Here is a 57,671-nt window from a genome sequence, read left to right as displayed (position 1 = left end):
TCTTTAAATCTATCTGGACCAGCTTAAACTGTCCTTCCTTCTTATCGCTTCCTCCTTCTTTTCCAAAGATGGAACCTGATGGAGCCAGTTTGGAATCCAATACCCACAATTGATCATCGGTATCTACATAGATATCCTGCACATTAACAAAATGTTCCTTATAGTCTCCTTCCACGGCATTCCAGGCTTCATTTGGAAAGGCTTTGCGCTCGCCATTGACGATCTCGCTCAGACCAAAAAGATAGGGATCCTTATGCGGGAAGGATACAAACACTCGATTATCAGAAGATACGGAAACACCGATGGGCTGGGACTTCCCGAAGGAAGCGACAACCTGCAGATTAGGATCTTGGTTTTGGGCCATAGCATTAAATATTGAGGTAACAGCTATTATGATATATAAAGGTATAGTTTTCATCATTTTTCGAATTTAAGGCAAGCATGTGCAATGCCTATATTAACAACAAAAGATACAAAATACTGTTTGAGCAATTCGCTTTTGAACGTAATAATTCTATCCAACACAACCCAATTTTTCCAAGCATTTTAATGGACTTCATTCGAGGCATATTCGAGGATGGTTCGAGGAATATTCGAATATGACCTGAATAAAATTTTAGCCAGTTCGAGTTTTTCTGAATATGCCTCAAATGAGTCTCGAATAAGACCCCATAAATAATCCCAAAATCTCCCCAAATTCAAAGATTGTTCAGCCAAAATTCTATCCAACGCCCAACAACCAAAAAAGGAGCCTGCTAATGCTAGCACGCTCCTTAATAAATATATTTTCAGACTATGTAACAGACCTAGGTCTAAATACCATTTTTCTTTAGCACTTAATAGAGACCCAACAAGTCTAAATACTAAATACTAAATACTTTATACTATTTAACCCCTTCCGTAATCGTAATTTTTCTAAATTCAATCGGACCATGGTCACCTTGTATATAAAGTGGTCCTGGTTCGCCTTCTTTTGAATCAAGTGCACCACCGGTAATTCCAGGGATTTCCTGTTTGTCAATTACCGTTTTACCGTTGATAGCAACAGATACCAAACGACCTACTAGCGTGATCTCCATATTGTTCCATTCGTTAGGGCCATTGGTCACCATTGCATTCGGGGTCAAGAAACCGTAGATAGCACCGAAATAAAGGTTGCCGGGATGTCTATCTTTTGGTGAGTCTTCGATCTGAACCTCGTAACGACCTCTTAGGTAAACACCAGAGTTACTGCCTTCAGGATACTTGAATTCTAGGTTCAATTTAAAGTCCTCGAAAGATTTTTCAGTGATCAGGTTAGCACCGGCATCTTCATTGGTCAAGATACCATCTTTAACGACCCATTTGTTCTTGTCGTTCGATGGTTTCCAACCGGTCAGGTCCTTTCCATTGAACAATTCCATCGGTTTGCCCCAAGTTGGTTCTGCCGTGCGGTTCAGATAAGGTGCTTTTGTTCCCGTGAAAGTATATTTCTCACCGTTATTGTTAGTAATAGTACCTTTGATTTCAGCACCTGCCAATTCACCTTCAATCGTGATATCTCCAGTGCCACCTTCCCATTGTGGTGGGATAGCGAAGGAGAACTTTCCGTCTTGAAGCTTGATATGGGAGATGGGTCTGCTACTGCCGCTATCTCCTACCCAGTACCCTACCAAAGTAGTGAATCCAGATAATTTGATTTCAATCCAGGAAGGCACCTGTGTACCATTCTTGTCAACGTTCAAATCCCAACGACCCAATAGGTCCTTAGATTCTTCTGGGATAGTTTGAGATGCAGGGTTGTGTTCCACTTCTTCTTTTTTGTCTTGATTGTCTGCTTTATCCTGGGTACCGTTTTGGCACGAAGTCAAGCCTAATCCAAGCATACTGGTGAAAGCTAAACCGTAAGCAAATTGTTTGATCATCTTTAATGTATTTGATTGATTATTATTTTATACTTTATAGTATTGTTCGAACCCGGTTCTAGGCGGAGGTCCGATCAAGAGTGCATTTGCAAATTTATCATTTGTAATCTCTTTTTTAACAGGATCGAACTTAAATTTTCCGTTCAAGCGCTGCGCGATCACGCCAAGGCAGAAAACTTGGCTCAACGGTCCAGCGATTTCAAACGGTGAACGCGTCTTCTCCTCCCCTTTGCAGGCCTTCAGGAAGTTTGCAAAGTGATTGGAAGGTGATGCCGGAACTTCTGGAAGTTTATTCGCGATATCCTTTGCCTTCTGTTCTGGAATGATAGATAAAGTACTGCCATGTGAACCGCCCTTAAAGGTCAGGTCTTTTCCGTAAATGATCTTACCCGGGTTTAATTTGGCTGGCTCCAGGTTACCGGTGCTTGGTGGCGGAATATTCGGGTCTAGACCGGATACGCCATAGCCTTCCGGAATTGGAGGCAGGTTATTGATACCATCATACCACATAATATCCAAGGCTGGCATCCCCCTGCGTTTAGGGAAGCTGAATTTCAAGGTGGAAGACATCGGGAAGAAGAAGGAATTATGTCCTTCCAGCATCTCTGCCCCTACCTCGGTCGGTAAGCCCAATTTCAGGAATTCATGGGAGGTATCAAGGATATGTGCGCCCCAATCGCCTAAGGCTCCCATCCCGAAATCGAACCAGCAGCGCCATTGCCCATTCACAAAATCTTTGTTGTAATTATGCCCCATGGTCTGCATTTGCCATAGATCCCAATCGATCGTGCTAGGAATGGGTTCTGCAGGTGGGAAATTCTTGATGTTGACATCCCATCCATGCCATCTGCGCGGCATATTCATGTGACCGACGATCTGGGTGACTTCTTTGATGATCCCCGCCTCGGTCCATGCCTTATACTGGAAGTAATTGGCATCGGAATGGCCTTGGTTTCCCATCTGGGTCGCCACTTTTGGGTTCTTCTTAGCTTTTTCCATCATCAGCTCTACCTCTAAAAAGGTACGCGCCATAGGTTTCTCTACATAGACATGTTTCCCCAGGTCCAAAGCCATCATGGTAATCGGGAAATGGGAAAAATCAGGAACTCCGACCGTCACCGCATCGATCTGGTTTCCCATCTTATCGAACATCTGGCGGAAGTCCTGAAAACGTGGAACATCTGGAAATTGCTTGATGGCAGCTTCCGTATGTTTAGCCCCCATATCCACATCACATAGCGCAACAATATTACATAAACCCGTTTTATATAGATCCATCAGGATTTCCCCACCTCTATTCCCAATCCCGATCGCCGCTAGGTTGACCCTTTCATTTGGCTTGGCCATCAAGATATTTCCCAATGGACTGCTTGCCATCGTCAAGGCTCCACCCGCAATAATGGATTTCTTTAAAAAACTTCTTCTCGAAAAATAATGATTCATCTGTAATATGTTTAGGTTTACGAATGTTACATGTATGATTAGCTTAAAATTAAAAAAAATTCCTAATTTCAGTCACCTTATTGGACATTAATCCATAAACCTGTTACAATAAAGACATATTATGATGAGAAATACCTATTTGAGATCTGTTTTTAAAGGCACATTCGGACTTCTTCTATTGGGTTCATTGACTATTTCCTGCCAACAAGCGAACAAAAATGCGGATGGCTGGGAAAATCTGTTCAATGGTAAGGACCTGACCGGCTGGAAACCTTTGGCTGGAAAGGCAGATTATCATGTTGAAGATGATGCGATCGTTGGAGTAATGACGAAGGGTTTGCCAAATTCCTTTTTGGTAACCGATAAGGAATATGGCGATTTTATATTGGAGTTGGAGGTTAAACTGGAAGGCAGCACAACCAATTCTGGTGTGCAGACCAGGAGCCATTTTGATTCAACAGCCAATAATGGTGCCGGAAAGGTCTATGGCCGCCAGATGGACATCGACCCTACCGACAGAGCTTGGACCGGAGGAATCTATGATGAAGGCCGGAGGGAATGGCTTTACCCATTGGACCTAAACTCCAACGCAAAGACTGCTTATAAACCGAATGACTATAACCATTACAGGATCGAAGCCATCGGCAATGAGACCAGAACTTGGGTGAACGGTGTTCCTGCTGCCTTTGTGATAGACAGTTTGGATGATTCAGGATTTATTGCATTACAGGTGCATGCGATCCCGGATTCATTGGATGGTAAGAAAGTTTACTTTAAGAATATCCGCATACAGACGAAAGACCTGAAGCCTCAAGAATTCCCTAAGGATGTTTTCGTGGTTAATACCCGTGCCAATGATCTTTCAGAAGCCGAAAAGGCAGCCGGATATAGCTTACTCTTCAATGGTAAGGACAGCCAAGGCTGGCATAGCGCTCGTGGCGATAAGTTTCCAGAAAAAGGTTGGAAGATCGAAAACGGCTTGATTGAAGTACAGAAATCGGATGGTGCTGAATCGACCAATGGTGGCGACATCGTAACGGATAAACAGTACAAGGCTTTTGACCTTTCCTTTGATTTTAAATTGAGTCCAGGAGCCAACTCGGGTGTGAAATACTTTGTCACCCTGGATGAAAAGACAGCTGGATCTGCTATCGGCCCGGAATATCAGATCTTGGATGATGAATTGCATCCCGATGCAAAATTGGGAAAAGATGGCAATCGTACCTTGGCTTCCTTATATGACCTGATTACTTCGGATCGCAATCCAAGACCTAGAAAACCAATTGGGGAATGGAACCGCGGCAGAATTGTGGTTACTCCAGACAATCATGTCACCTATTACCTCAATGGCTTCAAGATGTTGGATTTTGTGAGAGGCTCGGAAGATTTCAGGAAACTGGTGGCTGGAAGTAAGTACAAGGACTGGGAGAAATTTGGAGAGGCTGAACAAGGCCATATCCTACTGCAAGACCATGGGGACGCCGTTGCGTTCAGGAGCATCAAGATTAAAGAATTATAGAAAATAATATAGAAAAAGGGAAAGGACCGAATGTATTTCGGTCCTTTCCCTTTTTATGCTTTATGCTAGAATTGCGCTTTAAATTCTTTGACTTTGTTTTGGAATCCCTCGAATTCGGCACTTTGCTGATTGATAAAACTATTGTCTTCCAATCGACCTACCACTTCATTCATCTCTTCCTCGTTCTCATAAACCATTAAACGGAAAGGATTGTGGTAATCCTTGCTTCTGGAATTATAGATTTCATCACAGATCCATTTCTTGGTTTCCAAGGCCTCATCAAAAAGTTTGTTCCAGAAATCAGCGTTCCATTCAGCTGTATCTGTTTCAGTAACCTCTTGTAATGAAGCTAAACTATGCTTTAATTTATCTTGGATATAAGCATCACTCAAGTGATGGTAGTTTTTATGCATTTCATCCCAAGAGTTAATTTTCTTGTCTTTTAAGTCCTGTAGCAGCTGGTCCAATTTGGTAACTGGAACCAATTGGCTACCTACGTTCTCAAATTCCTCTCTTTTCAATCCTGCGTTGATCATGCCCTGTATAGTCTTGTTGAAATCATTCGGATCTACATGTTCCAATACCTGGCAGACCGCATAATAGCGTACTAACTTCTTAAATAACTGATAAGCTTCTTTTGGCTTCAATAACACAACTTTGCGTTTAGAGAACTCCGCATTGTCCAGGAAGATCTCCTCGGCAGCTTTGTCTTTATTGTCCAGCCAGGTTGCAGGCTTATCGGTATTCAAGGATTTGCTGACTGCATGTTCAATCTCCTTGATTCCCGTAAATATCTCATTCACCGTGTCTGGAGCCAAGATATCATATTCGAAATATTGGTTCTTGAAGGAACGCTTATCACGACTGATGAATTTATTGGTGTTACGCATCAACGCATACATATTGTACATAAACCAATAGCCCGGAACGATAATCAAGCGGTCATGGGTAACATCATTGCTCACCAAAGAAAACGGGAATTTGATATCCAGTTCATGCAGGAAATCGCCTTTTACGATAAGGGTATAGGATGCAAACCTGGAATTATGCTTTAAGCTCACACACAGCCCTGGCCAAAAGCCTCGACCTGCGATAATCTCGCCATCCGCACCTCTTGAGTTATGGTTGGAACCAACCGTAGCTCCCGCCGCCATATTACTTTGTCCTTTGATCAAGGCTGCACATAAGAATGAATTGTTATGGTGCTGCTCATGCGCAGGGAAAATAAGCGAATTAAGGACCTCACAGCAGGAAATGGTAGAATTGTCACCCAAGAAAGAGTTGATCAATCTGGCGCCATATTTCAGCTGCGAATAAGATGATAGGATAAAACGTACTGCCTTCACGCCATAGAATACCCTACAGCCATAGCCAATGATCCCGTTGACCAGCTCACAACCCTCACCAATCTGGGTATAGGCCTCAGCGGTGGAATTGATCGTTACGTTTTTCAGTTTAGAGATCCCCTTGATATAGGCATCTGAACCGATCTTAACGTTTTTGAAGGTATGGGAGTTCTTGATGACGGTACGATCACCGATTTCACTATAGTAGCCTCTGATATCATTGAATTTTTCATTGGTGATATCAAAAAAGCGTTGCTGTAATTCTTTATCTTGTCTGTTGCGTGTCCATAGATAGACATCGGCAGCTTGCATGCCATCAAATGGAAGTACCGAACGGCCTCCATTCTCATTGCAGAGCTCCAAAAAGATCCTGCTCTTGTCCGGATCACCGACCTTTAAGATTCCATTCCCGAATTTTGCATTCGAGCTGGTCTCCATTTCATTCACATTGAGCAAGATGACCTCGTTCCCTACAATGAAATGGGCAATATAACGGACCTGATGCAAGGCCACACAGTCCCCTAGGTCACATGAAATGATCTGGGAGTTATAGATCCCGACCGGCAAGCGGATATCGCGATATTCAAGGTAGACCTCTTCCATATCGCCAATCCTGACCAAACCAAAGAATTTGGATCTTTTGATCTGTTTCGGAAGAAATTTATCCGTAACGAGCACATCATTCCAATCGGTAGATTCATTATGATTGAGCTCGAGGATGCGGATCTCCTCCTCGGTCAGATTTCTATATTGCTTGTTGGATTTGTTTTGTTCAAAACGAAGGTAGTACTCGTCTTTTCCCTTTGGTAGATAATCGGCGGGTATGAAATCATACCCAATCCGATTTAATGGTATCTTTATTATGTATCCCATGATATTATTCCACAGTTACTGATTTAGCTAAGTTCCTTGGTTTATCAACATCTAAACCACGGTACACTCCGATATAGTACGACAATAGTTGCAATGGAACCACCGTCAATAAAGGAGCAATAACTTCATCAGCCTCTGGAACAACCATGACATCATTTGAAATGGTCGGAGTAACTTCATCTCCTTCCGTCATTACGGAGATCACCATCCCTTTTCTAGCTTTAATTTCTTGGATATTACTTACGATCTTCTCATGGTAAGCATCCTTACTCGCAATGAAAACTACTGGCAATTCCTCATCAACCAACGCAATTGGACCATGTTTCATTTCCGCAGCTGGATAACCTTCTGCATGGATATAGGAAATTTCCTTCAATTTTAATGCGCCTTCTAGAGCTGTTGGGAAATTATATCCACGACCTAAATAAAGTACATCGCGAGCATCTTTGTATTTGTAAGCAATGGCTTTGATATTGTCAACCTCATTTTCCAATACCCATTGAACCTTCTCTGGAACATCGTGCAATTCTTGACAAAGCTCATCAAAACGCTCGTCTGAGATAGTTCCCCTAGCTTTTGCCAATTTCAATGCAAACAGCATCAAAACAGCAAGCTGTGCAGTATATGCCTTTGTACTGGCTACACCGATCTCTGGACCTGCATGGGTATAACAACCAGCATGCGAGATACGCGCGATCGAAGAACCAACCACATTGACAATACCAAAGATTGTTGCGCCTTGTTCCTTAGCACGTTCTAGGGCAACCAAGGTATCGGCCGTTTCACCACTCTGAGAAATCGCGATGATCACATCGTCTGAACTGATAACCGGATTACGGTATCTGAATTCCGAAGCGTATTCCACCTCAACGTTTACACGGCATAATTCCTCGATTACATACTCTGCCACCAAACCGGCATGCCAACTGGTACCACAGGCCACAATAATAATCCTGCGAGCATTCGCCAACTTATCTTGGATGGCATCTACCCCACTCAGGATAATCCTATGTTCGTTCAAGATCAATCGACCTCTTAATGAATCAGCAATGGTAGTAGGTTGTTCAAAGATCTCTTTTAACATGAAGTGATCATAACCACCTTTTTCAATAGCTGCTAATTCAAGATCCAGCTTCTGAACAAATGGAGTGATGATTTCATTACCAAGGTTTTTCAAAATCAATTCATCAGGCTTTACGATGGCCAACTCATAATCATTGATATAGACCACCTCTTTGGTATAAGCCAACATAGGTGAAGCATCAGAACCCAAGAAATGTTCATTCTTTCCAATACCGATCACCAATGGGCTTCCCTTACGGGCAGCAATAATGGTATCAGGTTGGTCAGCAGCGATCAACAAGATCACATAGGCACCGGTCACCCTTTTTAGGGCAATGCGGATTGCCTCTTCAAGACCGCATTCATTTTTTTCTTGTATGTCTTCAATGAAGTTAAGTAGGACCTCGGAATCCGTATCGGATTTAAATTCGTATCCTTCTTTAGTAAGTTCGTTTTTTAGTTGGGCATAGTTCTCGATGATTCCGTTATGGATCATGGCAAGTTTTCCAGATTTGGAAACATGGGGGTGAGCATTTCGATCTGAAGGTTCGCCATGGGTAGCCCAGCGGGTATGACCAATTCCTGTAGTGCCAGCTGTGGATTGGTCTCCAACAAATTCTTCTAAAGCTGCAACTTTACCTGCTTTCTTGTAAACTTTTAAGGAATCTCCTTGTTGAAGTGCTATACCAGCACTATCGTATCCTCTGTACTCTAATTTCTTTAAGCCGTCTATCACAATGGGATAAGCTTGGCGCGTTCCGGTATAACCGACAATTCCACACATATGTTTTTCTCGTTTTAATTTAAGTTTTAAAATCTTGAGTAAATATATAAAATTTATTAGTGCAAACGATTGCGGGCTCTTAAAAACAAAAACCGAACCAATCTGGTCCGGTTTGTAATTAAAATTTCTTTATTCTAGTTCAAACTTGTAGCCAACTCCCTTGACTGTAGTCACATAGCTGTCCCCGATCTTTTCTCGAAGTTTTCGGATATGCACGTCGATCGTCCTATTGGTCACGACTACGGAATCTTCCCAGATCGCTTTCAGGATCTGCTCCCTTGTGAATACTTTATTTGGTTTTGAGGCTAACAGGTATAGCAATTCAAATTCTTTTTTCGCCAGTACAAATTTCTCATCCCCACGGAATACCAAGAAGGAATCCCTATCAATTACCAGGTCTGAGATCTCAAGTTTATCAGTTACCTGATCATCAATAACCTCCGTAGTATTTCTTCTTAAGATTGCATTGATACGGCTCATTAAAGCCCTTGGCTTAATAGGTTTGGCAATATAATCGTCAGCTCCTACATGGAAACCAGCGATTTCGGAATACTCCTCACTTCTTGCTGTCAAGAATACCATGAAGATCTGCTTGAACTCAGGCATCGAGCGCATCAAACGACAGGCTTCAATACCATCCATCTCCGGCATCATGACATCAAGGATAATAAGGTCTGGAAAAACCTCTTTGGCAACTTTAATAGCTTCTTTCCCATTAGAAGCGGTATATACTTGGTAACCTTCCTTAGTTAAATTGTATGAAATGAGTTCAACAATGTCGGACTCATCATCAACCACAAGAATCTTTTGATTATTGGCCATATAAGCTGTTTTTTTGCTAAGGTATATACTTAATTATAAAATAAAGTTACCCAAAAGTTATGAAATTGTTAAGCCTTAAAATAGACTTAACAATTGATTCTTATTTTTTTAAGGTTTTCGTTAAAAAATCTTCTAATTGCTTTCCCCTCAAATTCTTAGCAATGATAACCCCTTGTTCATCTAAGAGATAAGATGCCGGGATACCTTTGATGGAATAATCAATAATCAATGGAGAGCTCCATGCCTGAAGGTCTGAGATATTCGTCCATTCTAATTTGTCGTCCTGTATTGCACGCATCCAGGAGCCTGGATTGTTATCTAAGGAAACACCTAGAACAGTAAAATTATGGTCTTTGAAGCTATTGTATTGTTTGACGATGTTAGGGTTCTCCTCGCGGCAAGGCATGCACCATGACGCCCAGAAGTCTACCAAAACATATTTGCCTTTATAGTCTGAAAGTTTAACGGTTTTATTATCTGGTGTATAAGCCAAGATTTCGGGAGCAGCTTGACCTACAGCCAGCTTTCTAAGTTTATCAACCTCAGTCTTGAACTCATTCACATAACGATTGTTTGGGAACTCTGCTTTGATTCGATCGGCATAGGCAATCAATTCCGGTTCGGCCATCTCGGGATCCAAAGTGCTCATCACATAAAAACCAGCCAAGTCATTGTTCTTTTGGGCAAATGAAACCGCCTCAGCGATGTAGTTCTTAAAGAATGGCTCGAACTTCATCAACATCTCCGATCGTAGATTTTGGATACCATTGGCATCTAAAGCAGTGGTAGCACTTGAAAAGGCCTGTTGCAAGGAGTCCCGAACGAAATCAATCCTAGACTTCTGCACTGCAAAGTCCTTCAACTTCTGAGAAAGCTCCGAACCCTTCACTTCGTACTGGTCGGGATTCTGCAAATTGACATTGAATTCCACGGCCTTACCAGGTTCCAGGATAATAGGATACCTATTATTGCCCACGGCCAAGGTCAATAGCCTCTCTTGCGTCGCCGGTCTTTCAAACTTGAAACGGTTGCCATCCGCAATAAATGTTGAATCTAATTTCTGTTCACCCTCATAGAAGCTGACAACTTTCACATTCCCTGGATTCTCGATCACACCGCCAACCTGAATGGTATCAGAATTTGAACATGAAGACAAACCAGTGGATAACATCCCCACTAATCCAATATATACTGCAAACTTTTTCATTTTTCTTATTTAATAAACTCTCTTGATTTTGAAATCGCTCTCTCCAATCCAGAAGCATCCTTACCACCTGCTGTCGCAAAGAAAGGCTGGCCACCGCCGCCACCTTGGATTTCCTTAGCCAAATCGCGAACGATGTTACCTGCGTGCATGCCTTTTTCTTTTGCCAGGTCATCAGAGATCATGACCGTAATGCTTGGTTTTCCATCAATCACGGCCCCTAATACGGCATAAAGGTTATTTATTGCCCCCTTCAGGGTGTAAGCCAAAGTCTTCACCGCATCCACACTTGGAAGATCAACGATCGTAGCGACATAGTTGATATCGCCAACTTTTTCCAATTTCTTCTCGATATCATTTTTCAGTCCTTGGGACTTCTCTTTCACGTAGTTCTCAATCTCCTTTTTCAAGGCATTGTTCTCATCCAATGTTTTTGAAAGAGCAGAAACAAAGTCCTTAGGATTGTTCAATAGCTCCTTAAGGTTATCCAGCAATTCAAAGTGCTCACGGATCACCTGCTCCGAACGGGTACCGGTAATCGCTTCAATCCTTCTCACTCCAGCCGCAACTGCAGATTCCGAAAGGATCTTGAAGAAACCGATCTGGCCTGTTGCTGCAACGTGCGTACCACCACACAGCTCCTTAGAATAGGAATCATCAAAGGTGATCACACGGACATGGTCGCCATACTTCTCTCCGAATAGGGCTGTAACACCCGAATCGATAGCTTTTTGGAACGGAACATTACGCTCTTCCTTCAAAGGTACATCTTGGCGGATCTTCGCATTCACGATGTCCTCAATCTGTTTGATTTCCTCATAGGTCAACTTTGCGAAGTGCGAAAAGTCAAAACGCAGTACATCCGGAGAAACCAATGAACCTTTTTGGTTCACATGCTCACCCAATACTTGCTTCAAAGCAGCATGCAACAAGTGCGTGGCAGAGTGATTGGCTTCGGTATCCTTTCTTTTCTTCACATCAACAACCGCTTCAAACTCTCCGCTCAGGACAGCAGGAAGTTGATTGACAAAGTGTATGAAAAGTCCGTTCTCTTTCTTTGTATCCAGGATGCTAACCTTTTCATTGTTATCCAAAGAACGTAAATATCCTTTATCTCCGACCTGACCACCACCTTCTGCATAGAATGGCGTTTCAGCAAGTACCAATTGGTATTGATCTTTACCCTTGCTAGAAACCTTTCTATATTTTAAGATCTCTGTGGTCGCCGTTAAATTATCATAACCTACAAATTCACTCTCCGCTTCATCATTTACAAGGACCCAATCCCCAGTATCCACAGCAGTTGCAGCTCTCGATCTTTCCTTTTGGGCCAACAATGCCTGTTGGAAGCCGTGCATATCCACGGTCATCCCCTTTTCCCTAGCCAATAATTCGGTCAGGTCGATTGGGAAACCAAAGGTATCGAACAGTTCGAATGCGAATTCTCCGTCTATGGCCTCATGGTCTGCTGAATAGGTTTCAAAACGCTGGATCCCTTGGGTCAAGGTCCTCAAAAAGGAAACCTCTTCCTCCAGGATCACCTTTTCTACGAAATCCTGCTGTTGGTACAGTTCATCGAACACCCCTTTGAACTGCTCCGCCAATACCGGAACAAGCTCATGGATAAAAGGAGTCCTGAAATGCAAGAAGGTATAGGCATAACGGACAGCACGTCTCAAAATCCTGCGGATCACATAACCCGCTTTATTATTTGATGGCAACTGCCCATCAGCGATGGCAAAACTTACAGCCCTGATATGATCAGACAGCACACGCATGGCAATATCCGTCTTCTCATCGGCTCCGTAAGCAATACCCGATTTATTTGCGATAAATTGAATCAATGGCTGGAATACATCCGTATCATAGTTGGAAGATTTACCTTGGATGGCACGCACCAAGCGTTCAAAGCCCATCCCTGTATCCACATGCTTTGCAGGCAGGGACACCAAGCTTCCGTCTTTTAACCTGTTGAACTGCATAAATACAAGGTTCCAGATCTCGATCACCTGAGGATCGTCCATGTTGACCAAGTCCTGACCATTCACCTGAGCACGCTCTTCATCCGAACGCATATCGTAATGGATTTCAGAACAGGGACCACAAGGACCTGTATCACCCATTTCCCAGAAATTATCCTTCTTGTTACCCAATAGGATACGATCTTCCGGAATCAATGCCTTCCATAGGTTAAAGGCTTCCTCATCTTGTTGCAAGCCTTCGGTAACATCACCCTCAAAAATCGTCACATAAAGACAATCCTTGTCTAATTTCAACACCTCAGTCAATAGCTCCCAAGCCCATTCAATGGCTTCTTTCTTAAAGTAATCACCAAAAGACCAGTTACCAAGCATCTCAAAAAGGGTATGGTGATAGGTATCAATCCCTACCTCTTCTAGGTCATTATGTTTTCCGGAAACACGTAGACAACGCTGGGTATCGGCTACTCTTGGGAATTTGGCGACAGCTTCTCCTAAAAACAATTCTTTGAATTGGTTCATCCCCGCATTGGTAAACATCAATGTAGGGTCATTCTTCACTACAACTGGTGCCGATGGAACAATTTGATGTCCTTTACTTTTGAAAAAATCTAAAAAGGCTTGACGTATATCTCTACTAGTCATTTAATTCGTGTCTAATTTTAGCTGCAAACTTACTCAAATTTGATGAGTAAACTCGCCATTCAAACCAATTTTTATTAATATGACGCATATTTTTCCTAAATTTATCTCTGTAAAAACACACAACAAAATAATTCATGAAGATGACAATTATTGTCCCTACTGATTTTTCTGAAAATGCTGGGTTTGCTGCAGATTATGCTTGCCAACTTGCACAGGAAAAAGAACACAACATCCACCTATTACATTGCTACACTTCTAGCTCAGTAGGAGAAAATGCTTCTGAAGAACCCAATGGCACTGGCCTTTTGGCTGATCAGAAGATACAAGAATTGCAGACGAAGCTACTCGTAAAGTATCCCACACTGCATATCAGCATCGAATGCTCCAGAGGTTTGATCATAGACAAACTGACTGAGCTTTCTCAATCTGGAAAATATGCCATGATCGTAATGGGTGCATCAGGCGAAAGCCAGTTGAAATCCATTTACTACGGAAGTACAACCGTAGCGGTGGCCTCAAAATCTGAAGTCCCTGTCGTTGTTATCCCGAACCAGCCATTCCAATTCGCCATACAGCATGTATCCCTATTGACCAACTTCAAAGCTGCTGAATTGGATACCTTAAAGGAATTCCAGGATATTATCGGGGTTCCCCATGACCTGACCTTGATCCATGTGTTCAAGGAAAGCCAAAAACCCGAAAACATCAAGGACGACCTCGATTCCTGGGCCTTCAATATCCGCGAGATGGGTTCCATCCAACAGGTCAACACCATTGCAGAATCTATCAACAAAGATGATATCGAATTGGATTCAGTACCAGAGGTTGTCAGTAAAGTTATCTCCGAGGTGGATCCGCAGATCATTTTGATCACACCTAGTAGAAAAACATTCTTCGAAAGGTTATTTAAAAGTTCTGTTTCCAAAGCCTTAGCTTTGGAACTTGATAAACCAGCTTTTTTCGACAAAATATAAATAAAACTATACAGCATGAGCAAATTACTTATACCTATTGACTTCTCAGAGAATTCTGACAACGCCATCCATTACGCTTGTCAGGTCGCTCAACAAGGAGGACAAGAAATCGATTTGATCCACGTGTTCTCTTCGCATTCGAACACCTATGCCAATGTGAAAGGAGAAACTCCATTGAACGACCCTAGAGTTCCTGAGGCTGAACAAAACATGGTAGATACCCTTGCCAAGTATCAGCAAGAATTCCCAAATGTGAAGCTGAATAGCATATTTAAGGATGGTAATCTTTACGATGAAATCAAAGCAGTCACCAATGCTACTGCCTATGATGCCGTTGTCATGGGTACTCATGGTGCTTCCGGGTTAGATGCTGTATTTATCGGCAGCAATACCTATGATACCATATTAAATACCACCACACCGGTATTGGCGGTTCCAGAAACCTCAACGGTCTTTAAAAAAGACAGTATAGCCTTGCTTTGTAATTTCAAGGAAGCTGAACTTACTGCTTTACAACAGGCAGCTCCATTGTTCAAAGCCGATTACAGACTGATATTGATCCACGTGAATACCAACGACAGACCTATTAAAGATATTGATGCAGATTTTAAGGTTTGGATCGACAGAATCGAAAGCGAACTAGGTATTTCTGACATCTCCTATATCATCAAACCACAGACCTTGTTCATGCGCCAGAAAGAAACTGTTGCACAGGCAATCACTTCCGTCCTATTGGATGAACAGGCGGACATCCTGATCTTGACAAAAAGCAAGAAAAGTGTCTTCAGGCAATTGACTGAGTCCAATGTCATCAAAAAAATGGCTTTTAACATCCAGATTCCAACGTTCTTCGCTAGGGTATTGAAGGCATAATTATAGGTTTTTCACTACAAAATCATGATATTTTAGGCTGAGTTGCCAAAACAAGTTGTTTTGGCAACAAATTTGCCATGCCTTTGGCATAAAAGCATATAATATTATGAAAACACTTTACTTTAAAAAAGTTAGCGCATTAGCTGCTGCTGTTTTAATCTCTTCTGCTACTTTCGCTCAAACCAACACAGCTACCGTTGAAGGCACGACTACTTTAGGTCCAACTACCCAGTACAGAACTTGGTCGATCGGAGTAAACGCAGGCGTCCTTAATCAATCAAACATTTTCGGCTTCAACAGAGCTGGATTCGATAAATTAAACCACAACGTAGGTTACTCTGCGTATGTTAAGAACCAAATCTCCCCATCTTTCGGAATTAAAGCTCAATATATGGGCGGTAAAGTAGGAGGTGTCAATGAAACTGCTGGCGCAGCAATTACCGAGTTTGAAACTAAAATGCCTTGGTCAGCTGCCCTTTCTGGGGAGTTCACGATGGCGAATACAAACTGGAGGTTCTTCAACAGCATCATTAAACCTTACTTCGCAGTGGGTGTGGGTGCATTGAGTTTCGAAACTACTACCAAAACAGGAGAAACTTCAACTACTGCAGAATCTCAAACAAAACTTTTCGTTCCAGTTGACGCTGGTTTTAAATTCGCAGTAGCAAAAGGAATCAACATCGACTTGGGTTACCAGTTGAACTGGGCAAACCAAAACTTTGATGGAGTTCGTGGCGGTCAATACAAAAACGACCTGTTCTCCTATGCACATGCTGGTTTAGAGGTTGCATTGGGTGATGGAAGCAAACCTTACCTTGGAAACTCAAACCCTGTCGCAACGATGGCTGCAAGATATGATGAGTTAAAAGCGGAGCGTGATGCATTGGTTGCTGCAAATGAAAAATTACAGTCCAACATGGATGAAATCAATGCTGGCCTAGAAGATAGCGATGGCGACGGTGTTGCTAACAAATTTGACAAATGTCCAGATACTCCTGCAGGAACTAAAGTTGACGGTTCAGGATGTCCACTACCAGAAGCTAAACACGAGACTAAGGTTGTTGAGAAAATCGTAGTGACTGAAGAAGATAGAAAAGTTGTTGATGAGGCTATCAAAAACTTGGAATTCGACTTGAGCAAAGCTACCATCCGCCCTTCATCTTACGAATCATTGAATAGAGTTGCAGCTTTATTGATCGAGAAAAACTTCAGCTTAAAACTTGCCGGTCACACCGACAACACCGGTTCACTTCAATTGAACTTACGTTTGTCAAAAGAACGTGCAGAATCAGTTAAAGCTTATTTAGTATCTAAAGGTGCCAATGCATCACGTATCGAAGCTACAGGTTATGGTCCTAACCAACCTATCGCTACCAACAGTACGCCAGAAGGTCGTCAGTTGAACAGACGTGTTGAATTTACCTTATTCTAGGAATAACTTGCATTAAGCTAAACAACATACAACCAAGAAGGACCTGCAAATGCAGGTCCTTCTTATTTTTTGCCCTATCTAGGCCTATCATTTCCTACAGGAAAGATCAGCTCCATTAGCCTTCCAACACTTTGACTACATTTTTCAATAGTGTCTTAAAGCGTATTCCCGAATCCTGTTCCACCGTAAGGGTTTGATGGCCGGTCTTGCTTATATGCAGGTCCTTCACTCTACCAGATTTCCCTTTATGGGTCCCAGCGATTACTTGGCAAAAATTCCCATCCCTTATCGTATCCATAAATTACTGTATGGTTAAAATAAAAAGGGGTAGAAAGCCTGTGCCCTACCCCTATGATTAAATATGATTATCCTTATTCAGAAGTTCCAGAAGCTTCTGCTTCTTTCTCCTTCCTGATCTTGGAATGTTTATGTCCGTACAAGAAATAGAATGCGACACCGATTGCCATCCAGATCCCTAAACGCTCCCAGCTCTCGATCGGAAGACCTGCCATCATCAGAACACACACTAAGATACCTAAGATTGGCACCAATGGCACCAAAGGCGTCTTAAATGGACGCTCAATATTTGGATTGGTTTTACGCAACACCAACACTCCGATACATACTAAGGTAAAGGCGAACAATGTTCCGATACTTACCATATGTCCAAGATCTGAAACCGGCACAAAACCAGCAAACAAGCTAACGAAGATCATAAAGATCAAGTTTGTTTTCCAAGGCGTCTGACGTTTAGAAAGGTCCGAGAACAATTTAGGCAACAAACCATCCTTACTCATCGAATAGAATACGCGGCTCTGTCCCAACAACATCACCAGGATCACCGATGTATACCCAGCAATGATCGTCACGATCATCGCCGTATTCAAGAAATGATAGCCAGTTTTTTCAAATGCCGTCGCTACGGGTTTTGCATCACCACTGAATACAGTATAAGGTGCCAAACCTGTCATTACATAGGCAAACAATACATATAATATGGTACAGACGATCAAAGAACCTATAATCCCGATTGGCATGCCTTTTTTAGGATCTTTCGCTTCTTGCGCCGCAGTACTAACCGCATCAAAACCGATAAATGCAAAGAACACAACCCCTGCAGCCTGTAGAATTCCAGTCCAGCCATAGTGTCCCCGATAATCACTATTCCAGAACTCCCAGAATCCCATTTGCCCAGTCTTCACCATTTCCTCACCTTCGTTGGTAGGGATCAATGGCGTATGGTTTGCAGGATCGATAAATTGCCAGCCCAACACGATAAACAAGATCACAACAGCTACCTTCAACACAACCAAGATGTTATTGACAAAGGAAGACTCCTGCGTTCCGCGCATCAGTAGTAGGGACAGGAGACAAACGATGATAATGGCAGGCAGGTTGATTACCCCGCCTTCAAATGGTCCCGCCAGCACCTCCTGGGGGAGATGGACCCCTATCAATAAGAACAGCTCATTGACATATTGCGACCAGCTCACCGCTACGGTAGCAGCAGCCAAAGCATATTCAAGCACAAGGTCCCAACCGATGATCCAAGCCATAAACTCGCCCATGGTTGCATAGGAATAGGTGTAGGCACTTCCTGCAACAGGAATCATCGAAGCAAACTCCGCATAACAAAGTCCAGCAAATGCACAACCTACCGCAGCAATAACAAAAGATATCATTACCGCAGGGCCAGCATGGTCAGCAGCAGCAATCCCTGTCAAAGAGAATAGCCCCGCACCGATAATGGCTCCAATCCCCAAAGCAATCAGACCAGAACTGGACAAGGTCCGTTTCAGGGTACCTTCGCCGCTCTGTTCAGCTTCAGAAATTAATTTTGTAATAGATTTTTTATACCACATAAATTTAGATGAATAATTAAAGAATCAAACCTACAAAAAAATTAAAATAGATTACAATTCATTAACAATTCATTAGCAAGGACGCTAATAAATTAAAAACTACAATGATTTAACCCAATTTCTTTGCAATCATTCGTTCCGGACAACACTTGTCAGAATAATTATTGGCAGGATCCAATCAATTCAAAATAATTAAACCCCTGGCATTTATCACTTTTTTGCTACATCCTGAAAAATCCTCAAATTTCTTTTATAAGTATTGATAATTAAACCAAAACCTTAAGAAAAAACCATTGTTTAATAGCTAGATAAAGAAATTACAGCAATTGCATTTGTGGACCTATTCCGAAAAACGGAAATAAAACATTTTTCATTCCACAAACTATTGAAAATTAGGATTTATCAATTATTGTAATTACCTTTGCACCGCCTTAGGCAATAGTGCCTATTGTATATTTTATTTCATGAACCCATTTTTAGAACTGGGAATCCGTCATGAGATTGTTAATGCCATCACTGAGTTAGGTTTCGAGAAACCTTCTCCCATCCAGGAAAAAGCCATTCCTGTATTACTGACTGGTAACGACGATTTTGTCGGATTAGCCCAAACAGGTACAGGGAAGACAGCGGCATTTGGTCTTCCACTTTTAGAACAACTAGACTTTTCATCAAAACAACCTCAAGCATTGGTTCTATGTCCAACGCGTGAGCTATGTTTGCAAATCGCAAGAGACCTAGAAAAATTTGCCAAGTACATCGATAACGTACATGTGGTTGCCGTTTATGGCGGTGCCAATATCGGTGATCAATTACGCCAGATTCGTCGTGGTGTTCAAATCGTTGTTGCCACTCCAGGTAGGATGTTGGATATCATTGGCCGTAATGCCATTGACTTCTCCAATGTTCGCTATGTAGTGCTTGACGAAGCTGACGAAATGTTGAACATGGGATTCCAAGAGGACATTAACAATATCCTTTCTGAAACTCCTGACGACAAAAAAACTTGGTTGTTTTCCGCAACCATGCCTAAAGAAGTGCGCCGTATCGCGCAGAACTACATGAACGACCCGAAAGAGTTGACTGTAGGAACCAAGAATACGGGTAACGAGAATATCGAGCACCAATACTTCATGATCAAGGCTAAGGACAAATACGCTGCTTTTAAACGTATTGTCGACTATTACCCTGAAATCTTTGGTATAGTATTCTGCCGTACTAAAATTGAAACGCAAGAAATCGCTGAAGCATTGATCAAAGATGGCTACAACGCCGACTCCCTGCACGGTGATCTTTCGCAACAGCAACGTGATAAAGTAATGAAACGCTATCGCGAACGCAACTTGCAATTATTGATTGCTACTGACGTTGCAGCTCGTGGTATCGACGTGAATGACGTAACACACGTAATCAACTATTCATTACCAGACGAAACTGAAAACTATACGCACCGTTCTGGTCGTACCGCTCGTGCCGGTAAAACTGGTATTTCGATCTCATTGATCAATGTGAAAGAAATGAGCAAAATCCGTCATATCGAAAAGATTATCGGAAAAGAATTTATCCGCAAACAAGTTCCTCAGGGTACTGAAGTATGTGAAAAACAATTGCTATCTCTAGTTGACAAAGTACACAACGTAGAGGTACATGAAGATCAGATCACAGCTTTCTTACCTCAGATCATGGAAAGTTTGCAAGATCTTTCAAAAGAAGAAGTAATCAAAAAATTCGCTTCTTTGGAATTCAACAGATTCTTGAACTACTACCAAGATGCTCCTGACTTGAACATGGAAGCCCGCGAAGCAAGAGGCGAACGTGGTGAAAGAGGTGAGCGTCGTACTGGATCCAAAGGTTATACCCGTTTGTTTATCAACCTGGGATCAGTGGATGAGTTCAGCCGTGGAGACATGCTTTCTTACATCTGTAACAAAGGTAAGATCTCCGGTAAATCAGTTGGTAAAATAGACCTTAAAGGTGTATTCACTTTCTTCGAAGTACTTGATGCTGACGTAGACAGTGTATTCCAAGGATTCAAGGGTGTAGATTTTAACGGTAGAGACGTTAGAATCGAAGTTTCTGGAGACAGACCTTCATCAGACAGAGGTGGAAGACGCCGTTCTGGTGGTTTCGGCGGTGGTGACCGTAGAGACAGAGGTGATAGAGGTGGAGACAGAGGCGGATATCGCGGAGGTGGTTCTGGTCGTAGAGACAGGGGCGACAGAGGCGGATCTGGCGGTGGTTTCCGTGATTTCTCCGGAAAACGCAAAGACAGAGAGTCTAGAAACAGATATTAGAAAACAAAAAAATAAGCTCCAAATTTGGAGCTTATTTTTTTATTACTTGATCCTGATCTCTTCAGCATGTCCTTTCATCTTGCTATTGCCCTCTGAAAAGTTACGCATCAACTCATAGGTATTTGGAATAACGTTCCTAAACCTCTCCAAGGTCATGTCCGATATATTACCTCGATCAAAAGGCACTACCTTCACATACTCCTGGATCTCATTTTCCTTCCTCCCATATTTATAGTCATAGGTGAACCTAGCTTCTCCCCCTTCCAATTGCACCGATTTATTATCTTGGTTTGGAACGGAGATATAAAACTCCGAATTCTTCAACATATCCCCTTTGGAATTAAACAGCTCCTGCTTTTCCAAGGCCTCATATAATTCACGGGCAACAAAAACAGATGGGTCAATGATATGGACTTCATTATCGATCAATGCCCTGTATTTATACGCTCCATCATTCCCTTTGTATTCCTTCAGTTCGCCTAATACCTGATTGATTTCCTTGACCAGATAAGGGTAATGCGTACAGCCTAAAACCATCGCTTTCAATGGCTTTGCCCCTTCCGTATTACGCATCTGTTCCAGCAAACTCACCAAGTGATACCGGATATAGTTTTCCGAAGAATTGATCTGCATCATCGTGCAATCTTCCGTATCCTTACTATCACACAGCATCTGGTTTTTATCAAAATTAAAATTATAGATATCCATTAGTGTACGGTCAATCTTATAATCCTTGCTATCTAGGGATGGCCCTCTATAGTCGGTCCGCGGTGCATTGGCGCTGGTCTTTATGAAATCCGGTTCTTCATCTACGGCCTCAGCAACGCCATGCCCACCTTGATTAAAGATCTGCAAGTCCCCAGTATGGCCAGTAAGAGCGATCTGCTCCCTTAGCGTTCGTTCATATCCACCAGAAGCAATGGTCCCCACAGTAGCAAATACCGCTATGGAGCCCGACTCATCTTTATCAAACAGAGCCAACGTACCTCGTGCAGCTGCATTGATTACACCGATCACCGGAATATCAAGATTGGTCTTTTTCATAAAGGCTTCAGCATCCTTATACCCATAGGCAGTTGCTGTATTGCAGGCAATCACTATTGCCTTCACCTTTTCCTTATCACTGTTGAATTTTGAAGCCTGATAGTTAGGATAATATTTGTTCGAAAGCAAGAACTGAAAATCCTTGAAGATATGTTCAATCAGAAGATCATCCTTTTCAGCGGAATGGTAATTTCCATAAGGCATATTCGCCTGGTCCGCCAAATAGATAAAATTCTCCTGCTTGAAATCAAGCACGCCATCCTTTTCCTTCGATCTCGAGCGATTGTTGTGTTCATCGAAATTTACGAGTGCATCCAACACGGTCAAACCACCCGTACCGGAATCAAAAACACCGATCGGAAGATTGTTCAACGACTTAGGATATTTCTTGAAATCAACATAGTAAAAGTTTTTCTGATCCTTTAAGATGGCTTCCTCGATCTTTAAAGGGCTTTGTGCCTGCACATAACATGTACTGCCAAGCGAAAGCGCAAAAATGGCCAGGCCATTTAGCATAGTTAGGTATTTCATTGGACATTCGGTAGATTGCCGTAAAGTTATTCGTTTATTCTGATATTCAAAATAAAAAACGCACAAACATGCAACTATCGCAAATAAAAAAGACCAATATTCAAATATTGGTCTTAAATCTTTCAAATCGTTGCTTCAATTGCTTTCGTCTTGATCTCCGCAGTCGGGAATATCGGACTGGATAATGTCTCTTCTTGGTGATATTGTTAAATATCAATGCCACCAACAGCAAGATTAATGTCCCCAACAGGACTGGTGCTAAGACATAGAGATAGCCCAATTCCGTGATTTTCGCTCCCCCACTTACTGCAATCAGCGCTGTTGCTCCACCGGGCGGGTGCAAGGTCCTACTGAACTGCATCGCAACAATAGAGCTAGCTACTGCTAAAGGAGCTGTCAACCAGATCACATCCGGCAGTACCTTTGCAATGGTCACCCCAACGATGGCCGAAACCACATGTCCACCAACCAAGTTTCGAGGCTGTGCCAAGGGACTCTGGATAGCGCCATAAACTAAAACAGCAGAGGCTCCAAAGGAGCCTATTAAGAATACATTTTCTAAAGGAGGAAAGTGAAGCGACTGTATAAATGCAATCAGCCCTATTCCAATAAAGGCACCCAGAAAGGACCAGAAATGTTCCCTGAAGTCCACCAAGGTCTCTCGGTACATCACATACCGATAAACCCTGAAATGCCTAGCTACAGATTTTTTAAGTCTATCCACCAAGCTTAGGAAATATTGCGCTGTCTAACCGCTTCATAAATTACAACGGCAGCTGAAACCGATACATTCAGGGATTCAATCTCGCCGAACATCGGGATCTTAGCCAATTTATCCGATATACGGATCAAATCGTCCGACACACCAACATCCTCTGCACCCATGATGATACAGCTAGGCGTGGTATAATCCACATCATAGATCGATTCCTTGGTTTTTTCGGTACTCACGACCAATTGAACACCGGAGTCAATCAAGAATTTTGCAACACGGCCTAATGAATCCTGTCTACATACCGGAATCTTATAAAGAGCACCGGCTGAAGTTTTGATCGCATCTGGATTGATTTCCGCAGAACCCTTTTTAGGAACAATGATCGCATGCACCCCAGCACATTCCGCTGTACGTGCTATCGCTCCCATATTCCTGACATCGGTCACCCCATCCAACATCAACAACAAAGGAGTTTCCCCTTTTTCATAGATCGTTGGCAATAGGTCTTCAATGTCCTGATACGTAATCGGAGAGATAACGGCGATGACACCTTGATGGTTCTTGCGCGTAATTCTATTTAATTTTTCAATAGGCACCTGCTGGAATGCAACATTCTGCTCCTTTACTAAAGCTTTGAATTCAGCAAATAAAGGTCCCGACAGACCACGTTGAACAAATAAGGATTCTATTTCTTTTCCACTATCAATGGCTTCCATGACAGCACGGATCCCAAATACCATCTGATTTGTCTCACGCTTTTCGGACCTGTCCCTACGTTGAAAATTTTGCATGTGTTTTTATTATGGATAAAGGCCTTAACAGCCTGAAAAATAATTCGTACAAAGGTAGAAAAGAAAAATGATTAGCTTAAACCCAAATCAAATGTTTTTCTCAACTCATCAAGCGCCGGGTTTTTGGCAACCATGGCCTGATATTTTTCCTGTGATGTATAAGGTTTGCGCTCTTTGGACTTCTCTACCATCACCCCGTCAATATCCAGGGAGAAGTTTCGCAATTGCACCCTGAGATAATTCAGCATATCGATCTTACCTAACTTAAGCTCTTCCATCTGCACCATGTTCTCCACCTCCACCTTAATGGTCGTCCCTTCCAGGACTGGCGCATTCGAGGTCATAATGGTGTACAGCGTAATCTTGCTCTCGTTACGGAGGATTTCAGCAAACTCATTCCATTTGCTCAAGAATCCGTTCTGGGTAACCTCATAGAATTCATTTCCTTCCACCAATTCATTTTCATCGTCACCCTCTGACTTTTTATCGTCAAAGATCGTATTCAGGTTAGGTACGGAAATAGAAGTCTTGATATTGCCCCAGCCTTTAGCGGCCGGTTTAGGAGTATCAGTTGCAGGAACTGGATTTGAACTTACAGCTGCCGGCTTGGATACCGGAGTACTTGGCGCAGGCTTTGGCATTGCCGCGGGTTGAGCGGCGGTTTGAGCAGCCTGAGAAGCAATTTTCTCCGTTGCAGCTGGCCCAGAGCCATTTGCAGCAGCAGGGCTTACACCTGGGTTAGGGAGTTTTTTTTTTAATTCAGCTAATGCTGGTAGACCTTCTGCTCCTAGTTGAATTGCACTCGCAATATGGCACATTTTCAGCAAGGACAGCTCCACCTGCAATCTTTGGTTCTTACTGCTGCGATAATTGACCTCACATTGGTTTGCGATATTCAAGGCAGATAACAACAGACCGCTGGAAAGCGATTGTGATTGCTCCAGATACCTTTTCTTCACGTTTTCACTAACTTCCAATAACTTCAAGGTACTTGGCTCCTTGCTCACCAATAGATTACGGATGTGTGAAGATAAGCCAGCGATAAAATGTCCGCCATCAAAACCGTTGTTCAGCACCTTATCAAAAATCAACAAGGTATTGGCAGCATCCTGTCTGGCGATGGCATCCATCAATTGGAAGTAGTAATCATAATCCAAGATATTTAGATTGTTGATTACCGCTTGGTAGGTCAGGTTCTTATTGGAAAAACTAACGATCTGGTCAAACATCGAAAGTGCATCACGTAGACCGCCATCAGCTTTCTGCGCAATGACATGCAAGCCATCCATCTCATAGGTTACCGCTTCTTTTTCCGCAATGGCAGCAAGATGGTTCGCCATATCCTCCACTTTGATCCTGTTGAAATCAAAGATTTGACAACGGGAAAGAATGGTAGGAAGGATTTTATGCTTCTCCGTGGTAGCTAGGATAAAGATCGCATAGGAAGGTGGCTCCTCTAAGGTTTTCAAAAAAGCATTGAAAGCCTGTTGCGAAAGCATGTGAACCTCATCGATGATATAGATCTTGTACTTACCAGTTTGAGGTGGGATCCTCACCTGATCGATCAAGGAACGGATATCGTCAACCGAGTTGTTGGAAGCCGCATCCAGCTCATGGATACTGAAGGAATTCCCATTCTGGAAAGACTTACAGCTATCACATTGCCCACAAGCTTCATTCGATTCCGTGATATGCTCACAGTTAATTGTCTTTGCCAAAATACGGGCACAGGTAGTTTTACCAACACCACGAGGTCCACAGAACAGAAATGCCTGAGCTAACTGGTTGTTATGTATTGCATTCTTAAGTGTTCCGGTAATGTGTTGCTGCCCTACCACCGAGTCAAAAGTGACCGGCCTATATTTCCGCGCAGAGACAATGAAATTATCCATGCACGAAGATAATCATTTTCAAAGTTTGGCACAAACAAAAACCGTTTTGAGCATATTTCTCTGAATGTGCAAATGAAGAACGAACAGCGATGATGGGGATTGCACGAGGAGTGACACTGAAATCATAAAAGCTTGTATTGGCGATCAGTTCCTGCACCTTCGCTACAGGATGCCAGGACATGTTGCAGGAAAAACGTACAGATTCCTCACTGATCGTTTAGAATCAAAAACAAAAAAACATTTACCTTAACCTCAAGCGGCCTTGATTTACGATCTTGGCCTATCCTCCCATCCTGTACCCTGAGCGACGCCGAAGGGCATCCGGGTTTAATCCCAGATCATGGTCCATCCGGTGGGTGAGCCTGTCGAACCCCCATCCTGTACCCTGAGCGACGCCGAAGGGCATCCTGGTTCAAACCCCTACCCATCCCTACCCACAAAAAAAGAGCTGCCCAATGGGGCAACTCTTTCATTTAAATTAATCAAAATAATATTTTCAATTATGCACTTTTCGGATCGTTCTGTACCAGTCTCCACAGTACGGCACCGATTACGGCACCAACAAACGGAGCGACCAAGAACAACCAAACTTGGGAAATGGCATTTCCACCTGCAAAAATTGCAGGTCCAAGGCTTCTAGCAGGATTTACCGAAGTCCCTGTAATAGGAATAGCAACCATGTGGATCAAAACCAAGGAAAAACCGATAGCCAGACCGGCCATGGTTCCATTACCAAGTTTTGATGTGGTTCCCAAGATAACGAACAGGAACAGGGCCGTCAATACCGTTTCGGTGATAAATGCTGCCATCATTCCGTACTCATTCTGATAACCTGCGCCCCAGCCATTCGACCCATAGGCCCATTCACCAGCACTGAAACCAGCAATCTGGCCCGACAAAATGGTCTTCAGCACAAAGGCACCTAAGATACCACCCAATACTTGGGCAGCAATATAAACTATAGCATCCTTTCCGGACATCCTTCCCGAGACCAGGACACCCAGGGTAACCGCCGGATTGATGTGACAACCCGAAACACCGCCAATCGCATAGGCGAAAACTACCACGGATAAACCGAAAGCCAAGGAAATCCCCAATAACCCTAGGCCAGAGGTATGCGCTAGCGTATCACCTCCGGCAACAGCTGCAGCACCACAGCCAAACAATACCAAACCAAATGTTCCAATCAGCTCAGCAATGAATTTAGATAATGTTTTTGTTTCCATAATTTATTATTTGGATACAAATTAACAATTAATATCAATAATTACCTCATAAAATAATGGTAGAATTATCTCCACAAAAATGGAAGTCATCCTTTTTTTTCCTGAAGGGAACAAAGCATCAATTTAGTTTACAGTGGATTAATCGAATTTCAATAAATAAAAAAAAGGACCGATATCACATCGACCCTTTTTCTTAATTGTTTTACCTAATAACCTTTAAATCACCAAACAATTTATTGAAACAAATTACTTGACTCAAAAGTAGGGCTATTGGTTAAAGTTACTGTTAAGAGAAAATTAAATAATAAATTTCCTTTTATCTCGCCTTTGCCGTAGCCAGCATCCTTACCACTTCATCGATCGTGGTACGGCCTGCTTCGACCATTTTGTCCGGTCCTGGATAGTCCGGATCAAAGGTTACAGTCTTCGTTTTTTCTTTATAGGCGAAGGTCAGCTTGTACCTTGGCTTGCGTTCGCCAGCCGGTCTCTTACTGAGGTCCACCGTCATATCATCCGGTAAATTCCAGAAGCCCAACTCCTGCGCTTTCCTGTGCAGGTACAACAGGTCATTGTCACGAAGTTTCAAGCTATCCTCTACCAACTTGTTATCTTTTGTAAGGTAATCATATTCCTGTGTCTTGGAATTGAAATGGTTCAGCATGGAATCCGGGAATCCATAGGTAATTTCGATATGGTCGAAATCTGAATACCGATATGGTGCGTTTTTCACCATCGCCGAATAGTAATAAACACAGTAAATTAAGAATGGAACTACTACACATAGCCCTAAGAAAATCTTTTTAGTTTTTTCTGACATGATATGCTATAAAATGTGCACAAAAATAGGGATTTGTACAGATTTTAACAGGCTAATTTGAGAATAAAGCCGAATATCGGACATAATACTGTCATAAAACAGCAGGCACTAACTCTTTGGCGTTCCGCTGCGCTTGAAATATTTATAATACCAACTGTCGTTCAGGTTGGAGATGATAACACCTTTGCGCGTGGACACATGAACAAACTTGCCATTGTGCAGGTAAATACCCACATGGTCGATATTCCGACCGCCAAAAGAAAAGAACACCAGATCCCCCTCTTTCAACTGCTTCTCATACTTCCGCTTTACATTTTCCGCCATGTCCCGCGAAGTCCTTGGCAGTTCCTTGCCATAGATCCTATCATACATCAGGGTCACAAAACCCGAACAGTCCACCCCACGCTTATCCATCCCGCCCATTCGGTGCGGCGTGCCCATCCATTCGTCGATCATCAAGTAAAGGTTCTTGTTATCGAGATCCTTGGTCTTCACGCCCAACAACTCGGCATAGTTTTCCAGCTTGTTCCCGGAATACTCCACCCCTCGGGCATCACTGGCATCCGAGATCGGAGCTCCCTTCTTAGGCTTTACATTTCCATAAGAACCTCCTCCGGCAGTTTTTCGCTTCGCCCCACAGGAACTCAACAAGACCGCCGCCAAAAGAAAAAGTAATAAGCTGTAATTAATCTTCATCCAAAACCTCCAAACCAAAAATATCAAGCTATTCCATCAAAGCCCACCTGTTTTTTTCAACAAATGTGACTTACTTTATTGCCAAAGCCATACAATATAGGTTATTAATCCCTAAAAACAGGTTTTCAACGTAAAATATTTGTCACGACAACCAAATTTTACGCACGCTAATTTTGACCTGCACGAATGGATTTGTCTTTTCTGTGTCATCAACTGTTTTTATCCTTAGCGCATAGTACATATTTAATTTACTTTTGCGCCATGAATAAAACAAAAGGCGCAATAGCCGTATTCCTTGGAGCTGCGAGCTTCGGAATTCTATCCACCTTTGTTAAAAAAGCCTATGCTCAAGGTTATAACCTTGCTGAAGTTACCGGAATCCAAGCCCTGTTAGGGGCAGTCTTTCTTTGGCTAGCTTGGCTCCTCATAAAAAACACCCAAAAACAACAAAGTTCCCAGACCCCATTGAGTCCTAAATGGAAAATTTACCTGAGTGGGATAAGCACAGGTATGGTCAGCATATTGTACTATAAATGTGTAGAACTGGTCCCAGCCTCCTTGGCCATCGTCCTCTTGATGCAATACATCTGGATCGGGCAGATTATCGAACTGATTTTCTTCAAGGTCAAGCCGCAGCTTAGCCAAATCATCGTAATCATTGCCATCCTTGCCGGTACGGTCTTCGCTACTGGCATGATCGAGGAACCTCTGGAATCATTTTCTTTACTGGGGATTGGGTACGGTATGCTTGCCGCAACGGCCTATTCCATCTTTATGATTGTCAACGGTCGTGTGGGCAATGATTACCATCCGATCCATAAAAGCGCCATGATGATCAGCGGAGCCTTATTCCTGATCACGGTCACCTTACATCCTTTCAGCTTGTTCAGCAGCGGAACGTTCATGGGAATCTTACCTTATGGCTTGTTGCTGTCAATTTTCGGAACCGTCATCCCGCCCTTGCTCTTTGCTTACGGCATGCCTAAAGTCGGCTATTCCCTTGGCGCAGTGCTGAGTGCCGTAGAATTACCGGTAGCCGTCTGCATGTCCTACTTGGTCTTGCAAGAGTCCGTCAGCTGGGTCAAATGGATAGGCGTTATTTTTATTCTTTTAACGATATTCTGGAAGAACAATTTGAAAACAAATAGCTAAATTTTAAGGTTTTTACGCTATACTTGCAGTTTTAGAAATTATATTTCAGTTTTAGTCTGATCACCCATAACAATCTAGATTGAAAACATATACATTATGGAGAACTACCTTTATCTCGTACTCATCACGCTTGCTGTCCTAGCAATCATAGACCTGATGGTCGGTGTTAGTAACGATGCTGTAAACTTCCTGAATTCAGCCATTGGATCAAAAGCCATCCCTTTCAAAAGCATCATGATCATTGCCAGTTTGGGTATCCTTTTTGGATCGGTCTTTTCGAGCGGCATGATGGAAATCGCCAGGAGCGGGATCTATGTCCCCAGTAAATTCTCCTTCGATGATGTAATAACCATATTCCTCGCCGTCATGATTACGGATATCATTCTATTGGATGTCTTTAACTATTTCGGCCTTCCTACTTCAACCACGGTATCCATAGTATTCGAGCTCTTAGGTGCTGCGATCTGTTTGGCCATCTACAATATCGCCATTAAGGACGGTGATTGGTCTACCCTTTCTTCCTATATCAATACGGAAAAGGCTTCTGAGATTGTCTACAGTATCCTACTCTCCGTCGTCATTTCCTTTACGGTCGGTATGGCTGTACAGTATATTTCCAGGGTATTATTCACTTTCCAGTTTGAAAAGAAACTTAAGACCATTGGGGTATTCTTTGGCGGAATCGCCATGGCCTCTATCTCTTATTTCATCCTGATCAAAGGGATGAAAGGCGTATCCTTTATCGGTTCAGATGTTAAGGAATGGGTTCAGACACATGAGCTGCTCCTTCTGGGAGGTTCTTTCGTAGTCTTCACCATCTTGAGCTATATCATCAACCTGTTGGGTTATAATATTTTAAAGGTAATTATCGGCATTGGTACTTTCGCGTTAGCGCTTTCATTCGCTGGAAACGACTTGGTCAACTTTATTGGTGTACCCGTTGCGGCGGCTCAATCCGTAGAGATCTTCCAGTCCATTCCAGGAGCCAATTCCGAAACTTATATGATGGATGCATTGGCATCCAGCGAAATCGTCGCTCCGACTTGGATCCTACTGTGTGCAGGTATCATTATGGTAATCACCTTATGGACTTCTAAAAAGGCCAAGACCGTTATCGAAACGGAAATGAGCCTTTCCAATCAAGGGGATGGCACGGAGAAATTCAAGTCCAATATGCTTTCCCGAAGCATCGTTAGGGGATTTATCCGGATCGGATCAGGCCTGAGCTATTTGATGCCAAGAACCTTGCAGGCCAGCTTGGACAAAAAATTTGAAAATCCATTATTGACAGCGCATAGAAAGAAAAAGAAGTCAAAAGATGAACCAATGTTTGATATGATCCGGGCTTCGGTCAACCTGATGGTTGCCTCCAGTCTGATCGCTTTGGGTACCTCCATGAAACTTCCCCTTTCTACCACTTATGTAACCTTTATGGTGGCTATGGGTTCTGCATTTGCGGACCGTGCCTGGGGCCGTGAGAGTGCGGTTTACCGTGTATCGGGTGTATTCCACGTCATCGGCGGCTGGTTTGTTACTGCTGGTTGTGCATTCGCGGGAGCAGTAATCTTCGCATTTTTCCTAAAGATTGGTGGAATCGTCACTTTTGTGATCTCCCTGATCGTACTTGCCCTATTGCTTTATAGAAATGCCAAGAGCCATGACCGCAAGATCAAGGCAAAGGCCTTACAGGAACTGAACCTGGAAAAAGGCGATATCATCGGCTTACAGCAGGTCATTGAAACCTCTGCGCAACAGATCAGTGAAACCTTCTCCAAGACCAACCTATTCTTCAAGGAAGCCATAGACTCCCTGATCAAGGAAGACCTGGATGCCTTGACAAGCAATAAAAAGCTGATCAAGAAACTGCAGAACGACCTGAATTCGACCAACAACGCGATGTATGATTATATCCGTAGTTTGGATGATAATTCCGTTAAGGGAAGCCGTTATTACATCATTTCCTTGGGTTACCAACAGGATATGGTGGAAAACGTAGCGGTCATCAACTCAAACGCCATGTCGCATGTGGACAATAACCACAAGCCGCTGAAGATCAGCCAAGCTAAGGACCTAAAATATGTGGTGGAAAGAATCGCTGAATGGTTCTCAAAAATCAACATGACCTATAAGCGACTGGATTTCAGTAAGATTGACGAGATCATTAAAGAAAGAGAAGATATCCAAGAATACATCAACAATCTTTTGGACAAACAGATAGACCGTATCAGGACTTCTGAAAACAGCCCTAAGAACAGCAGACTGTATTTCTCCATTCTTCTTGAAACCAATGAGCTGATCAGTTCAACCTTTAAGTTGATGCGTCTGCACAAAGAGTTTGACAGCTTCAGAAGAAGAAATGCTTAAGCAATAAGTTTTCTCTTTATGGGAAATGAAATAGTTTAAGAAATGGCAGGATTTAGACCATAAGGTCTTGGTCTAAATCTTGACCTTATTCGGGACTGCTTCGAGACATGTTCGGGAAATGGTTAGCAATAATTCTATCCAATCCGAACATTTCCGAATATGCCTCAAATGAGACTCGAACCAAGTCAGAATAAAACCTAAAAAAATTGGGATAAATTATCCGATTAATGGGCTAATACCTCTGGCAATTCCTCGATATCCACCTCCCCATTTTCAGAAATGGAAATGAACTTAACGGGAACAACCTCGTTTACCAACAATGGGTCGTATGGCGTACGCACTTTCACATAGTTCTTGGAGAAGCCATGCATATAACCATCTTTGATATCTCCTTCAAACAGCACCTCATCGATAGAACCTAACTGCGATTCGTAGAAGGCCCTACGTTTCTTTTCAGAAAGGATATGCAACATTTTGCTTCTATCGCTTCGTTGGGCACCCGGAACGGCACCTTCCATTTGAGCGGCAATGGTATTTTCACGTTCTGAATAGGTGAATACATGCAGGTAAGAAGTATCCATCTCATTCAAGAAGTTGTATGTATCTATAAAATCTTCACGGGTCTCCCCTGGGAATCCAACGATTACATCCACCCCGATACAGCAGTTAGGCATCAGGGATTTGATCTTAGCAACGCGTTCGCTATACAGTTCACGCTTGTAACGGCGTCTCATTTGCGCTAGGACCTTATTGTTACCAGACTGAAGGGGCATGTGGAAATGTGGCACAAATCTTTTGGACTGTGCTACAAATTCGATGATCTCATTGGTCAATAGATTGGGTTCAATGCTGGAAATACGGATCCTATCGATTCCTTCCACCTCATCCAATGCTTTCACCAGATCCACGAAGCGATCTTGGCGTTTTCCGTCACGGATGCCGTAGTCACCGATATTCACGCCAGTCAGCACGATTTCTTTGACGCCGGAAGCGGCAATCTCTTCAGCCTGACGCACGATATCCTCAATCTTGCCCGAACGGCTGGCACCACGTGCCAAAGGAATCGTACAGAAGGTACAGGAATAATCACAACCATCCTGAACTTTCAAAAAGGTCCTGGTACGGTCGCCGATGGAGAATGCAGAAACAAACTGATTGGTTTCGTCGATTGGTGCATTATGGACCACTGCTTTTTCGTTCTTGGTCAGGTCATCGATATGTTCAATGATGTTGAATTTCTCAGCAGCACCTAATACCATGTCCACCCCCGGGATTTCAGAAATCTCCTTAGGTTTGAGCTGCGCGTAGCAGCCAACAATGGTAATATAGGCATTTGGGGAATGCTTCAGGGCTTCCTTTACGACCTTTCGGCACTTGCGGTCAGCATGATCGGTCACCGAACATGTATTGATCACATAAACATCTGCCGCGCTGTTGAAAGGCGTAGTTTCATAACCCGCATCCTTAAAGATACGACCTATAGAGGAGGTTTCTGAAAAATTCAGCTTACAACCCAACGTATAGAAAGCAACTTTTTTTCCCATAATATTTTGCAAAAATACACAAAATGATGCAAAATGTTAAGTATTGATGAATTGTGATATTTTGATGATTAACCCGGGATTGTAAAAAAACGGAAAACTTCCGCAAAGGCTCCAAAAAGCAAAATGCAATTTCAAAAAAAAGGGTATCTTCGTAGGAGAAAAAAATCAAGGGAAATCAATGAAACAATATTTAGACTTACTTGAACACGTATACACGACTGGTGTTGAAAAAACGGACAGAACTGGAACAGGAACAAAGAGTGTATTTGGGTATCAAATGCGTTTCAATCTAAAAGAAGGATTCCCCCTTGTAACGACCAAAAAGTTACATTTACGCTCCATTATCCATGAGTTGATCTGGTTCCTGAAAGGGGAGACCAACATCCAATATCTCAAGGAAAATGGTGTCAGCATCTGGGACGAATGGGCGGATGAGAACGGCAATTTAGGCCCAGTTTATGGCTCACAATGGCGTTCATGGCCCACTCCTGATGGCCGTCATATCGACCAGATCAGCCAAGTGATCAATCAGTTGAAAAAATCACCGGACTCCCGTAGGATCATTGTTTCGGCATGGAACGTTGCGGAAATCGAAAATATGGCTTTGCCTCCATGTCATGCCTTTTTTCAGTTCTATGTAGCACCTGCGCAACCTGAGAAAGGTATCTTAAAACCGCAGCTATCCTGCCAATTATACCAACGCAGTGCAGATATTTTCCTTGGCGTACCGTTCAACATTGCTTCCTATGCCCTATTGACCATGATGGTGGCGCAGGTATGCGATATGGAAGCGGCAGATTTTGTCCATACCCTAGGTGATGCGCATATCTACAGCAACCATTTTGAGCAGACCGAACTGCAATTGTCGCGCGATCCAAAACCACTTCCGCAAATGAAGATCAACCCGGATGTGAAAGACATCTTTGATTTCAAGTTTGAGGATTTTGAATTGGTCAATTACGAACATCACCCGCATATCAAAGCTCCAGTAGCTGTATAATAAAAACAAAAACATTTAAATGAGTTATCCTAAAGTTACATTTATTGTGGCGGCAGCCGAGAATAATGCAATTGGAAAAGGTAACCAAATGCCTTGGCACTTACCCAATGACTTCAAATACTTCAAGGCCAAGACCATGGATCATTCCATAGTCATGGGCCGGAAGACCTTTGAATCTATTGGCAAGGCCTTGCCTGGCAGAAGGAATATCGTCATCAGCAGACAACCGCAATTTAGGGCCGAGGAAGTTGATGTCGCAAACAGCATCCAAGCGGTAATAAATTATTGCAGGGATGAACAGGAAATATTTATCATCGGTGGAGCAGAGATCTACAAGCAATCCTTGCCTCTTGCAGATGAAGTCCTGTTGACCAGAGTGCACAGCAACATTCCGGATGCGGACGCCTATTTTCCGGAACTGCCAGAAAATGAATGGGAATTGGTCAGTCAAGATGCCCATCAGAAGGATGAAAAGCATAAGTTCGACTATACTTTTGAAGTTTATAAAAGAAAATAAGGGATGCCAAACAAGGTTTCCCTTTTTACGTTAAAGAATTATGAGTAATAGCAGTATACAGTTCCAATTATCTTTTATAGAGCCTCAGGCACATTATGTGGAGGTCCGAATGATCCTTGAAGGATTTGACCAAGATTACCTTGACCTCAAAATGCCGGTTTGGACACCTGGTTCCTACCTGATCCGTGAGTTTGCAAAAAATGTGGAGCAGATGAAGATGGAAGATGCGAATGGTAATCAACTTGAATTTGATAAGATCAACAAGAATACCTGGAGAGTTCATTCCAAGGGTTCGCAGGTAAAAGTATCTTACCGTGTTTATAGCTTTGAACGCTCCGTACGTACCAATTTTGTGGATGACCAACATGCCTTTATCAGCCCAGCAGGGACTTTCCTGTTCGTGGATGGCTACTTGGACCATGCTACAACGGTACAGGTGGATCTGCCAAGTTTCTGGAAAAAGATATCCACGGGTTTGGATTTGGTAGAGGGCAAACTCAATCTCTTCTTTGCAGAGAATTTCGATATCCTTTTTGATTCTCCGCTGGAGATCGGAAACCAGGACAGCTGGACGTTCAATGCTGCCGGGATACCGCATGAATTTGCGATGGTGGGAACGGCCAACTACGACAAAGATCGTTTGTCAGAAGATATCACTAAGATTGTGGAAGTAGAAACGGCGATTTGGGGATCGAATCCGAACGACCGATATGTGTTTATTACCCATAATTATCAAAGTTCACACGGTGGATTGGAACACTTGAATTCAACGGTCTTGGCAGCATCCAGGTCCGCTTATTCCAATAACATCACCTATAATAATTTCTTGAGCTTGGTAGCCCATGAGTATTTCCACTTATGGAATGTCAAGCGCTTGAGACCCGCTAACTTGGGTCCATTCAACTATGATGAGGAAAACTATACCCCATTATTATGGATCTTTGAAGGGTTCACCGCCTATTACGACAACCTGATTACCCGTAGATGCGGATTTAGGAATGAACAGGAGTATCTAAATGAATTGGTTTCGGAATTCAATCTGGTATTGAACCGCCCGGGACACAAGGTTCAATCGGTGGGTCTTTCCAGTTTTGATACTTGGATCAAACAATACCGCCCCGATGAAAACTCCTCCAATGTAAGCATCTCTTATTACAACAAAGGTGCTATGTTGGCCACGATGATTGACATCAGCATCATTGCGAAGACCAATGGCAGCAAACGTTTGGACAATGTCCTGAAAGCGGCCTATGAAAAATATTACCTGATTGAGAACAGGGGAATCAGCGAAAAGGAATTCCAAGATCTGGCAGAAGAGGTTTCTGGAATCTCCCTAAAGGAGATTTTTGATGCGGTCTATAGCACAGAAGAAATTGACTATAATGCTTATTTCAATGCGATAGGTTATCAGTTCGTTGACATCAATAGGGAAACCCAGACTCCTAGCATAGGGATCAAGGTTACGCATCAGGATGGACGTACCATCATCAAGAATGTTGACCGCAATTCGGCTGCTTGGCTGGATGGATTGAATGTAGATGATGAAATCGTGGCAGTCAACGGAAATCGTTTGGATCCAATGGGTAGAGAATTGGATCAGGCTGTGCTCAACAGCAATATTGGTGATGCTTTGCAGATCTTGGTCGCTAGAGATGGTTTGATGCGTGAAATCACGATCCATCTGAAAGCTAGTGAAAAGGTTTCCTACGTTATTGAAAGAAAAGAAGACAGTACAGAAGAACAAAGAAGGTTAGGTAATATCTGGCTTTCTTTATAATCTTGAAAAGATATAAATACCCAGCAATCGAATCCTTTTCATTGCTGGGTATTTTGTTTTCGCTCATATAAAGCAATTAACCACTCATTATCAGTAATTTATTTAAATTTTTTCTTTATTTTTAATGGCACACAATTAACAGAAACGAACCTAATACCAATTTCAGGTTCCGTACCGTTTAACCAATTACAGCCATGCAAATAAAACCCATTCAAAACCACAACCTATATGCCTATCGGCGACTCCGAAGGGCAATTGGTTATCTAGGGATTTTTCTCCCTAGCATTTTAGTCCTGCTCTCCTTAATCAAATTCTTTACGACCAAAATCCAGCCCTCCATCAGCCATTATTACTATACCAACCTTCGGGAAATCTTTACGGGTACGCTATGTGCTGTAGGTTTGTTTTTGATCTGCTATAAAGGGAATGGAAACAGGTCAATTCTCAAGAATGACAACCTCCTCACGAATGTTGCGGGGATCATGGCTTTCGGGGTTGCTTTTATCCCAACAGATCCAATTTCAGACTCCTGCCTGAAATGCACCTTGATCAACTTTAGCTTAACGTGGTTGCACTATGCCTTTGCGGCGGTGTTGTTTTCCATTTTTGCCCTTTTGTCCATCAATGTCTTTACCATCGGGCAACAGAAAAACTCTGATATTCCGGTCAGTGTGTTCAATGAAAACCGCATCTACAGATTCTGTGGCTATGGCATTATACTTTGCGTGGTTATGGTCCCACTAAAGCTATTCCCCTATTCTACCCTCGTTTTTGAAGCCTTAGCCCTTTGGATGTTCGGGATATCCTGGCTGATCAAAGGCAGAGCACTCGGGGACGAAGGCGTAATTGGCGAAAAAGTGTACCGGGAGCATAATGCGGTGGATACGGAGAAGGCAGTTGAGTAGATATGAGATGTGAGTATTGAGATGTGAGATAGAAAATTGGATAGGTATGGGATAGATATGAGTATTGAGATGTGAGATATGAGACAGTATAATTGACAGCCTTTCTATCTCACATCTGATATCTCACATCTCAATACTGTAACAACGAACAAGGCCTTGCTTTTTGAAGCAAGGCCTTGTTCGTTGTTAAAACGTGTATCTTATGGAGAATCCCACTCCATCCCAAATCCTGAATCCGCTTTCTTGAAGGAAATCGAAATAAGGTTTGATGTCTAGTGACAATGCTAATGGAGCTTGTGGAATTTTGTATTCCACCCCTACGATACCATCAACACTCAGGGCCATTTCAGAATGTTTATCAAAACGTTGGCCTTCTTTGTTGGTAAATGCTTTACTGGTATATGAACCTACCGAGCCACCGAATCCCCAGAACCAGGAGAAATCATTGTACAATGGCAAGTGGTTTTCATAGAGACCTACCAAGCGGAACCTGCTGTATTCCGAGTTGCCTTGAATGCTCAGAATTCCTTCCAAAGCCTTGTTAGGATTCATTGTATAACGATATGTTAATCCAGTAGCCGAACCAAATCTGGCACCGATGGCATGTTGAGATTGCAGCTGCGCGTTGGCAAGGTTAGTTGATGCAATAAAAGCGATAAAAACTAATGTTAGTTGTAAGATTTTTTTCATTGAAAACAAATTTCTATTCCTCAAAAGTACTATTAATTTTTTAAACGTTTAAAACCGATTTTCGGTATAAGTAAAGTCAAAAATTATTCTGCAAGCATAGTTTTTCTCTAAAAAATTATATATTAGTCATTACCTAGATATGTATAACCAATTTTGTATTTTTAAGGGGAGATAAACATTATGAGCAATAATAAAAGATTATTTGATTTAATCAGTAACTATCAGAAGGAATTTTCCAAAGAGATCATGGTTGCTGGCCGCTCAAAGACTGGTTGGAAGACCTATTCCACCCAAGAGTTTGTAGAAATCATCGATAATATCAGTAAGGGATTATTGGCAAAAGGGATTCAAAAAGGCGATCGTATTGCCTTGATGTCCGGTAATAGACCGGAATGGAATTTCATTGACTTTGCCTGTAACCAATTGGGTGTGGCGACGGTGCCCTTATACCCTACCCTTTCCAATCAGGACTTGATCTATATCCTGAATGATGCTGGTGCAAAGCTTTTGTTTGTAAGCAATGAAGAGCTTGCGAAGAAAGCTGACCTGGCATTGAAGGAGAACAACCAAGAGTTAGAGGTCTTTACGTTTGATGATATCCAAGACCGCAAGAACTATCTGGAAGTTCTGGGACTTGGTAAACAAAACGACCAGGACCTGCAAGTCCATAGAGACGCCGTGCAACCTGAAGATCTATTGACCTTGATCTATACCTCAGGTACAACAGGTAAACCCAAAGGTGTTTTCCTATCCCATGACAATATCATTTCCAATGTGGAGGCTTGTAACCATCTGGTAACCGATGAATACAAGAAAGCATTGAGCTTCTTGCCTTTATGCCACATCTTTGAACGTATGGTCGTGTACCTGTACCTTTCCAAAGGGGTGCAGATCTATTATGCGGAAAACCTGGATAATATTGTTGTGGACATCAATGATGTAAAACCAGATCTATTTACGACGGTACCACGTGTATTGGAAAAAGTATATGATAAGGTGGTTGAGAAAGGCAAGAACCTAACCGGCATCAAGAAATCATTGTTCTTCTGGGCATTGAACTTAGGTCTACGTTATCAAGAACCTAAAAAGAATTCCGGATTCTACAACTTCCAATTGGGCATTGCCAGGAAATTGATCTTTTCAAAATGGAAGGACGCATTAGGTGGAAACATCAAATTGATTATTTCTGGAGGTGCAGCTCTGCAGGAACGTTTGGCAAGGGTATTCTGGGCGGCAGGTATCAAAGTTTTGGAAGGTTACGGATTGACCGAAACCTCACCGGTAATTGCCGTGAATTCCTGGAAGGAAGAGGATGTGAAGTTTGGAACAGTAGGACGCGTATTGGACAACCTGGATGTTAAGATCGCTCAGGATGGAGAGATCCTGGTAAAAGGACCTAGTGTGACCAGTGGCTACTACCATAACGATGAGGCGACCAAAGAAGCCTTTACCGAAGATGGATATTTGCATACCGGCGATATTGGTGAACTGACTCCAGATGGTTTCTTGAGAATCACGGACCGTAAAAAAGAGATGTTCAAAACCGCGGGAGGTAAATATGTTGCCCCTCAAGTTTTAGAAAATAAATTGATGGAATCTACGCTGATAGCCCAGGTGATGGTCATTGGTGAGAACCAACGTTTCCCTGCGGCATTGATCGTTCCGGCATATGAAGAGCTTGAAAAATATGCCAATCACAAGGGTATCAGCTTCAGTTCTAAAGAGGACTTGATCAAGAATAGCGACATTTTATCTAAATACGAACAGGTTATATCACAATCAATGGCTAACTTTGGGCATTGGGAGCAGGTGAAGAAGTTTAAGTTGTTGCCGAAAGAGTGGACCATCGACGCTGGTGAGTTGACTCCGAAGTTAAGCCTTAAACGTAAAGTTATCCTGCAAAAGAATGAAGAGGTAATAAAATCAATCTATTCTGAACAGGGATAATCTATGCTAAAAACAATTTGGACCAAGATAAAGGAATTCTGGCAACTACTAATGAATGCAGGTAATGCATTTGTGGATGACAACTGCATGAAGCTAGCCGCTTCACTTGCCTATTACACCGTATTCTCGATTGGTCCACTTCTGTTGATCTTAACATGGACACTGGGATTTTTCTATGGGAGTGCCCTAGATGGTAGCGAAGGTGCGCGTGAGCAGGTCATTGATGAGCTGAATCAACTGTTTGGAAAAGAAATAGCCACCTTGCTGGAATCCACCGTACATAATCTATCCCTTTCTAGCCGTTCCAATATTGGAATCATCGTCGGTGCTGGCACCTTGATGTTCACTTCGACCACTATTTTTGTGGATATCCAAAATTCAATCAATTCCATCTGGAAGGTAAAGCCTAAACCTAAGAAAGGTTGGTTGAAATTGATCATCAACAGGTTGATTTCATTCTCCATGATATTAGGTCTGGTTTTCCTGTTATTGGCATCATTGATTATCTCCAGTTTGATTGGCGTGATGACGAGCTATTTCAATCAGTTTATGGAGAATTGGGATATCAGTTTGATCGATTGGGTGAATACGGCCATTACCTTTTTGGTGATCTCGTCTTTATTTGGAATTATCTATGCCTTCCTTCCGGATGCGAAGGTTCGATTTAAGGATATATTAGGTGGAGCCCTGTTTACTGCCCTGCTATTTATGTTCGGTAAGTTCCTGATCTCCTTATACCTTTCACAGAACATCACTGCCAGCTCGTATGGAGCCGCAGGATCCATTATTATCTTATTGGCTTGGGTTTATTACTCTGCTGCCATTCTGTACTTTGGAGCCGAGTTTACGAAAGAATACGCCATCAAATATGGCAAAGGCATACAACCTGCCTCATTTGCTGTGTTGATTAAACAGACTGAATTGGAAATTGACCCTGAAACTGGAATTAGGGAAGTAGTAAAAAAACATAGCGACCCAGTTCAATAGTGGAAGATCAAAAAAGCATCCAATACATGTTATTGGCGGGCTTTTTCTTCGCCCTGATGAATATTAGTGTCAAGTTGGTTTCGCATCTCCCTACCATGGAAGTGGTACTTTTCCGTTCGGTCATCAGTCTGCTGGCCTCCTATGCCATCCTGAAAAAACAAAACATCCCTGTATTTGGAAATAATAAGAAATTGCTGATCGCAAGGGGAATTGCTGGCTGTTTAGGGCTGGTAGGTTCTTTTTACACCTTGCAAAATATCCCATTGGCCTCTGCTGTGACCATCAATTATACAGCGCCCCTATTTACGACCATTCTGGGAATCTTCATGGTCAAACAGTATGTGAGGCCTATTCAATTCCTGTTCTTCGGAATGGCGATCGCGGGCGTATTGATGATGAAGGGTTTTGATTCCAGGATATCCAATTTTGATTTGGCGGTGGGCCTGATGTCAGCATTGTTTGCAGCCATTGCCTATAATATCATTGCAAAGATAAAGACCAGTGAGCATCCCTTGGTTATCATTTTTTACTTTCCATTGATCACGATTCCATTTGTAGGAATCTATAGTATATTCGATTGGAAAACTCCACAGGGCATTGATTGGTTTTATCTCTTATTGGTGGGTATCTTAACCCAACTGGCCCAATATTACATGACGCTTTCTTATCAGACCGCTAATCTTTCCAAGGTATCGAGCTTAACTTATTTAGGGGTTGTTTATGCCTTGGGCATTGGATTCTTCTTCTTTGAAGAAACATACAGTATATATTCCCTATTGGGAATTGGTTTGATTATCCTGGCCATTCTATTCAACATGCGAGTAAAGACTAGCAAATAATTTTTGTATTTAAACAGCAAGGGCAGCAATTTGAATTGCTGCCCTTGCTGTTTATAGGAATTATTATCTATTTCACATTGTAATAGTAGATCTGTCTACCGACATTTCCCTGAAGGTCATTACCTTCCACGACTACCTTGTATTTACCGGTTCCATCAGCATTGAAGAATTCCAGGTTCACTTCACCTTTCGAATCTACACGTACATCTGGGTTCCAATAAACTGTTGTTCTGTAGTCATTGGTATTCTTAGACTCTGCAGTTGTATACTTCGGTTCGTAGAATTTACGTTCCTTCACATATCCTAGTGGATAGAAGTCGATTACGTTTGATTTAGGTAACATAGCTTCAATCTGTGCCATGGTCATGCGAGGTTGTTTTTTCTCTTTCTTGGTAATGATCGAAACTACACCATCATTGTTGTACAGGTTTCTAACGGTACCCAGGTCATCACGCATAAAGATCTCGATAGCCTCGATATCGGCTACCTGAATCGAGTTGATGGAAGGCTCGTCTATTGGCATACCATTCAGGAAGAACTGTACGGGTACACGGCTTCCTTGGTTGAAATTTCTGGTAATATAATATTTCTGGGTATTGACATCATAGGTGATCCCAGTCAACATCGTATTTAAACACATGCTCAAGACATTACAGCCATTGAAACGGCTTCCTTCGATACGGTGTTCAGGCATGGAAAGGCCCGTCAATGCCGAGAAGTCCTTACTGGTCTGCTTCTTCTCTTGGGTTGCTGTTACCACGACTTCCTCGATCAGGTTATGAGTCCTGAATTCCTTTTTGCTATTGTCTAGGTAAGCTTTTAGGTTCTCATCGATATTCTGGATGTTTGCGGCCTTATTGGGATTAGCTTGATCAACCTCTGGGAATAGCGTAGGATCCAAGGTAATCACCAAACTTCTGAAGTTGTCATTACCCCGAGCATTCAAGGTAGCTTTCAGGGAATCCGAAAAGACTAGGTTTTCGAATGTATATCTACCTGAATTATCAGTATATGCATCTTTTTTGATTGCAGCTCCTGGAATATTCAACAATAAACCACCATTAGGTTGGACACGTCCGGTATTTTGGCGAAGTACCCCAGTGATCGTAATTCCTTGTTCAGGCATGAACTTCACTTGTGGCAACCTTCCGCTCACCAGATCTTTATATTCAAACCTTCTAAACCCTTGGGTCAGCATTAAAGCATCCAAGGCTTCCAGTCTGTTCTCGTTTTTAGGGTTGAAGTAATAGTTTGGCTTTTCGATATAACCCTTCAAATCCGAGGCAACCAACATATTGCTGACAATACCTTTATCATTATCATCATTGTAAGGCACCTTGCTTTCATCGATGACAGCTACGGAGAAGTTACCAGGCAGGCTATCCACCTTGGTATCCAGGTTCAGTTTCATTTTCACCAAATCCTTTCTTGCATAGTCCGTCTTATCTGTCGACACTTGGATTCCGATCAGTTCCTGAGGTTGGATAAACACCAAGCGTTCGGATACAGGTTGTCCATCAGGTGTCATCAATGTAATCTGTACTACACCGTTTGGCAATTCCTTTAGAGGAATCCTTACTGATACTGCCGGACTTTTAATGGAAGCTTGCGCAGCATAGATCAAATGTCCATTCAATTGACCGAAAACATAGTAAGGTTTGTTTTGGATGGTACTGAAATATTGGTCATTGGTAACTAGTCCTAGGTTGATAAATTCATTATCCTGAGAAACAGCCACGACGTTGATCTTATCATCTACAACCGCTGGAAGGTCCACAGTTTTCTCGATTCCATTACCTAAGGTCACCACTGCTTTGTAGGTTTCTCCGGAAACAGGAATCATGGTAAATGATCCCATCCCCATGCCTAGGTCTTCAAAAGTGGCAATCTCTTTCTTTTTGCTATCGATGATTTTCCCTTTAACCGGAACGGATGAGCCGCCTGATTCCATGGCCTTAAAGGCAACCTTTTTGGAAACTCCAGAGATAAGGTCCCCTCCTTCTGGGAAAAACTGAATATCTACATCTTGATAGGCATTCGCCAAGGAATATTGTCCTGTTTGTCCTTCATCCAATTGAACAACCAATCGGCCAGACTTGAATTTATCTTTTTCTTTATGGGATAGGTTGATCGTGATCCGACCGAGGTCATCCGTTTCAGCCTTACCTTTATCAAAGGCATCCCAACCATCATTGGCTTCCCAATTCAACTTTTTGCGACCTAAGGCCTGCCCATCTGGACCCCTGAATTGAATGGTAGCTTTGGTTCGGTTTCCTTCTTGTTGATAGGTGATATTGGCACCCATCTTTTTATTGATCGCATCGCCAATTGGAACTACCTTATTGAAAAAGTAGCCCATATCAAAGTTCATCATCCACTTGCTATATGCCCTGAACCTATAATTGTCCTGTGACCAGAATTGAGGATCAAGGACCAAATGTCCCTTTCCTGCACCTTCCTGCATGGGGATCCTTAAGGTCTGCATAAGAGAGTCCCTGCTGTTGATGACATCGACATACACGATCTTGCTCGGGTCGTAATTAAATAGATTGGTATTTAGATAGGTTTTGAACCACAATGTATCTCCCACGGCATAATATGGCTTATCAAAGTGTAAATGCACTTTTTCCACTGGGTAAACCGAGAAATATTTTTGAACATTTTCTACTGCAGTATTGATTGGAATTGCAGGTTTTTCTTGGCCCTTAGCTGTGGTAAATAATGAGGTAAATATTACTACGGCTAAAAGTAAACGATTAGTTAACTTCATCAATATTTAATTTTGAAAAAGCTAAATATATTGAATTTTTAGGGAACGAGGGAAGCCTTAAGGAAATTTAACAGATACCTACAGCAATGGCGCAAGCAATCGGCAAAGGGAATCCACTCCTCTCTTCCAAGCTTTTCTTTTTTTCCAATCCTTGATGGTAATCAGCACACAATTTTCACGGTCAATATCATACTGCTTTTCCATTTCTCTGCAGAAATCTCGATTGGAGATAACAGCAGCAACTTCATAATTGATATAAAAACTTCGGAAATCAAGGTTGACAGTTCCTACATAGGCAATTTTGCCATCTATAATCGAAGTTTTCGCGTGTAAAAAACCTTTTTCATATTGGTAGACCTTTACTCCTCTTTCCAAGAGTGGTTTGAGGTAGGAAAAGGTTGCATGTTGAACAAACCAGGAATCACCTTCAGCAGGGATCATCAATTCGACTTCTACACCGGCAGCGGCTGCCGTTTTAAGTGCGGTAGATAATTCTTCTGAAGGAATAAAGTAGGGGGTACATAATTTAATGCTTTCACTTGCCTCTCCGATACTGATGAGCAATGCTTCCATATTGAATGGACCGATAGATCCGGGATCGCTGGAAGACAATGCCACTGCGCTCAACTGATCGGTCACAACAGGGGTTTCACGAAGATATCCATCATCCAATTTAAAGGGTTTGCCGTCGGTCTGGTTCCATTGGTTCCAGAAGCTGATCTGGAACATAGCCCCCACATTCCCAACGATCTTGACCGAGGTATCTCGCCAATACAATCCAAATTCATTCGGGTTGGCATAGCGATCTGAAATATTGATACCGCCAGTATAGCATACAAAGCCATCGATCACTGCAATTTTCCGGTGATTACGGAAGTTGGAATTTGCCAAGGAGGTAAAGGTCACAGGTAGGAAAGCCTGGAATTCTATTTTGCTATCTTTCTTTTTCCTCATGTACCGAACGACCTTTGGCGAGCCAAAGCTGTCCACGATCAGACGGACAATTATCCCTTCATTGGCTTTCTTTTCCAGTAAGTCCAAGACCTGGGTGCCGATATTGTCCAAATCAAAGATATAGAACTCCATATGGATAGAATGCTTGGCTGCTGCCAGAGATTCCAAAAGCGCAGGGAACATCTGTTCGCCATTGACCAAGAGCGTTACTTCATTATTTAAGGTCGGTGTAGAGAGCTTCTCATTCTTGAGATAGGAATACACTCGGGAGAGGTCGCCGATCTTGCTCTGTATATTCCGTATGGACCATTGCATCAATGGCTCCAAGCGCTGGAATTCCTTTTTCAACCGTAGGGTCTGTTCCTGATTGATCCGTTTCATTTTCTTGACCTTTGAAAACTTCTGTCCAAAAAGGTAATAAAGGATTAGGCCCACGAAAGGGATAAATACAATGACAAGTACCCAAGAAATGGTTTTGGTAGGATTTCGGTTTTCAATAAGGATGGTTATGATTACTCCAACATACATTATCGTTAATGGGATCCAGCCCCATATTTCCAGAAAATGTAAAACAGTCTTTAAGTGCTCCTGCATAGATAGAAATTATCTCTAATAACCAAATTAGCCCATATTTGTTTTGAGACAAAAAAGAAGGCTTCCATACAAGATAGGAAAGAAAATCAATTATGCACAATTCATTGCACCATCCATATGCAATAAGGGGCTTAAATATGGGATATCCAGGTTAGCTCCCCTCAAGATGAACCAAGCACCCATAATCAGGAACAAGATGGGCAATACCGTAGAAAAACTGGTCTTGAAGATACGTTTCGGGAAGTTGCCGGCAAAAGAAAATACCAGCAATAAAGGTAGGGTCCCTAGTCCGAACAGCAGCATAAACAGAAAGCTATTGGTCAAGGAATCTGCATTTACGGCAGATGCCAAGGCCATATAGACCATTCCACAAGGCAGGATGCCATTCAGTACACCAGCTATAAAACTTCCCCCAGGCCTATACAGCCATTTGCTCATAAACTTTGCAAAGGGTTGGATGGCTTTGGTCTGAATGGATGCCAATCTGGAAGAACTCTTGCCAAACATATAGAAAAGGCCAATGGCAAATAGGATAATGCCGGTAACCAGGCTAAATCCCTGCTGCCAACCTTGGATAGTGGCTGCATTTCCAAGTACACCTAGCAGCAGGCCTAATAGACCATAAGTCAGGATACGGCCAGATTGATAGAGCAATTTATTAAAAGTCGTTTTCCAGGAGATCTTCTGCCCTGCCTGAACGGCAAGCAGCAGCGGACCGCACATAACCGCACAGTGGATACTGCCCAAAAGGCCCATAAAAAACGCCAGATAATGATAAGTCATTTTATTGAATAAACACGGCGTGATCGGAAATGTAAGATTTATCCGAATGCACCCAGTCAATTTCTAATTTCCAATTCCCTTTCTTGAAACTACCAACAGGCAGCATAAACTGCTTGTTAGCTGTATTGAAAGGTAATATTTGATCGAGGTTTTTGTCATCCAAGCGGGTAAACTTCAGGTTTCCTTTATTTCCAGCTGATGAAAACTCAATCAGTAAGCTGTCTTTGAGCAGTTGAAGTCTTGGTTTAGCATGATCTGCGAGCAGGTTTTCTTTCTTATGGAAAGTTTCATCATAGTTCAGCCCTTTTTCATAGTAGTCTGACTCGACCAAGGTATCTGAATCATGACTGACCATATAGATCCCCGCACCAACAATAAATAGCATAAATGCCCCTAAACCAAATACTATCTTATATCCCCAGTTCATTTTATTTTTTTGCTGGAGGCGCAATAAATGTCGTCTCCATGGTTTCTAAAACTTTATCGCCAACCTTGATATCCACCTTCACGTCAGTTTTATATTGTTTGATGGACTGCTGGTCTGCTATCAAAAATAAGCTTAATTTCGCACTTCCTTCACGGTTCAAATGGGAAATTGGATTCACCACCTGAATCTTGACCCCTTCCGTGGCACTAACCAAGTCGAAGTCTAGGTCCTTACTCGTTTTATTGATCACTTCCAAGGTGTACAAGTTGGTCACCGTTCCATCGTCACGTTTTTGGTAAGTACTGCCTTTTGCACGCAATAGACGACCATCCACATCAGAACGACTGAAGATCATAAATCCAAAGATCCCCATCAATACCACCAGAATACCGGTATATATGACCGCCCTGGTATTCTTCCTCTTACCTGCATCCTCCGTTTCCGTGCCTTCTGCCTCTGCCAAAGTATAGAAACCGATCAGACGTCTTGGTTTATCAATCTTGTCCATAACGGCATCACAAGCATCGATACAGGCTGTACAGGAAACACATTCCAATTGAGGCCCCTTACGGATATCAATCCCAGTAGGACATACATTCACACAGAGGTTACAGTCGATACAATCCCCTTTTTCTTCAGAAGAATCTTTTCTGATTTTCCCTCTTGGTTCTCCCCTTTTCACATTATATGCAACTGTAACGGAGTTGTCGTCCAAAAGCACCCCTTGCAATCTACCATAGGGACAGATACGGGTACAAACGATCTCTCTGACAAAGGCGAACACGAAATAGAACACCAAGGTGAAAACGATAATTGAAAGGAAACCTACAATATGGTTTTCAACGGGATCTGTGACAATCTTATAAAGTGCATCCACCCCAATAATATAGGAAAGGAACAGATTGGAAATGATAAAGGATATTAACAGAAAAACAGTGTGCTTCAGAAACTTCTTCCAAGCCTTGACATCGGTATCAGGACCTTCATTCAATTTTTTCTGTTGGGTCCAGTCACCTTCGATCAGGTATTCGATCCTTCGGAATATGAGCTCCATAAATATGGTCTGCGGACAGGTCCAACCACACCATACACGGCCATACACGGCAGTAAACAGAACGATACAGACCAGTACGATCAGCATCCCAAACAGGAAGATATGAAAGTCTTGTGGGTAAAAGATGTTACCAAAGATGGAGAACTTCCTTTCAATGATGTTGAACATCAAGAAAGGGTTTCCGTTTATTTTTAGGATGGGACCTAAAAAGAAGAACAGTAGTAATCCGTAGCCAACAACCTGTCGATAGTTAAAGAATTGCCCGCTAGGTTTCTTAGCGTATATCCATTTTCTTTTCGATTTATCTATTTGGTTTTGTTGATTGGATTCATTTACTACTGTTCCCATGATTTTTTAATATTTATTATTTTGTTGCTGTACTATCTGCTGGAGCTTCGCCTTCAGCAGCTGGAGCAGCACCTCCTTCAATTTCGTATGCAGTGACTTCGACGCCCTCTGCACCTTTTGGATTTGCAGGTTTGGTATCTCTCAAGGTGAGGATAAAGTTACTTACCTCTGCAATCTGCGCTGGTGTCAAGGTTTGTTCCCAAGGCACCATCCCTTTTTCCGGAACACCATATTTTACGGTTTTAAAGATGTCCTTGATCTCGCCACCGTGCAACCAGAACCTATCGGTCAAGTTAGGACCAATGGTACCTTCTCCATTTGCACCGTGACAGGCTGCACAGTTCGTGGTGAACAATGCCTTACCATTTGCTGCCAGCGTTCCAGTTTCATCCACTTCGATGGTGTTTTCATCAAAGGAATTTGCAGACTGAGCCAAGAACTCTTGTTTTTCAATCTCTGCCTTTGCCATCTCGCGCTCGTATTCTTGGTCTTGGTTCAATCCCCAACCGAATACTTGGTAAATCAAAAGGTAAACCACCGCGAAGACAACAGAAGAATAGAACAAGGCATTGAACCATACCGGAATAGGGTTGTTCAATTCCTCAATTCCATCGTATTCATGGTTTTTGATCACCATGTCTTTTTCTTCCTCCAGAGGTTTCAAGCCCATGATATAGTTCCATGTGCTCTTCCAGTAGTTCTTTCTGGACAGTTTCTTTTCCGCTTTTTGGCGTTCTTCTTCTTTGACAACCTCGGGCATGGTCACTTTCAACATAGACCTCAAGGCCTTGTTGATGGTGATGGCAGCGGCCAATACGGCGATCAATACGAAGAATACGGCTAGATAGAAAATATCGTTATATAAGTTGCCTGTACCAATCGCAATCAGCGTTCCTGATACACTGCTCAGTATTAATATTAGATTCATATACGTTCAGATTCAGGTAAGTTATCATTCTGTTTATCGGATTCATCAAATGGTAATCCTTTCATGTAATCCACAAAGCTTTTCTTCATGGTAAACAGCATAATGGCTACCAGGATAAAAAAAGTCAAGAAGATTAACAGCGAGATGATCAAGTAAATCTCATCTCCATGTAAGTTTGTGATTTGTCTCCACATAGCTCTTTCTTTTTTTGTGTTACATTAATTGTTTTCTGCTACTTTATTCGCGTCATCTGCTTTCTTAGGCTCAGCCTTGATGTCTGTACCCAAGCGTTGTAGATAGGCGATCATCGCAACGATCTCTTTATTAGGTTCAACCTGGACATCGTTTGCAGCTAAATCTTTTACGATGTCTTGTGCTTGCTTTTCTGCATGTTCAACTGCATTGTTGATTTCATCATCCGAATAAGGCACCCCTAGTTTCTTCATCACCTTCATCTTACCGGTTAGGTATTTGTAGTTGATATCTTGTTCGATCAACCATGGGTATGGAGGCATGATACTCCCTGGCGAGGTGATGGTAGGATCCAACATATGGTCAAAGTGCCATTTGTGCGGATATTTACCACCGATACGGTGAAGATCTGGTCCGGTACGTTTCGAACCCCATAGGAATGGATGGTCATAAACGAACTCACCTGCCTTACTGTACTCACCATAACGTGCAGTTTCCGAACGGAATGGACGAATGGTCTGCGAGTGACAGTTCACACATCCCTCACGGATATAGAGGTCACGTCCGGTCAATTCCAAAGCGGTATATGGTTTCACCGAAGCAATTTTAGGAACGTTGTTGGCCACTGTAAAGGTTGGGATCATCTCCACGATACCCCCGATAAGGATAGCGATCAATGACAACACCATAAACAAGATAGGCTTACGCTCTAAACGACGGTGAGCAGATTTTTCTGTTTTTTGGATCGGTTCTAATGCCGGTGCTTCTGCTGGCTCATTGGCAACCAAAGAACCCGTTTTGATGGTCTTAACCAAGTTGTAGGTCATCATGATTACCCCTGTAAGGTAAAGGATACCACCTACAGCACGCATCATGTGCATTGGAAGGATTTCCAAGGTAGTAGCCAAGAAGTTAGGGTATTTCAATACACCTTCTGGCGTAAAGTCTTTCCACATCAAACCTTGTACTACTGCTGCCCAATATAAAGGAATAGCATAGAACAAAATACCTAATGTACCGATCCAGAAGTGTGCATTCGCCAATTTCTTAGAGTACAATTGAGTTTTATAGATCCTAGGGATCAACCAATATAAGATAGCGAAGGTCATGAAACCGTTCCATCCTAGGGCACCGATATGCACGTGTGCAACGATCCAGTCCGTAAAGTGGGCAATAGCGTTAACTTGTTTCAAGGATAACATAGGTCCTTCAAAGGTTGCCATACCATAACAGGTCAATGCTACAACCATGAATTTCAAGATAGGCTCAGTCCTAACTTTATCCCATGCACCACGTAAGGTCAATAGACCGTTGATCATACCTCCCCAACTTGGAGCGATCAACATAATGGAGAATACAACACCTAAGGACTGTACCCAGCTTGGTAAAGAGGTATACAATAAGTGGTGAGGTCCGGCCCAGATATAGATAAAGATCAAGGACCAGAAGTGTAGAATACTTAATTTATAGGAATATACAGGGCGGTTAGCCATCTTAGGCAAGAAGTAGTACATCAGACCTAAGAACGGAGTCGTAAGGAAGAATGCAACCGCATTATGCCCGTACCACCATTGTACCAATGCATCTTGAACACCTGAATAAACGTAATAACTTTTCCACATACCCACTGGCATCTGAATGGAGTTCACAATGTGAAGAACGGCAACCGTAACGAAAGTCGCAATGTAGAACCAAACGGCCACATACATATGTCTTTCTCTACGTCTGATGATCGTTCCGAACATGTTGATACCAAACACTACCCAGATAATGGTAATGGCAAGGTCAATTGGCCATTCCATTTCAGCATATTCATGCGAACTGGTCAAGCCTAACGGAAGGGTAATTGCTGAGGCTACAATGATCAATTGCCAACCCCAAAAGTGGATCTTACTAAGTAAATCGCTAAACATCCTGGCCTTTAAAACCCGCTGCATGGAATAATAAGCCCCCATAAAAATGGCATTTCCTACAAAGGCAAAGATTACTGCGTTGGTGTGTAAAGGTCGAATACGTCCGAATGTGGAATATTGGAGTCCAAAGTTTACCTCTGGCCATACCAACTGCAAGGCTGCGATTAGCCCGACAGTCATTCCGACGATCCCCCAGATTACAGTTGCGATTCCAAAATCTCTGACAATCTTGTTGTCATAATTAAATTGCTCTACCTGCATTATTCTTATATATTAAGTTAACGATTCAAAATTACCAGTCTGCCCATGACATTCTAATGATAATGAGAAGCAAGAAAATGTGATTTCAATCACTTTTTTATTTAGGAAAGTGGCAATCGCAAAAACGGATAACCAAAAAGAAGGTGTAACAGGTACTTTAGGTCTTCATAATCTTATTGAGGACCAGGTTCAATTCCTGATCTTTTCGAAAAATTGGGATACGGCAAATAGCTTCTCTTTAGTTTTCCTCCAATCCACTCAATACGCTTTTCATTAGGTCAACAAAAAATCCCCGTAAGGGATTTCATTATTTTAAATTTAGGTAAATTCTACTAAACATAGGATGATTAGCTACATTAATTTTCAAGTATTTGTTTAGTTATTATATACCTATTAGATAAGGCACAAAAAAAGGAAACCTCTGGGTTTCCTGATTTGGTATTGTTCATAAAATTAGGCTTTCGCGCTTTATGTCGTTTCCAAGATTGCTTTCATGGAAATGATCTTATAGACGTAGGCTGCAGTTTCCGAATTCAATTTCAAGTCATAATAGCTGTCTTTCTTCTGTCTTCTAAGGGAAGCTCTCAAACTTCCGCCACCAACGTTATAAGCTGCTGCCGCTAATGTCCAATCACCGAACTCTTTGTGCAATGATTTTAGATATTTTGCTGCCGCATGTGTAGACTTAATCAAGTCTAAGCGCTCATCCACACTACCATTCACTTTCAATCCATATAAACGGGCAGTTGCCGGCATAAATTGCCAATAGCCACCAGCTCCTTTATGAGAAGTTGTTTTCGGGTTCAGGCTACTTTCAACTACAGCAATGTACTTGAAGTCTTCAGGAACACCATAACTTTTCAGGATTTTTGCAATGCGGGGGAGTAATTGATCCGCTTTTTTGTGAATGTGATGTGAGGGCTTTTTTAGATAAGCAAACCTGCTCAGGTACTTGTCTAGTTTTTTCTGTACAGTAACTTCTTCCAATGGAATATCAGTTTCTGCAAAAGAGAGCTGACTATAAGGGTCGTTTTCTGCCTCTTTTTTAGCCAATGTTTCTGAAATATTGGCTTTCATCGAGTGGTCCAACGCCTTTCTAAAAGGATCGGCCATCTCTGGTTGGGGTTTGGAGTACAAGTTTGACATTAACATTAACATCAAAAGCGCACTACTACATAATACTCTTTTTTTAACCATTCATTCCCTTACTGCCACCCTATCCACGGAACTTGTTGAGACCGATCAAAAAGTAGCTTGGTGAAAAATCAAGCTCCAAAAGTACAGCTTATTACTTTAACGCACAAACAATAGTATTAATAAAGAAAGTTAATTAAAGTTAAAGCTAAGTAAAACCTACGTTAAAACCACTTTAAACTACTTTTTCAAAAAATCCTCAAATTGTAACATTTTTAGGCAATTTTTTATTTTTTCTAAACCTTTATAAACATATATTTACCGAAATAGAGGTTATGAACCGACAAATCAAACAATCCTAACTAGCAAGAAGCTGCAATTTCCCGTGGTTTTTCCTTACAATCCCTAAATCGCTATAAATTAGATTATTAGGCCCCTATTGAGCTTAAAGGGAGTTTTAAGCAATGTTATTGTATAAGCAATCTAATATTTAACAAAGTATTGTGTTTAAATGCTGAATGAGTGAAAAAATTGCCTATCTTTGTGGCTCATTTTTTCGAATTATGCCATTCAATAGCAAAAGGAACAGTCGAGACGACAACTCCAGAAAATCAAGAAGCAGTTCAGACGGCTTCAGAAACAACAAAAAGGACGATAAATCATCCTTCGACTCATCGAGAAGTTACAAATCCGACAAATTTAATCGCGACTCAAATTCTGACAAAAGCAGATTTGACAAAGACTCCAAGTTTGGAAGAGATTCCAAATTCAACAAGGATTCTAAATTTGCCAGAGACTCCAAATTCAATAAAGATGGAAGACCTGACAGAGACTCCAAGTTCGGAAGAGACAATAAATTCAACAAAGATTCTAGACCTGACAGAGATTCCAAGTTCGGAAGAGACGCCAAATTTGATAGAAGCTCCAAATTCGGAGCTGATGCTAGACCTGACAGAGATGCTAGACCTGATAGAGATTCCAAATTCAATAGAGAGGAAAGACCGGAAAGAAAATCAAGGTACGGCGATGAAGCTACACCTAAAAGAGGTTCAAAATTCGGTAAGGACTCAAAATTCAATAGAGATGGTAAGTTTGAAAAACCTTTCAGCTCAGACCGTCCATATAAAAAGTTTGATGGAAAAGGAAAAGACTTTGGAAACAAACGTTTTTCCCGTGACAATGATGAAAGATCAGATCGCGACTTCCGCAAAGACAACTTCAGAAAACCTAAGCAAGAGAAAAACTTCAACGCTGAGGATGATGGTTTGATCCGTTTGAACCGTTATATCTCTAACTCAGGTATCTGTTCCCGTAGAAAGGCTGATGAGCTGATCGAAGCTGGAGTTATTTCAGTAAACGGTGTTGTGGTTACTGAATTAGGGACCAAGGTTGATCCTGCCAAAGATGAAATCAGATATAACGATGAACGTCTGAAACGTGAGAAAATGGTGTATGTCCTTTTGAACAAACCAAAAGATTATATCACCACCACAGATGATCCTCAAGAACGCAAAACCGTTATGCAACTGGTTTCTAAGGCGACTAAAGAGCGTATCTATCCAGTAGGACGTTTGGACAGAAACACTACCGGTCTTCTTCTGTTGACCAACGATGGCAACCTGGCTGAGAAATTATCCCATCCAAGGAATAACATCAGCAAAATCTACAATGTGGAGTTGAGCAGGAGCCTTAGCCAAGGAGATTTCAACAAAATCGAATTCGGTATTGAACTAGAGGATGGCTTTATCAAACCAGACGACCTTAGCTTCGTTGTAGGCGGTTCAAAAAAGGAAGTTGGCATTCAGATCCATAGCGGTAAAAATAGGGTCGTAAGACGTATATTTGAGTCCCTAGGCTACGAAGTTGAAAAACTTGACCGTGTGGTTTATGCAAACCTGACCAAAAAAGATCTTCCCCGCGGACGTTGGAGATACCTTGAAGAGAAGGAAATCATCCAATTAAAGCATTTAATGAAATAGCATACAAGGCGCAATTGGATTGCGCCTTTTTTATTTGAGCCCACTTTCGTATTTTTAACAAAATTAGATTTGATATGACAGACCCTAAATGTTTAACGTCGGTGGCTGAATTCCATAAAACATTTCAGCACCCGATTTTAGATCAACCTACAATTCCTTCAGAAACTCGTTGCAAACTGAGAGTATCCTTAATCGCTGAGGAATTGAAAGAACTTGAAGAGGCTATTCAGGACAAAGATTTAGTAGAGATCGCCGATGCCCTTTGTGATATTCAATATGTACTTTCTGGAGCTATCTTGGAATTTGGATTAAAGGATAAATTCAATGACCTCTTCAATGAAGTTCAACGCTCAAACATGAGCAAAGCCTGCAAAACGGAACAGGAAGCCATAGAAACCCAAGAACATTACCTAGCCAAAGGCGTCGAATCTTATTACAAGGAAATCGATGGCAAATACTTGGTATTCAGAAAAGGCGATGACAAGACCTTAAAATCAATTTATTATTCTCCAGCTGATCTTAAGACCATCGTTGAGAAATAATAAAACATAAGCATAAAAGAAAAGGATGCCCAATGGCATCCTTTTTCATTATATCGTCAGGTCAGCTTCTCTATAAGCCGAACCTTGCTTCACTCCTCTTTCTTCCAATCCCTTATCAATCTTGGTCTGTATACCCGATTTAGGAAATCCCCAATTAGGTGCAATCAGCAATTCCTTATCCGCAATACCGAATATCCGTTGAATAATGATATCAGGTCGCAATAATGGAATAAACTTGGCCAAAAAATCGGTATACTCTTCTATGCTGAACAGATGGAATGGTTCACGTTTATATTTTACACCCATGATGGATCCTTCTACGATATGTAGATGGTGTAATTTCACAAATTTGATCTTGGGATGCTTATTGATTTCATCGGCATACTTCAGCATCATTTCCTCCGTCTCCCAAGGAAAGCCGAATATCGTATGAACACAGAGCTCCAAGGAGGTATTTTCCAACATCTTCATCGTTGAAATAAACTCATCGTGCGAACATCCCCTGTTGATGCGTTCCAAGGTTTCATTATAGATCGATTCCATGCCCATTTCCAGGTCCACATCGTAGCGATCGGTATAGCTTTCCAATAACGCTATCTTCTCAAAATCCAAGCAATCCGGACGCGTACCGACCGAAAGACCTAAAGTATGTTCCGGACAGATACTCAAGGCCTCATCATACATCATCTTCAGGAGATGCGTCGGTGCATAGGTATTGGTATTTGGCTGGAAATAGATAATGAACTTCTCAGCACCATAGCTATTTCTCGCGCGTTCGATACCATTTTCTACCTGCTCCCTGATCGATGGGATCTTACGGGCCGTATCAGGCGTAAAAGAATCTACATTGCAATAGGTACATCCACCATAACCCTTGCTACCATCACGGTTCGGACAGGTAAAATTACCATCTACGATAACCTTAAACACACGTTGTCCGTCGTATTTCTCTTTCAGATAAGCCCCATAGTGGTTATAAGGCTTAATACCATTATCTAATTGTGTACCCATTGAAATGCAAAGATAAGGAATTTTGAAAGAAATAAATGAATTGAGTTTAAGGGAGTTGTGGGCAAGATAGTTTGAACCGGGATGGGTGGTTTTGAACCAGGATGGAAAGGATGAGAGGATGGACCAAGATTTGGGAATGAACCAGGATTAAATGGATGGGAGGATAATCCAGGATCATGATGGATAAGATGTTGACGGAACGGCCCCGGTACCTTATTGGCATATGGCATGCGCCCGCAGGCATGCCTTTCCCGGCTGAACCCTTATATAGATATGAAATGCCCCTAAAAACAGAAAGCCCGCTGTCTGTTGACAGCGGGCTTCTTTATAAAAT

46 protein-coding genes (1 of these 46 running past the window's edge) are annotated in these 57,671 nt (G+C 42.2%); 16 read left to right on the top strand and 30 right to left on the bottom strand.

Annotated elements, in window-relative coordinates:
* The 3 genes from RT138_RS15270 to RT138_RS15260 all read right to left on the bottom strand — a co-directional run.
* Positions 1–364, bottom strand: partial view of an L-dopachrome tautomerase-related protein gene (locus tag RT138_RS15270; protein WP_313191372.1) — the 5' portion only. 683 nt of this gene lie to the left of the window's left edge; 364 of the gene's 1,047 nt are visible here — the first part of the coding sequence; the start codon lies at positions 362–364; the stop codon falls past the left edge of the window.
* Between the two features lie 520 nt (positions 365–884).
* On the bottom strand, positions 885–1,904 hold the full coding sequence (locus RT138_RS15265; RefSeq protein ID WP_313191371.1) for a DUF1080 domain-containing protein: 1,020 nt from the start codon (positions 1,902–1,904) through the stop codon (positions 885–887).
* A 27-nt stretch (positions 1,905–1,931) separates the two neighbouring features.
* A complete protein-coding gene (locus tag RT138_RS15260) occupies positions 1,932–3,347 on the bottom strand; it encodes a Gfo/Idh/MocA family oxidoreductase (protein WP_313191370.1) in 1,416 nt (471 codons plus the stop codon).
* Positions 3,348–3,468: 121 nt separating this feature from the next.
* Here RT138_RS15260 and RT138_RS15255 point away from each other — a divergent pair, with 121 nt between their 5' ends.
* Entirely contained in the window at positions 3,469–4,866 is a 1,398-nt protein-coding gene (locus RT138_RS15255) for a DUF1080 domain-containing protein (protein ID WP_313191369.1), read from the top strand.
* A gap of 65 nt (positions 4,867–4,931) precedes the next feature.
* Here the strand turns inward: RT138_RS15255 and RT138_RS15250 are convergent, their stop codons facing one another.
* The 5 genes from RT138_RS15250 to alaS form a co-directional block, all read right to left on the bottom strand.
* Positions 4,932–7,085 (bottom strand): DUF4954 family protein, encoded by a 2,154-nt coding sequence (locus RT138_RS15250; RefSeq protein ID WP_313191368.1) that lies wholly within the window; start codon positions 7,083–7,085, stop codon positions 4,932–4,934.
* Between the two features lie 4 nt (positions 7,086–7,089).
* Positions 7,090–8,931 (bottom strand): glutamine--fructose-6-phosphate transaminase (isomerizing), encoded by a 1,842-nt coding sequence (glmS, locus tag RT138_RS15245; protein WP_312698084.1) that lies wholly within the window; start codon positions 8,929–8,931, stop codon positions 7,090–7,092.
* Positions 8,932–9,060: 129 nt separating this feature from the next.
* Positions 9,061–9,753: a response regulator transcription factor gene (locus tag RT138_RS15240; protein ID WP_185213517.1), complete on the bottom strand. Its 693-nt coding sequence runs from the start codon at positions 9,751–9,753 to the stop codon at positions 9,061–9,063.
* A gap of 100 nt (positions 9,754–9,853) precedes the next feature.
* Positions 9,854–10,960 (bottom strand): TlpA disulfide reductase family protein, encoded by a 1,107-nt coding sequence (locus tag RT138_RS15235; RefSeq protein ID WP_313191367.1) that lies wholly within the window; start codon positions 10,958–10,960, stop codon positions 9,854–9,856.
* Between the two features lie 5 nt (positions 10,961–10,965).
* Positions 10,966–13,581, bottom strand: coding sequence for an alanine--tRNA ligase (alaS, locus tag RT138_RS15230; RefSeq protein ID WP_313191366.1), 2,616 nt, complete (start codon positions 13,579–13,581; stop codon positions 10,966–10,968).
* Positions 13,582–13,715: 134 nt separating this feature from the next.
* Between alaS and RT138_RS15225 the strand changes: the two genes are divergently transcribed.
* From RT138_RS15225 to RT138_RS15215, 3 genes are all read left to right on the top strand, one after another.
* A complete protein-coding gene (locus RT138_RS15225) occupies positions 13,716–14,555 on the top strand; it encodes a universal stress protein (RefSeq protein ID WP_313191365.1) in 840 nt (279 codons plus the stop codon).
* A gap of 15 nt (positions 14,556–14,570) precedes the next feature.
* Positions 14,571–15,428, top strand: coding sequence for a universal stress protein (locus tag RT138_RS15220; protein WP_313191364.1), 858 nt, complete (start codon positions 14,571–14,573; stop codon positions 15,426–15,428).
* A 106-nt stretch (positions 15,429–15,534) separates the two neighbouring features.
* The gene (locus RT138_RS15215; protein WP_313191363.1) at positions 15,535–16,860 is read left to right on the top strand and encodes an OmpA family protein; all 1,326 of its coding nucleotides are present in this window, start codon (positions 15,535–15,537) and stop codon (positions 16,858–16,860) included.
* A 115-nt stretch (positions 16,861–16,975) separates the two neighbouring features.
* On the opposite strand, the gene RT138_RS15210 is transcribed toward RT138_RS15215, so the two are convergent.
* Together RT138_RS15210 and RT138_RS15205 are read right to left on the bottom strand one after the other, a co-directional pair.
* Positions 16,976–17,158, bottom strand: coding sequence for a KOW motif-containing protein (locus tag RT138_RS15210; RefSeq protein ID WP_313191362.1), 183 nt, complete (start codon positions 17,156–17,158; stop codon positions 16,976–16,978).
* Between the two features lie 73 nt (positions 17,159–17,231).
* Positions 17,232–18,722 (bottom strand): amino acid permease, encoded by a 1,491-nt coding sequence (locus tag RT138_RS15205; RefSeq protein WP_313191361.1) that lies wholly within the window; start codon positions 18,720–18,722, stop codon positions 17,232–17,234.
* A gap of 464 nt (positions 18,723–19,186) precedes the next feature.
* Between RT138_RS15205 and RT138_RS15200 the strand changes: the two genes are divergently transcribed.
* Positions 19,187–21,013 (top strand): DEAD/DEAH box helicase, encoded by a 1,827-nt coding sequence (locus RT138_RS15200; protein WP_313191360.1) that lies wholly within the window; start codon positions 19,187–19,189, stop codon positions 21,011–21,013.
* Positions 21,014–21,055: 42 nt separating this feature from the next.
* Here RT138_RS15200 and RT138_RS15195 read toward each other — a convergent pair whose 3' ends face one another.
* The 8 genes from RT138_RS15195 to RT138_RS15160 form a co-directional block, all read right to left on the bottom strand.
* Complete coding sequence (locus RT138_RS15195; RefSeq protein ID WP_313191359.1) at positions 21,056–22,588, bottom strand: aspartate/glutamate racemase family protein; 1,533 nt, start codon at positions 22,586–22,588, stop codon at positions 21,056–21,058.
* A gap of 100 nt (positions 22,589–22,688) precedes the next feature.
* A complete protein-coding gene (locus RT138_RS15190; protein WP_313191358.1) occupies positions 22,689–23,312 on the bottom strand; it encodes an HPP family protein in 624 nt (207 codons plus the stop codon).
* Positions 23,313–23,317: 5 nt separating this feature from the next.
* A complete protein-coding gene (gene rlmB / locus RT138_RS15185; protein ID WP_185213508.1) occupies positions 23,318–24,094 on the bottom strand; it encodes a 23S rRNA (guanosine(2251)-2'-O)-methyltransferase RlmB in 777 nt (258 codons plus the stop codon).
* 71 nt (positions 24,095–24,165) lie between these two features.
* The gene (locus tag RT138_RS15180) at positions 24,166–25,986 is read right to left on the bottom strand and encodes a DNA polymerase III subunit gamma/tau (protein WP_313191357.1); all 1,821 of its coding nucleotides are present in this window, start codon (positions 25,984–25,986) and stop codon (positions 24,166–24,168) included.
* A complete protein-coding gene (locus RT138_RS15175; protein WP_313191356.1) occupies positions 25,979–26,167 on the bottom strand; it encodes a hypothetical protein in 189 nt (62 codons plus the stop codon). Before RT138_RS15175 ends, RT138_RS15180 begins: the two co-directional genes overlap by 8 nt.
* Before the next feature lie 319 nt (positions 26,168–26,486).
* The gene (gene aqpZ / locus RT138_RS15170; protein WP_313191355.1) at positions 26,487–27,212 is read right to left on the bottom strand and encodes an aquaporin Z; all 726 of its coding nucleotides are present in this window, start codon (positions 27,210–27,212) and stop codon (positions 26,487–26,489) included.
* Positions 27,213–27,528: 316 nt separating this feature from the next.
* Positions 27,529–28,029 carry a hypothetical protein gene (locus tag RT138_RS15165; RefSeq protein ID WP_313191354.1) on the bottom strand — a complete coding sequence of 167 codons (501 nt, stop codon included), beginning with the start codon at positions 28,027–28,029 and terminating at the stop codon, positions 27,529–27,531.
* Between the two features lie 108 nt (positions 28,030–28,137).
* Positions 28,138–28,725, bottom strand: coding sequence for an NlpC/P60 family protein (locus RT138_RS15160; RefSeq protein ID WP_313191353.1), 588 nt, complete (start codon positions 28,723–28,725; stop codon positions 28,138–28,140).
* Between the two features lie 261 nt (positions 28,726–28,986).
* Here RT138_RS15160 and RT138_RS15155 point away from each other — a divergent pair, with 261 nt between their 5' ends.
* Together RT138_RS15155 and RT138_RS15150 are read left to right on the top strand one after the other, a co-directional pair.
* A complete protein-coding gene (locus tag RT138_RS15155) occupies positions 28,987–29,877 on the top strand; it encodes a DMT family transporter (RefSeq protein ID WP_313191352.1) in 891 nt (296 codons plus the stop codon).
* A 96-nt stretch (positions 29,878–29,973) separates the two neighbouring features.
* A complete protein-coding gene (locus RT138_RS15150) occupies positions 29,974–32,241 on the top strand; it encodes an inorganic phosphate transporter (RefSeq protein WP_313191351.1) in 2,268 nt (755 codons plus the stop codon).
* Positions 32,242–32,465: 224 nt separating this feature from the next.
* On the opposite strand, the gene mtaB is transcribed toward RT138_RS15150, so the two are convergent.
* Complete coding sequence (gene mtaB / locus RT138_RS15145; protein ID WP_313191350.1) at positions 32,466–33,785, bottom strand: tRNA (N(6)-L-threonylcarbamoyladenosine(37)-C(2))-methylthiotransferase MtaB; 1,320 nt, start codon at positions 33,783–33,785, stop codon at positions 32,466–32,468.
* A gap of 178 nt (positions 33,786–33,963) precedes the next feature.
* On the opposite strand from mtaB, the gene RT138_RS15140 reads away from it, so the two are divergent.
* The 4 genes from RT138_RS15140 to RT138_RS15125 all read left to right on the top strand — a co-directional run bounded on the left by RT138_RS15140 (position 33,964) and on the right by RT138_RS15125 (position 37,984).
* Positions 33,964–34,785, top strand: coding sequence for a thymidylate synthase (locus RT138_RS15140; protein ID WP_185218630.1), 822 nt, complete (start codon positions 33,964–33,966; stop codon positions 34,783–34,785).
* Positions 34,786–34,804: 19 nt separating this feature from the next.
* Complete coding sequence (locus RT138_RS15135) at positions 34,805–35,302, top strand: dihydrofolate reductase (protein ID WP_313191349.1); 498 nt, start codon at positions 34,805–34,807, stop codon at positions 35,300–35,302.
* 40 nt (positions 35,303–35,342) lie between these two features.
* Positions 35,343–37,079 carry a PDZ domain-containing protein gene (locus RT138_RS15130; RefSeq protein ID WP_313191348.1) on the top strand — a complete coding sequence of 579 codons (1,737 nt, stop codon included), beginning with the start codon at positions 35,343–35,345 and terminating at the stop codon, positions 37,077–37,079.
* A 194-nt stretch (positions 37,080–37,273) separates the two neighbouring features.
* Positions 37,274–37,984: a hypothetical protein gene (locus RT138_RS15125; protein ID WP_313191347.1), complete on the top strand. Its 711-nt coding sequence runs from the start codon at positions 37,274–37,276 to the stop codon at positions 37,982–37,984.
* Between the two features lie 186 nt (positions 37,985–38,170).
* Here RT138_RS15125 and RT138_RS15120 read toward each other — a convergent pair whose 3' ends face one another.
* Entirely contained in the window at positions 38,171–38,674 is a 504-nt protein-coding gene (locus tag RT138_RS15120; RefSeq protein ID WP_185213497.1) for a hypothetical protein, read from the bottom strand.
* 180 nt (positions 38,675–38,854) lie between these two features.
* On the opposite strand from RT138_RS15120, the gene RT138_RS15115 reads away from it, so the two are divergent.
* From RT138_RS15115 to RT138_RS15105, 3 genes are read left to right on the top strand one after another with little or no spacing between them, the layout of a single operon-like run.
* On the top strand, positions 38,855–40,621 hold the full coding sequence (locus RT138_RS15115; RefSeq protein WP_313191346.1) for a long-chain fatty acid--CoA ligase: 1,767 nt from the start codon (positions 38,855–38,857) through the stop codon (positions 40,619–40,621).
* 3 nt (positions 40,622–40,624) lie between these two features.
* Positions 40,625–41,608, top strand: coding sequence for a YihY/virulence factor BrkB family protein (locus RT138_RS15110; RefSeq protein ID WP_313191345.1), 984 nt, complete (start codon positions 40,625–40,627; stop codon positions 41,606–41,608).
* Entirely contained in the window at positions 41,608–42,447 is an 840-nt protein-coding gene (locus RT138_RS15105; RefSeq protein ID WP_313191344.1) for a DMT family transporter, read from the top strand. The genes RT138_RS15110 and RT138_RS15105 overlap by 1 nt, the downstream gene beginning before the upstream one ends.
* A 67-nt stretch (positions 42,448–42,514) precedes the next feature.
* On the opposite strand, the gene RT138_RS15100 is transcribed toward RT138_RS15105, so the two are convergent.
* The 9 genes from RT138_RS15100 to RT138_RS15060 form a co-directional block, all read right to left on the bottom strand.
* Complete coding sequence (locus tag RT138_RS15100; protein ID WP_313191343.1) at positions 42,515–45,217, bottom strand: carboxypeptidase regulatory-like domain-containing protein; 2,703 nt, start codon at positions 45,215–45,217, stop codon at positions 42,515–42,517.
* Between the two features lie 78 nt (positions 45,218–45,295).
* A complete protein-coding gene (gene cls, locus RT138_RS15095; protein ID WP_313191342.1) occupies positions 45,296–46,765 on the bottom strand; it encodes a cardiolipin synthase in 1,470 nt (489 codons plus the stop codon).
* A 90-nt stretch (positions 46,766–46,855) separates the two neighbouring features.
* A complete protein-coding gene (locus RT138_RS15090) occupies positions 46,856–47,548 on the bottom strand; it encodes a sulfite exporter TauE/SafE family protein (RefSeq protein ID WP_313191341.1) in 693 nt (230 codons plus the stop codon).
* Between the two features lies 1 nt (position 47,549).
* Entirely contained in the window at positions 47,550–47,975 is a 426-nt protein-coding gene (locus tag RT138_RS15085; protein ID WP_313191340.1) for a FixH family protein, read from the bottom strand.
* 1 nt (position 47,976) lies between these two features.
* Positions 47,977–49,377 (bottom strand): cytochrome c oxidase accessory protein CcoG, encoded by a 1,401-nt coding sequence (gene ccoG, locus RT138_RS15080; RefSeq protein WP_185213491.1) that lies wholly within the window; start codon positions 49,375–49,377, stop codon positions 47,977–47,979.
* Between the two features lie 16 nt (positions 49,378–49,393).
* The gene (locus tag RT138_RS15075) at positions 49,394–50,305 is read right to left on the bottom strand and encodes a cbb3-type cytochrome c oxidase N-terminal domain-containing protein (RefSeq protein WP_313191339.1); all 912 of its coding nucleotides are present in this window, start codon (positions 50,303–50,305) and stop codon (positions 49,394–49,396) included.
* Entirely contained in the window at positions 50,302–50,499 is a 198-nt protein-coding gene (locus RT138_RS15070) for a hypothetical protein (protein ID WP_093094859.1), read from the bottom strand. The genes RT138_RS15075 and RT138_RS15070 overlap by 4 nt, the downstream gene beginning before the upstream one ends.
* Positions 50,500–50,523: 24 nt before the next feature.
* Complete coding sequence (gene ccoN, locus RT138_RS15065) at positions 50,524–52,671, bottom strand: cytochrome-c oxidase, cbb3-type subunit I (protein ID WP_313191338.1); 2,148 nt, start codon at positions 52,669–52,671, stop codon at positions 50,524–50,526.
* A gap of 468 nt (positions 52,672–53,139) precedes the next feature.
* Positions 53,140–53,817 (bottom strand): lytic transglycosylase domain-containing protein, encoded by a 678-nt coding sequence (locus tag RT138_RS15060; protein ID WP_313191337.1) that lies wholly within the window; start codon positions 53,815–53,817, stop codon positions 53,140–53,142.
* A 506-nt stretch (positions 53,818–54,323) separates the two neighbouring features.
* On the opposite strand from RT138_RS15060, the gene RT138_RS15055 reads away from it, so the two are divergent.
* On the top strand, positions 54,324–55,784 hold the full coding sequence (locus RT138_RS15055; protein WP_409529459.1) for a pseudouridine synthase: 1,461 nt from the start codon (positions 54,324–54,326) through the stop codon (positions 55,782–55,784).
* A 74-nt stretch (positions 55,785–55,858) separates the two neighbouring features.
* Complete coding sequence (locus RT138_RS15050) at positions 55,859–56,326, top strand: nucleoside triphosphate pyrophosphohydrolase family protein (protein WP_254528156.1); 468 nt, start codon at positions 55,859–55,861, stop codon at positions 56,324–56,326.
* Positions 56,327–56,374: 48 nt separating this feature from the next.
* On the opposite strand, the gene RT138_RS15045 is transcribed toward RT138_RS15050, so the two are convergent.
* Entirely contained in the window at positions 56,375–57,337 is a 963-nt protein-coding gene (locus RT138_RS15045; protein WP_313191336.1) for a TIGR01212 family radical SAM protein, read from the bottom strand.
* Positions 57,338–57,671: the final 334 nt, after the last annotated feature.

It is taken from the genome of Sphingobacterium sp., assembly GCF_032065005.1.
In the GTDB taxonomy this organism is placed as follows: Bacteria; Bacteroidota; Bacteroidia; order Sphingobacteriales; family Sphingobacteriaceae; genus Sphingobacterium.
Note: the sequence above shows the minus strand (reverse complement) of the source record. Positions and strands in the feature narration are given on the sequence as shown.

Bases quoted from the DNA above. Each gene is read 5' to 3' on its own strand.
- RT138_RS15240 (WP_185213517.1), bottom strand. From the start codon at position 9,753: ATGGCCAATAATCAAAAGATTCTTGTGGTTGATGATGAGTCCGACATT.
- RT138_RS15050 (WP_254528156.1), top strand. From the start codon at position 55,859: ATGACAGACCCTAAATGTTTAACGTCGGTGGCTGAATTCCATAAAACA.
- RT138_RS15265 (WP_313191371.1), bottom strand. From the start codon at position 1,904: ATGATCAAACAATTTGCTTACGGTTTAGCTTTCACCAGTATGCTTGGA.
- RT138_RS15255 (WP_313191369.1), top strand. From the start codon at position 3,469: ATGATGAGAAATACCTATTTGAGATCTGTTTTTAAAGGCACATTCGGA.
- RT138_RS15060 (WP_313191337.1), bottom strand. From the start codon at position 53,817: ATGTCAAACTTGTACTCCAAACCCCAACCAGAGATGGCCGATCCTTTT.
- mtaB (WP_313191350.1), bottom strand. From the start codon at position 33,785: ATGGGAAAAAAAGTTGCTTTCTATACGTTGGGTTGTAAGCTGAATTTT.
- RT138_RS15235 (WP_313191367.1), bottom strand. From the start codon at position 10,960: ATGAAAAAGTTTGCAGTATATATTGGATTAGTGGGGATGTTATCCACT.
- ccoG (WP_185213491.1), bottom strand. From the start codon at position 49,377: ATGGGAACAGTAGTAAATGAATCCAATCAACAAAACCAAATAGATAAA.
- cls (WP_313191342.1), bottom strand. From the start codon at position 46,765: ATGCAGGAGCACTTAAAGACTGTTTTACATTTTCTGGAAATATGGGGC.
- RT138_RS15120 (WP_185213497.1), bottom strand. From the start codon at position 38,674: ATGAAAAAAATCTTACAACTAACATTAGTTTTTATCGCTTTTATTGCA.
- RT138_RS15155 (WP_313191352.1), top strand. From the start codon at position 28,987: ATGAATAAAACAAAAGGCGCAATAGCCGTATTCCTTGGAGCTGCGAGC.
- RT138_RS15165 (WP_313191354.1), bottom strand. From the start codon at position 28,029: ATGTCAGAAAAAACTAAAAAGATTTTCTTAGGGCTATGTGTAGTAGTT.
- RT138_RS15160 (WP_313191353.1), bottom strand. From the start codon at position 28,725: ATGAAGATTAATTACAGCTTATTACTTTTTCTTTTGGCGGCGGTCTTG.
- aqpZ (WP_313191355.1), bottom strand. From the start codon at position 27,212: ATGGAAACAAAAACATTATCTAAATTCATTGCTGAGCTGATTGGAACA.
- RT138_RS15075 (WP_313191339.1), bottom strand. From the start codon at position 50,305: ATGAATCTAATATTAATACTGAGCAGTGTATCAGGAACGCTGATTGCG.
- RT138_RS15090 (WP_313191341.1), bottom strand. From the start codon at position 47,548: ATGACTTATCATTATCTGGCGTTTTTTATGGGCCTTTTGGGCAGTATC.
- RT138_RS15180 (WP_313191357.1), bottom strand. From the start codon at position 25,986: ATGGATAATTTCATTGTCTCTGCGCGGAAATATAGGCCGGTCACTTTT.
- RT138_RS15100 (WP_313191343.1), bottom strand. From the start codon at position 45,217: ATGAAGTTAACTAATCGTTTACTTTTAGCCGTAGTAATATTTACCTCA.
- glmS (WP_312698084.1), bottom strand. From the start codon at position 8,931: ATGTGTGGAATTGTCGGTTATACCGGAACGCGCCAAGCTTATCCCATT.
- RT138_RS15205 (WP_313191361.1), bottom strand. From the start codon at position 18,722: ATGTGGTATAAAAAATCTATTACAAAATTAATTTCTGAAGCTGAACAG.
- RT138_RS15045 (WP_313191336.1), bottom strand. From the start codon at position 57,337: ATGGGTACACAATTAGATAATGGTATTAAGCCTTATAACCACTATGGG.
- RT138_RS15085 (WP_313191340.1), bottom strand. From the start codon at position 47,975: ATGAACTGGGGATATAAGATAGTATTTGGTTTAGGGGCATTTATGCTA.
- RT138_RS15220 (WP_313191364.1), top strand. From the start codon at position 14,571: ATGAGCAAATTACTTATACCTATTGACTTCTCAGAGAATTCTGACAAC.
- RT138_RS15150 (WP_313191351.1), top strand. From the start codon at position 29,974: ATGGAGAACTACCTTTATCTCGTACTCATCACGCTTGCTGTCCTAGCA.
- RT138_RS15260 (WP_313191370.1), bottom strand. From the start codon at position 3,347: ATGAATCATTATTTTTCGAGAAGAAGTTTTTTAAAGAAATCCATTATT.
- alaS (WP_313191366.1), bottom strand. From the start codon at position 13,581: ATGACTAGTAGAGATATACGTCAAGCCTTTTTAGATTTTTTCAAAAGT.
- RT138_RS15125 (WP_313191347.1), top strand. From the start codon at position 37,274: ATGCAAATAAAACCCATTCAAAACCACAACCTATATGCCTATCGGCGA.
- RT138_RS15070 (WP_093094859.1), bottom strand. From the start codon at position 50,499: ATGTGGAGACAAATCACAAACTTACATGGAGATGAGATTTACTTGATC.
- RT138_RS15210 (WP_313191362.1), bottom strand. From the start codon at position 17,158: ATGGATACGATAAGGGATGGGAATTTTTGCCAAGTAATCGCTGGGACC.
- RT138_RS15130 (WP_313191348.1), top strand. From the start codon at position 35,343: ATGAGTAATAGCAGTATACAGTTCCAATTATCTTTTATAGAGCCTCAG.
- RT138_RS15055 (WP_409529459.1), top strand. From the start codon at position 54,324: ATGAGTGAAAAAATTGCCTATCTTTGTGGCTCATTTTTTCGAATTATG.
- RT138_RS15175 (WP_313191356.1), bottom strand. From the start codon at position 26,167: ATGTCCTGGCATCCTGTAGCGAAGGTGCAGGAACTGATCGCCAATACA.
- RT138_RS15200 (WP_313191360.1), top strand. From the start codon at position 19,187: ATGAACCCATTTTTAGAACTGGGAATCCGTCATGAGATTGTTAATGCC.
- RT138_RS15195 (WP_313191359.1), bottom strand. From the start codon at position 22,588: ATGAAATACCTAACTATGCTAAATGGCCTGGCCATTTTTGCGCTTTCG.
- RT138_RS15140 (WP_185218630.1), top strand. From the start codon at position 33,964: ATGAAACAATATTTAGACTTACTTGAACACGTATACACGACTGGTGTT.
- ccoN (WP_313191338.1), bottom strand. From the start codon at position 52,671: ATGCAGGTAGAGCAATTTAATTATGACAACAAGATTGTCAGAGATTTT.
- rlmB (WP_185213508.1), bottom strand. From the start codon at position 24,094: ATGCAAAATTTTCAACGTAGGGACAGGTCCGAAAAGCGTGAGACAAAT.
- RT138_RS15225 (WP_313191365.1), top strand. From the start codon at position 13,716: ATGAAGATGACAATTATTGTCCCTACTGATTTTTCTGAAAATGCTGGG.
- RT138_RS15215 (WP_313191363.1), top strand. From the start codon at position 15,535: ATGAAAACACTTTACTTTAAAAAAGTTAGCGCATTAGCTGCTGCTGTT.
- RT138_RS15115 (WP_313191346.1), top strand. From the start codon at position 38,855: ATGAGCAATAATAAAAGATTATTTGATTTAATCAGTAACTATCAGAAG.
- RT138_RS15250 (WP_313191368.1), bottom strand. From the start codon at position 7,085: ATGGGATACATAATAAAGATACCATTAAATCGGATTGGGTATGATTTC.
- RT138_RS15110 (WP_313191345.1), top strand. From the start codon at position 40,625: ATGCTAAAAACAATTTGGACCAAGATAAAGGAATTCTGGCAACTACTA.
- RT138_RS15135 (WP_313191349.1), top strand. From the start codon at position 34,805: ATGAGTTATCCTAAAGTTACATTTATTGTGGCGGCAGCCGAGAATAAT.